This window comes from Bradyrhizobium symbiodeficiens (assembly GCF_002266465.3).
In the GTDB taxonomy this organism is placed as follows: Bacteria; Pseudomonadota; Alphaproteobacteria; order Rhizobiales; family Xanthobacteraceae; genus Bradyrhizobium; species Bradyrhizobium symbiodeficiens.
Genome location: NZ_CP029427.2, coordinates 2,304,374 through 2,361,336, shown reverse-complemented (window position 1 = coordinate 2,361,336; position 56,963 = coordinate 2,304,374). Strand labels below are relative to the sequence as shown.

At 64.1% G+C, this 56,963-nt stretch carries 53 protein-coding genes and 1 pseudogene (2 of these 54 running past the window's edge); 19 read left to right on the top strand and 35 right to left on the bottom strand.

The features are described 5' to 3' along the window. From CIT39_RS10810 to CIT39_RS10795, 4 genes are all read right to left on the bottom strand, one after another. Positions 1-2, bottom strand: a 2-nt sliver of a protein-coding gene (locus CIT39_RS10810; RefSeq protein WP_162308441.1) for an ABC transporter substrate-binding protein. Its footprint begins 991 nt before the window's first position; only 2 of the gene's 993 nt are visible here; only part of the start codon is in view: it crosses the left edge, with 2 bases visible at positions 1-2; its stop codon lies off the left edge, out of view. A gap of 57 nt (positions 3-59) precedes the next feature. After that, on the bottom strand, positions 60-869 hold the full coding sequence (locus tag CIT39_RS10805) for an ABC transporter permease (RefSeq protein WP_094975371.1): 810 nt from the start codon (positions 867-869) through the stop codon (positions 60-62). A gap of 163 nt (positions 870-1,032) precedes the next feature. Next, positions 1,033-1,740, bottom strand: a complete 708-nt coding sequence (locus tag CIT39_RS10800; protein WP_181955149.1) for a TetR family transcriptional regulator — start codon at positions 1,738-1,740, stop codon at positions 1,033-1,035. Between the two features lie 192 nt (positions 1,741-1,932). Continuing rightward, positions 1,933-2,781, bottom strand: a complete 849-nt coding sequence (locus tag CIT39_RS10795) for a VOC family protein (protein WP_094975373.1) — start codon at positions 2,779-2,781, stop codon at positions 1,933-1,935. Positions 2,782-2,993: 212 nt separating this feature from the next. On the opposite strand from CIT39_RS10795, the gene CIT39_RS10790 reads away from it, so the two are divergent. Beyond that, on the top strand, positions 2,994-3,887 hold the full coding sequence (locus CIT39_RS10790; protein ID WP_094975374.1) for a sugar kinase: 894 nt from the start codon (positions 2,994-2,996) through the stop codon (positions 3,885-3,887). 18 nt (positions 3,888-3,905) lie between these two features. Beyond that, positions 3,906-4,811 (top strand): ribokinase, encoded by a 906-nt coding sequence (gene rbsK / locus CIT39_RS10785; RefSeq protein WP_094975375.1) that lies wholly within the window; start codon positions 3,906-3,908, stop codon positions 4,809-4,811. Between the two features lie 5 nt (positions 4,812-4,816). Here the strand turns inward: rbsK and CIT39_RS10780 are convergent, their stop codons facing one another. Then, positions 4,817-6,037, bottom strand: coding sequence for an NAD(P)/FAD-dependent oxidoreductase (locus CIT39_RS10780; protein WP_094975376.1), 1,221 nt, complete (start codon positions 6,035-6,037; stop codon positions 4,817-4,819). A gap of 226 nt (positions 6,038-6,263) precedes the next feature. Here CIT39_RS10780 and CIT39_RS10775 point away from each other — a divergent pair, with 226 nt between their 5' ends. Together CIT39_RS10775 and CIT39_RS10770 are read left to right on the top strand one after the other, a co-directional pair. Next, positions 6,264-7,058, top strand: coding sequence for an enoyl-CoA hydratase/isomerase family protein (locus CIT39_RS10775; protein WP_094975377.1), 795 nt, complete (start codon positions 6,264-6,266; stop codon positions 7,056-7,058). Next, positions 7,055-7,627: a histidine phosphatase family protein gene (locus tag CIT39_RS10770; RefSeq protein WP_094975378.1), complete on the top strand. Its 573-nt coding sequence runs from the start codon at positions 7,055-7,057 to the stop codon at positions 7,625-7,627. Before CIT39_RS10775 ends, CIT39_RS10770 begins: the two co-directional genes overlap by 4 nt. Positions 7,628-7,634: 7 nt before the next feature. On the opposite strand, the pseudogene CIT39_RS33210 reads toward CIT39_RS10770, so the two are convergent. Then, positions 7,635-7,741, bottom strand: a pseudogene (locus CIT39_RS33210) (C4-dicarboxylate ABC transporter substrate-binding protein); the annotation flags it as partial. A 72-nt stretch (positions 7,742-7,813) separates the two neighbouring features. After that, the gene (locus CIT39_RS10765; RefSeq protein WP_162308440.1) at positions 7,814-9,529 is read right to left on the bottom strand and encodes an IlvD/Edd family dehydratase; all 1,716 of its coding nucleotides are present in this window, start codon (positions 9,527-9,529) and stop codon (positions 7,814-7,816) included. Positions 9,530-9,923: 394 nt separating this feature from the next. Here CIT39_RS10765 and CIT39_RS10760 point away from each other — a divergent pair, with 394 nt between their 5' ends. Next, complete coding sequence (locus CIT39_RS10760; RefSeq protein WP_244607560.1) at positions 9,924-10,883, top strand: hypothetical protein; 960 nt, start codon at positions 9,924-9,926, stop codon at positions 10,881-10,883. A 52-nt stretch (positions 10,884-10,935) separates the two neighbouring features. On the opposite strand, the gene CIT39_RS10755 is transcribed toward CIT39_RS10760, so the two are convergent. After that, complete coding sequence (locus CIT39_RS10755) at positions 10,936-11,349, bottom strand: hypothetical protein (protein WP_094975381.1); 414 nt, start codon at positions 11,347-11,349, stop codon at positions 10,936-10,938. A 204-nt stretch (positions 11,350-11,553) separates the two neighbouring features. Then, complete coding sequence (locus tag CIT39_RS10750) at positions 11,554-13,347, bottom strand: winged helix-turn-helix domain-containing protein (protein WP_094975382.1); 1,794 nt, start codon at positions 13,345-13,347, stop codon at positions 11,554-11,556. Between the two features lie 158 nt (positions 13,348-13,505). Here CIT39_RS10750 and CIT39_RS10745 point away from each other — a divergent pair, with 158 nt between their 5' ends. Both CIT39_RS10745 and CIT39_RS10740 read left to right on the top strand, forming a co-directional pair. Continuing rightward, complete coding sequence (locus tag CIT39_RS10745; RefSeq protein WP_094975383.1) at positions 13,506-13,811, top strand: nickel-binding protein; 306 nt, start codon at positions 13,506-13,508, stop codon at positions 13,809-13,811. A gap of 52 nt (positions 13,812-13,863) precedes the next feature. Beyond that, the gene (locus tag CIT39_RS10740; RefSeq protein WP_148667310.1) at positions 13,864-14,106 is read left to right on the top strand and encodes a hypothetical protein; all 243 of its coding nucleotides are present in this window, start codon (positions 13,864-13,866) and stop codon (positions 14,104-14,106) included. Here the strand turns inward: CIT39_RS10740 and CIT39_RS10735 are convergent. Next, positions 14,090-14,329: a hypothetical protein gene (locus CIT39_RS10735; RefSeq protein WP_094975384.1), complete on the bottom strand. Its 240-nt coding sequence runs from the start codon at positions 14,327-14,329 to the stop codon at positions 14,090-14,092. The two genes, CIT39_RS10740 and CIT39_RS10735, sit on opposite strands and share 17 nt — an antisense overlap. Positions 14,330-14,421: 92 nt before the next feature. Between CIT39_RS10735 and mddA the strand changes: the two genes are divergently transcribed. Beyond that, positions 14,422-15,192 (top strand): methanethiol S-methyltransferase, encoded by a 771-nt coding sequence (gene mddA, locus CIT39_RS10730; protein WP_094975385.1) that lies wholly within the window; start codon positions 14,422-14,424, stop codon positions 15,190-15,192. A 64-nt stretch (positions 15,193-15,256) separates the two neighbouring features. On the opposite strand, the gene CIT39_RS10725 is transcribed toward mddA, so the two are convergent. Next, a complete protein-coding gene (locus tag CIT39_RS10725) occupies positions 15,257-16,081 on the bottom strand; it encodes an NAD-dependent epimerase/dehydratase family protein (protein WP_094975386.1) in 825 nt (274 codons plus the stop codon). Positions 16,082-16,170: 89 nt separating this feature from the next. Between CIT39_RS10725 and CIT39_RS10720 the strand changes: the two genes are divergently transcribed. Further along, the gene (locus CIT39_RS10720) at positions 16,171-17,148 is read left to right on the top strand and encodes an SMP-30/gluconolactonase/LRE family protein (protein ID WP_094975387.1); all 978 of its coding nucleotides are present in this window, start codon (positions 16,171-16,173) and stop codon (positions 17,146-17,148) included. Between the two features lie 186 nt (positions 17,149-17,334). Here CIT39_RS10720 and CIT39_RS10715 read toward each other — a convergent pair whose 3' ends face one another. Together CIT39_RS10715 and CIT39_RS10710 are read right to left on the bottom strand one after the other, a co-directional pair. Beyond that, positions 17,335-18,765, bottom strand: a complete 1,431-nt coding sequence (locus CIT39_RS10715; protein WP_094975388.1) for an aldehyde dehydrogenase family protein — start codon at positions 18,763-18,765, stop codon at positions 17,335-17,337. A 273-nt stretch (positions 18,766-19,038) separates the two neighbouring features. Continuing rightward, positions 19,039-21,402 (bottom strand): transketolase, encoded by a 2,364-nt coding sequence (locus CIT39_RS10710; protein WP_094975389.1) that lies wholly within the window; start codon positions 21,400-21,402, stop codon positions 19,039-19,041. Positions 21,403-21,536: 134 nt separating this feature from the next. Between CIT39_RS10710 and CIT39_RS10705 the strand changes: the two genes are divergently transcribed. Beyond that, positions 21,537-21,998, top strand: coding sequence for an Lrp/AsnC family transcriptional regulator (locus tag CIT39_RS10705; RefSeq protein WP_094975390.1), 462 nt, complete (start codon positions 21,537-21,539; stop codon positions 21,996-21,998). 123 nt (positions 21,999-22,121) lie between these two features. Here CIT39_RS10705 and CIT39_RS10700 read toward each other — a convergent pair whose 3' ends face one another. The 11 genes from CIT39_RS10700 to CIT39_RS10650 all read right to left on the bottom strand — a co-directional run bounded on the left by CIT39_RS10700 (position 22,122) and on the right by CIT39_RS10650 (position 35,650). Continuing rightward, positions 22,122-23,201 (bottom strand): zinc-binding dehydrogenase, encoded by a 1,080-nt coding sequence (locus tag CIT39_RS10700; RefSeq protein ID WP_094975391.1) that lies wholly within the window; start codon positions 23,199-23,201, stop codon positions 22,122-22,124. Between the two features lie 60 nt (positions 23,202-23,261). Then, positions 23,262-24,203 (bottom strand): DMT family transporter, encoded by a 942-nt coding sequence (locus CIT39_RS10695; RefSeq protein WP_162308879.1) that lies wholly within the window; start codon positions 24,201-24,203, stop codon positions 23,262-23,264. A 187-nt stretch (positions 24,204-24,390) separates the two neighbouring features. Further along, positions 24,391-25,230 carry an aldo/keto reductase gene (locus tag CIT39_RS10690; RefSeq protein ID WP_094975393.1) on the bottom strand — a complete coding sequence of 280 codons (840 nt, stop codon included), beginning with the start codon at positions 25,228-25,230 and terminating at the stop codon, positions 24,391-24,393. Positions 25,231-25,276: 46 nt separating this feature from the next. Further along, positions 25,277-26,179, bottom strand: coding sequence for an SMP-30/gluconolactonase/LRE family protein (locus tag CIT39_RS10685; protein WP_094975394.1), 903 nt, complete (start codon positions 26,177-26,179; stop codon positions 25,277-25,279). A 194-nt stretch (positions 26,180-26,373) separates the two neighbouring features. Beyond that, positions 26,374-29,079 (bottom strand): nitrate reductase, encoded by a 2,706-nt coding sequence (locus CIT39_RS10680; protein WP_094975395.1) that lies wholly within the window; start codon positions 29,077-29,079, stop codon positions 26,374-26,376. 1 nt (position 29,080) lies between these two features. Further along, on the bottom strand, positions 29,081-30,298 hold the full coding sequence (locus tag CIT39_RS10675; RefSeq protein ID WP_167444052.1) for an NAD(P)/FAD-dependent oxidoreductase: 1,218 nt from the start codon (positions 30,296-30,298) through the stop codon (positions 29,081-29,083). Positions 30,299-30,308: 10 nt separating this feature from the next. Beyond that, a complete protein-coding gene (locus CIT39_RS10670) occupies positions 30,309-30,737 on the bottom strand; it encodes a globin family protein (protein WP_094975832.1) in 429 nt (142 codons plus the stop codon). A gap of 121 nt (positions 30,738-30,858) precedes the next feature. After that, on the bottom strand, positions 30,859-32,238 hold the full coding sequence (locus CIT39_RS10665; RefSeq protein WP_094975397.1) for an MFS transporter: 1,380 nt from the start codon (positions 32,236-32,238) through the stop codon (positions 30,859-30,861). 331 nt (positions 32,239-32,569) lie between these two features. Next, entirely contained in the window at positions 32,570-33,364 is a 795-nt protein-coding gene (locus CIT39_RS10660; RefSeq protein ID WP_094892411.1) for an ABC transporter ATP-binding protein, read from the bottom strand. A 12-nt stretch (positions 33,365-33,376) separates the two neighbouring features. After that, positions 33,377-34,273, bottom strand: a complete 897-nt coding sequence (gene ntrB / locus CIT39_RS10655) for a nitrate ABC transporter permease (protein WP_094975398.1) — start codon at positions 34,271-34,273, stop codon at positions 33,377-33,379. Between the two features lie 60 nt (positions 34,274-34,333). Continuing rightward, positions 34,334-35,650 (bottom strand): CmpA/NrtA family ABC transporter substrate-binding protein, encoded by a 1,317-nt coding sequence (locus CIT39_RS10650; RefSeq protein WP_094975399.1) that lies wholly within the window; start codon positions 35,648-35,650, stop codon positions 34,334-34,336. 679 nt (positions 35,651-36,329) lie between these two features. Between CIT39_RS10650 and CIT39_RS10645 the strand changes: the two genes are divergently transcribed. Both CIT39_RS10645 and CIT39_RS10640 read left to right on the top strand, forming a co-directional pair. Next, positions 36,330-37,169 carry a formate/nitrite transporter family protein gene (locus CIT39_RS10645; RefSeq protein WP_094975400.1) on the top strand — a complete coding sequence of 280 codons (840 nt, stop codon included), beginning with the start codon at positions 36,330-36,332 and terminating at the stop codon, positions 37,167-37,169. Positions 37,170-37,228: 59 nt separating this feature from the next. Further along, positions 37,229-38,965, top strand: a complete 1,737-nt coding sequence (locus tag CIT39_RS10640) for a bifunctional protein-serine/threonine kinase/phosphatase (RefSeq protein ID WP_162308439.1) — start codon at positions 37,229-37,231, stop codon at positions 38,963-38,965. Positions 38,966-39,026: 61 nt separating this feature from the next. Here CIT39_RS10640 and CIT39_RS10635 read toward each other — a convergent pair whose 3' ends face one another. Then, positions 39,027-39,896 carry an SDR family oxidoreductase gene (locus CIT39_RS10635; RefSeq protein ID WP_094975402.1) on the bottom strand — a complete coding sequence of 290 codons (870 nt, stop codon included), beginning with the start codon at positions 39,894-39,896 and terminating at the stop codon, positions 39,027-39,029. Positions 39,897-39,998: 102 nt separating this feature from the next. Here CIT39_RS10635 and CIT39_RS10630 point away from each other — a divergent pair, with 102 nt between their 5' ends. After that, positions 39,999-40,889: a LysR family transcriptional regulator gene (locus CIT39_RS10630; RefSeq protein ID WP_094975403.1), complete on the top strand. Its 891-nt coding sequence runs from the start codon at positions 39,999-40,001 to the stop codon at positions 40,887-40,889. A 10-nt stretch (positions 40,890-40,899) separates the two neighbouring features. Here CIT39_RS10630 and CIT39_RS10625 read toward each other — a convergent pair whose 3' ends face one another. After that, on the bottom strand, positions 40,900-41,817 hold the full coding sequence (locus tag CIT39_RS10625; RefSeq protein WP_094975404.1) for an intradiol ring-cleavage dioxygenase: 918 nt from the start codon (positions 41,815-41,817) through the stop codon (positions 40,900-40,902). Positions 41,818-41,986: 169 nt separating this feature from the next. Between CIT39_RS10625 and CIT39_RS10620 the strand changes: the two genes are divergently transcribed. Further along, positions 41,987-43,261 (top strand): serine hydrolase domain-containing protein, encoded by a 1,275-nt coding sequence (locus tag CIT39_RS10620; RefSeq protein ID WP_094975405.1) that lies wholly within the window; start codon positions 41,987-41,989, stop codon positions 43,259-43,261. Between the two features lie 66 nt (positions 43,262-43,327). Here the strand turns inward: CIT39_RS10620 and CIT39_RS10615 are convergent, their stop codons facing one another. The 3 genes from CIT39_RS10615 to CIT39_RS10605 form a co-directional block, all read right to left on the bottom strand. Beyond that, positions 43,328-44,647, bottom strand: a complete 1,320-nt coding sequence (locus CIT39_RS10615) for a TRAP transporter large permease (RefSeq protein WP_094975406.1) — start codon at positions 44,645-44,647, stop codon at positions 43,328-43,330. After that, complete coding sequence (locus CIT39_RS10610) at positions 44,644-45,159, bottom strand: TRAP transporter small permease (protein WP_094975407.1); 516 nt, start codon at positions 45,157-45,159, stop codon at positions 44,644-44,646. Before CIT39_RS10610 ends, CIT39_RS10615 begins: the two co-directional genes overlap by 4 nt. Before the next feature lie 84 nt (positions 45,160-45,243). Beyond that, positions 45,244-46,242 carry a TRAP transporter substrate-binding protein gene (locus tag CIT39_RS10605; protein WP_094975408.1) on the bottom strand — a complete coding sequence of 333 codons (999 nt, stop codon included), beginning with the start codon at positions 46,240-46,242 and terminating at the stop codon, positions 45,244-45,246. Between the two features lie 366 nt (positions 46,243-46,608). Here CIT39_RS10605 and CIT39_RS10600 point away from each other — a divergent pair, with 366 nt between their 5' ends. Next, the gene (locus tag CIT39_RS10600) at positions 46,609-48,066 is read left to right on the top strand and encodes a sensor histidine kinase (RefSeq protein ID WP_094975833.1); all 1,458 of its coding nucleotides are present in this window, start codon (positions 46,609-46,611) and stop codon (positions 48,064-48,066) included. Positions 48,067-48,078: 12 nt separating this feature from the next. On the opposite strand, the gene CIT39_RS10595 is transcribed toward CIT39_RS10600, so the two are convergent. Together CIT39_RS10595 and CIT39_RS10590 are read right to left on the bottom strand one after the other, a co-directional pair. Then, complete coding sequence (locus CIT39_RS10595; RefSeq protein WP_094892322.1) at positions 48,079-48,810, bottom strand: cytochrome c biogenesis CcdA family protein; 732 nt, start codon at positions 48,808-48,810, stop codon at positions 48,079-48,081. 206 nt (positions 48,811-49,016) lie between these two features. Beyond that, positions 49,017-49,283, bottom strand: coding sequence for a hypothetical protein (locus CIT39_RS10590; protein WP_094975409.1), 267 nt, complete (start codon positions 49,281-49,283; stop codon positions 49,017-49,019). 486 nt (positions 49,284-49,769) lie between these two features. Between CIT39_RS10590 and CIT39_RS10585 the strand changes: the two genes are divergently transcribed. The 4 genes from CIT39_RS10585 (at position 49,770) to CIT39_RS10570 (ending at position 52,747) form a co-directional block, all read left to right on the top strand. Next, on the top strand, positions 49,770-50,819 hold the full coding sequence (locus CIT39_RS10585; protein WP_094975411.1) for a LysR family transcriptional regulator: 1,050 nt from the start codon (positions 49,770-49,772) through the stop codon (positions 50,817-50,819). A gap of 29 nt (positions 50,820-50,848) precedes the next feature. Further along, complete coding sequence (locus CIT39_RS10580) at positions 50,849-51,220, top strand: helix-turn-helix domain-containing protein (RefSeq protein WP_014497036.1); 372 nt, start codon at positions 50,849-50,851, stop codon at positions 51,218-51,220. Between the two features lie 313 nt (positions 51,221-51,533). Next, entirely contained in the window at positions 51,534-52,355 is an 822-nt protein-coding gene (locus CIT39_RS10575) for an enoyl-CoA hydratase (RefSeq protein WP_094975412.1), read from the top strand. 104 nt (positions 52,356-52,459) lie between these two features. Further along, on the top strand, positions 52,460-52,747 hold the full coding sequence (locus CIT39_RS10570; RefSeq protein WP_094975413.1) for a hypothetical protein: 288 nt from the start codon (positions 52,460-52,462) through the stop codon (positions 52,745-52,747). Positions 52,748-52,780: 33 nt separating this feature from the next. Here CIT39_RS10570 and CIT39_RS10565 read toward each other — a convergent pair whose 3' ends face one another. From CIT39_RS10565 to CIT39_RS10550, 4 genes are all read right to left on the bottom strand, one after another. Beyond that, a complete protein-coding gene (locus CIT39_RS10565) occupies positions 52,781-53,860 on the bottom strand; it encodes an isocitrate/isopropylmalate dehydrogenase family protein (protein WP_094975414.1) in 1,080 nt (359 codons plus the stop codon). A 155-nt stretch (positions 53,861-54,015) separates the two neighbouring features. Continuing rightward, on the bottom strand, positions 54,016-55,083 hold the full coding sequence (locus CIT39_RS10560) for an alcohol dehydrogenase (RefSeq protein WP_094975834.1): 1,068 nt from the start codon (positions 55,081-55,083) through the stop codon (positions 54,016-54,018). A 76-nt stretch (positions 55,084-55,159) separates the two neighbouring features. After that, positions 55,160-56,131 (bottom strand): ABC transporter ATP-binding protein, encoded by a 972-nt coding sequence (locus CIT39_RS10555; RefSeq protein WP_094975415.1) that lies wholly within the window; start codon positions 56,129-56,131, stop codon positions 55,160-55,162. Then, a protein-coding gene (locus CIT39_RS10550) for an ABC transporter ATP-binding protein (RefSeq protein WP_094975416.1) crosses the window boundary here: on the bottom strand, positions 56,128-56,963 show its 3' portion. The gene runs 157 nt beyond the window's last position; only the last 836 of its 993 coding nucleotides appear in the window; its start codon lies off the right edge, out of view — the gene reads right to left on this strand; it ends in the stop codon at positions 56,128-56,130. The genes CIT39_RS10555 and CIT39_RS10550 overlap by 4 nt, the downstream gene beginning before the upstream one ends.

The following is a 56,963-nucleotide window of genomic DNA, read 5'->3' as shown; positions in this document are numbered from 1 at the left end:
ATCATCACTCTCCCTTGTCGTTTGTTGCGTCGGCCGTTAGTGGCCGTTCGTTGCTTTAGTCAGGATGCGAAAATCACATCCTCGCGCTGGCTGACATGCCAGGGAATGACCAGCTTCTCGACGCGGTCGACGATCCAGAACAGGATCACGCCGAGCAGCGCGAGGATGACCAGGGCTGCGAACATCGTCGGCAGGTCGAAGGTACCGATCGAGCGCTGCATCACGTAACCGATGCCGGAATTGGACCCGACGAACTCGCCGACGACGGCGCCGACCACGGCGAGCGTCACCGACACCTTGAGGCCTGAGAAGATCGCCGGCAGCGCGTGCGGCAGGTTCACGGCACGGAACACCTGGAAGCGGCTGCCCTGCATGGCGCGGGCGAGGTCGACCATGTCAGGATCGACCGATTTGAAGCCCTGCACGGCCGAGACCACCACGGGAAAGAAGCCGAGCAGGAACGCCGAGATCACTTTCGGAATGATGCCGAAGCCGAACCAGACCACGAACAGCGGTGCAATCGCGATCTTCGGCACGGATTGTGAGAACACCAGCAGTGGATAGACATAACTCTCCACCGTCTTCGAGCCCGCAATCAACATCGCGATCGGAATGCCGAACAGTGCCGACAGCAGGAAGCCGCATACGGTCGCATAGGTGGTCGGCCATGACTGGCGCAGCAGTTCCGGCCATTCGGTGCGCAGCACGGCAATGACATCGAGGGGCGACGGGATCTGATAGGCGGGGATTTTGAACAGCCGGATGGCGAGATCCCAGGCAACGACGATGAAGACCAGGAACAAGAACGGCCGGATCCAGGCCGCATTCAGCATCCTGGACACTACACCTTGCTGCTTCAGCTCGGCCAATTTTCACTCCCGGAAGTCTTCTTCGTTGCCCGGAGAAATTAACCCGTTGGATAAATACTGTCCAGAGCTTTCCGTGTGACGTTTTGCGGCGGTTCCGGGGCCACAGCCGCCTCTGGAATACTGGATCGCCCGCTTTCGCGGGCGATGACGGCGGAGAGTTTGGCTACACCGTCTGCGCCACCGCCGCGCGCGACTTCGGTGCCTTCGAGATCTCGAACAGCGCCACGGATTGTCCCGTCAGCGCAGCCAGCACGAGGCCGACCATATGCGCCAGCCGCTCGTCCTTGGCCTTCTTGTCCAGGAGATCGCGGCCGAAGATCACGCTGAGCGTCGCCGAGTTCGAGAGATAGAAGAAGCACAGCCCTGCGATCGAAATGTAGAGCTGCACCGGATCGACCGCGACCTGGAAATCGCCGCTGTCGACGCCGCGGCGCACCACGGCGCGGATCATCTCGACGAAGGGCGAGTGCATCGACTTGACCTTGGTCGATTTCTTCAGGTGTTTGGCGCGCGCGAGGTTCTCGGTCTGCAGCAGCGACAGGAATTCGGGATTGCGCAGGAAGTAATTCCAGGTGAACTCGATCAGGCGCCTGATCGCCTCGGGCGGATCGAGATGCTCGAGATCGAGCCCCCGCTCCTCGCTGCGGATCTTGTCATAGGCGCCTTCGAGCACGGCGAGATAGAGCTCGTCCTTGTTGCCGACGTGATAGTAGAGCATGCGCTTGTTGGCGCCGGCTTTGACCGCAATGCGGTCGACGCGCGCGCCGGCGAGACCATGGGCGGAGAACTCCTGCTTGGCGGCTTCGAGAATGCGCAGCCGCATCCCCTCGGGGTCGCGCTGCCATTTCAGAGTTCGCTTTGCTTTCGCCAAACCGGGTGCTCGCTGGGGTGCTTACAAGACGCGTGTAACACGTGGGCGGGCGTTTGAGAACGCAAGGTTGCTGGTTGGCTCCGTCATTCCGGGGCGCGCCCTCTTGGGCGCGAGCCCGGACCGTTGTGCGGCAGGGACGGTGGATGAATGGATTCCGGGCTCGTCGCTTCGCGACGCCCCGGAATGACAGAATCATTCCACCGGCTTCGGCGAGCGCTCCAGCAGCACCGTCTGGATGCCGCAGGTGCCGCTCCGCACCGTCATGATCCGCGTGCCCGGCTTGCGGCCGTTGCGGACCTCGGTGACGTCGAGGCCGGCGGCGATCAGGCGCGCGCGCGTGGCGTCGATGTCGGCGACCCGCCAGCTCAGGCCCCACAGACGGTCATGCGCGAGGTCACCACCGGCGACCGGCCGGCGCACCACCTCGACGATGAGGTCGCCGCAGCGGAAGAACATCAGCTGGCCCCAATCCTGGTGCGAGCGGTCGAGCGCCAAATCAAGGCCGAGCCGTGCGCCGTAGAGCGCGGCGGCGCGTTCGGAATCCTCGGTGGTGATCACGACGTGATCGAGCGCGTCGATCGGCGCGACGTCGGTCGCTGGCGAAAGCGGACGCTCCTCGGCCAGTTCGAGGAAGAACATGCGCACGCCGCGCGTGAGGTCCGTGGCGGCGCGCGTGCGCTTCCAGTGCAGGACGTTGCCTGTTTCCGAATCGCTGCTTTCGACCTCGGCGACCGGATCCGGACTCAAGGCCACCCGCCCCAGCCGCCGGTGCATTTTGCTCATGTCCGCGACACGAAAGCACAGGCTGGCGAGCACGCCCTCCTGGTCGTCGAGCAGCGCGCGCATCCGATCGGCGGTCACGCTGAAGCCGCTTGGCGCCATCAATTCGATCGTCATGTTCTCGAGGGTGAACAGCACCCGGTCGGCGCCGTCGCCGGAGTTCTGCCAGGCCGGGGCGCGGGCGAGCAGCGTCTGGTAGGCCGCCTTGGCCGCACCGATATCCCTGACCAGAGCGACGACGTGATCGAGGCCGGTGATCATAAGTCCCCCTTTTTATCGACCTGGAACCCGTGGGCCGAAAGACGGCGTTTGTCCGGGCTTGGCATTGCCCGGTGATGGTCGTATTCCGGCCCCATGCTGACCTCAAGCGCTTCGGGCTGCAGATTTGCGAATAATTTCAGCGTCCCCCCGGAGCGGAACCGGTGCTAGAGTAATCTCGCCGGCTGGGACCACAAGCGCATCACGGACAAGCAATGCAGGCTCTCTTCATCGGACAGACCTATATCGACGTCGTCTTCATCACCGACCACATGCCGACGGGAGACGAGAAGCACGTGGCTTCGGACTACGCCGTCTCCTTCGGCGGCAACGCGGTGACGGCGGCGTTCTGCTGCGCCAAGCTCGGCATCGTGCCGGATCTGATCGCCACCGCCGCCAATGATTGGCTGGGACGCATGTTCCAGGACATGTGCGCGAAATACGCGATCTCGCTGCACGGACGGAAGGTCAACCAGTCCTCGCTCTCCTTCATCATGCCCAAGGACGGCAAGCGTGCCATCGTCCGCTGCCGCGACGACGAGCACATCCATCCCTTTCCGATGCTCAATCTCGGCGGCTGCCGCGTGCTGCATGTCGATGGCCACCAGCCGGACGCCGCGCTCCACTATGCCAAGGTCTGCCGCGAGGCCGGCATTCTGACCTCGCTCGACGGCGGCGGCCTGCGCACCAACACGCACGAGCTGCTGGAATATATCGACGTCGCCATCGTCGCCGAGCGCCTGTGCGAGCAGATGGACCTGACGCCGGAGAAGATGCTCGACTATCTCAAGAGCCGCGGCTGCAAGATCGGCGGCATCACCATGGGCGAGAAGGGCCTGCTCTGGTACGACGAGACCGGCACGGTGCAGGTGATGCCGGCGATGCCGATCCCGCGCGAGCGCGTGATCGACACCAACGGCGCCGGCGACGTTTTCCACGGTGCCTATGTCTATTCCTATCTCGCTCATCCCGGCAAAAGCTGGCGCGAGCATTTTGATTTTGCCCGGGCCGCCTCGACCTTCAAGATCCAACGCCTCGGCAACGAGGCCGGCCTGCCGACGCTGGTCGACATCGCCAAGGTCAGGCACGAGTTCGAAGTCAGGGTTTAGCGTTCGCTGGGGTTTGTCATGGGGCGCGTCTTCGTCGCCGGCAGCATCAACATGGATGTGGTGGCGACGGCCGATCGCCACCCGCGCGTCGGCGAGACCGTCGCCGGCCGCGAGGTGCTGTACTTTCCGGGCGGCAAGGGCGCGAACCAGGCGGTGGCGGCGTCGCGGCTTGGCGCGAAGACCACGTTGATCGGGCGGCTCGGCAAGGATTCGTTTGGCGCCGAGCTGAGGACGTTCCTCGGCGCGCAAGGCATCGACCTCGGCGCGGTGCGCGATGCCGACACGCATACCGGCACGGCGATCATCACGGTCGCGGCCTCCGACAACACCATCGTGGTCATTCCCGGCAGCAATGCTCTGGTCGGCGCGGATGACGTCGCGGACGTGCCGCTGGCCAAGGGTGATGTCGCGGTCAGCCAGTTCGAGATCCCGCTGCCGACGATCACTGCGTTCTTTCGACGCGCGCGCGAGGCCGGCGTCGTCACCGTGCTCAACCCGGCGCCGGCGCAGAAGATGTCGAGCGAATTGCTCGCGCTGGTCGACATCCTGGTGCTGAACGAGACCGAGCTCGGCTTCCTCGCAGGCAGCGAGCTCTCCGACAGCGACGAGGCCGCGAGGATCATCGATGTCGCGCAAAAACTTCAGGCGCGCGCCGACCAGACCATCTGCGTCACGCTCGGCAGGCGCGGCGTGCTCGCGCTTGCGGGGCGCGAAGAGATCGCCGTGCCCGGGCGCGCCGTGAGGGCGGTCGATACCACCGGCGCCGGCGATTGTTTTGTCGGCGCGCTTGCGGCGCAACTCGCCGACGGTGCGCCCGTGCCTGCCGCCCTCGCCTTCGCCAACGCCGCCGCCTCGATCAGCGTGCAGCGCATGGGCGCGGGGCCGTCGATGCCGACCGCCGCGGAAGTGGCGGCGGTGTTGTAGGCAGCCTAAGCCAGCGCGCTCTTCAGGTCGAAGCTTTCATCCGCGGCCTGCGCCGGCGTGATCGAGCGGTTCATGCCCTGCAAGCGGCGGCCGAACATGTGGTCCCCGGCGCGGTTGATGGATTCGATGCCGAGCAGCGTCTCACCCCTGTAGCAGAACGCGGAGAACGCCTTGCTCGCAGCGCTGCCGCGCAGCACGACGCGGTCGTAGCCGGTGGTGAGGCCTGAGATCTGGAGCTTGTCGTCGCCCTGGTCGCTCCAGAACCAGGGATGGCCGTCATAGGGCTTCCTCTCGCCGGTCAGCCGCGCCGCGAGGCAGCGGGCGTGGTCGGTGGCGTTCTGCACCGATTCCAGCCGCAACGATCCGCCGAAGCGGGGGCTGGCGAACAGCGCGCAGTCGCCGATCGCGGAGATGTCAGGGTCGGCCGTCGCAAGATATTCGTCGACGATGATGCCGGCGGCGACCGGCAGCCCGGCTTCCGCTGCAAGCTCGATGTTCGGCAGCACGCCGACGCCGACTACGACGAGGTCGGCGGGCAGATGCCGGCCGTCGCTCAAGGAAACGCCGGTGACCTTGTCGCCCTCCGCCTCGATCGAGGTGGCCTGCACACCGAGGTGAATGCGGATGCCGGCCTCGCGGTGGCGTTCTTGAAAATATTCCGAGACCTCCGCCGTCACCGCGCGCGCCATCACGCGCGGGGCAAGCTCGAGCACGTCGACCTCGAGGCCCTTGATCCGTGCGGTCGCCGCGAATTCCAGGCCGATGAAGCCGGCGCCGATCACCACGACCCGTGTCTTCGACGGCATGATCGCGCGCAGCGCCTCGCTCTCGTCGAGGATGCGGAGATATTTCACGTCGGGCAGATTGGCGTTGGGCAGATCGAGCAGCCGGTTGCGCGCGCCGGTCGCCAGCACGAGATGGCCGTAGGCCAGCGTCTCGCCCGAGGCGAGCAGCACCTTGTGGCCGGCGCGGTCGATCGACACTACGCGCCCCGCGATCAGCTCGATTTTCTGATCCTGGTAGAATTTTTCGGGCCGGAACATCAGGCTCTCAGGGCCGGCCGAGCCCTTGATATAGGCCTTGGACAAGGGCGGCCGCTGATAGGGCAGATGCGCCTCGTCGTTGATCAGGCAGATGCGCTCGGAAAAGCCCGCCTGGCGCAGCGATGCCGCGACCTGATAGCCGCCATGGCCGGCACCGACGATGATCACCGGTCCATTGCTCATCGAACAGCCCATTTCCGGAAGACACGAGCGTAACCCATGTCGTCTCCTCTCTCGCTGATTTTGGTTGCTGACCTTACGAGGAGCCGGCGCTCGTGTCCGTCCCTTGGAAAAGGCGTGCCCATTTGAGCCCATCGCTTCGCCCCGCGCAAGAGCGGCGGTCGGGGATTGTCACTCCTGCCCTTCTGCGATTTAGTTGCAGCAATGACCTCCTGCCGGGGATTTCCAAATGACCGCTCCCATCTCCCAGCCCGATGATCCCGCCGTGCTGCGGATCGACGGCCCGATCGCGACCATCACGCTCAACCGTCCCACAGCCTACAACTCCATCAATCTCGCCATCGCGCAGAAGCTAGAGCAGCTCGCGGTCTATCTCGAAGGCGCGGACGACATCAAGGTCTTGGTGATCGAGGGTGAAGGCCGTGCGTTCTCGGCCGGCGGCGATCTGCAGACGATCGGGGCGGCCGCCGAAGCGGGCACGGTGACGCCTGTGGTCGGCGAGCTCCTGAAGCACTACCACGCCTTCATCGAGATTATCCGGCGCATGCCGAAAATCTCGTTGTCCAGCGTGCACGGCTCGGCCGCCGGCGCCGGCATGGGCCTCGCCTTCGTCACCGATCTGTGCATCGCCGCCGACGACGCCAAGTTCACACCCGCTTATGCCAAGATCGGGGTGTCGCCAGACGGCGGCTCGACGGTCGGCATCGTCGGCACGGTGGGCTCCCGCCGCGCGCTGCAGATCTTCCTCGCCGAGGACAATTTTACCGCGCAGCAGGCCTGTGAATGGGGCCTCGTCGCCAAGACCGTTCCCGCCGCCGAACTGAAGGCGGCGACGCGACAACTCGCCGAGCGGCTGGCGCGGAACCCGCCGGCCGCAATCGCCGGCACCAAATCGCTGGTCTACCAGGCCGCCACCACGCCAGTGAAGCAGCAGCTCGATGCCGAGGAGCACAAGATCATCATGGCGATGAACACGGAAGAATTCCGTGCCGCCGTGAAGAAGTTCACGAGCAAGTCGAAGTGACGCCTACGCGCACGTTCTACGGCCTTCGCCACGGCGCAACAGACTGGAATCGCGAGGGACGATTCCAGGGGCGGACCGACAATCCGCTGAACGAGGACGGCCTCCGGCAGGCGTACGAGGCTGTGGACATGTTGCGCGGCGCCGGCATCAGCCGCATCGTCGCAAGTCCCCTGGCCCGCGCGGCGCGAACGGCCGAGATCATCGCGTCCGCGATCTCGGTGCCGCTGGCGATCGACGACGGCATCATCGAGTTCGACTTCGGCAGCTTCGAGGGCCTGCCCGTTCGCGACCTCATGATCAAGCATGGCGTCAATTCCGCGACGGGCCTCGTCGCGATCCTGCCGGCCGACGGTGAGAGCTGGGATGCCATGACGGAACGGTCGCTGGCTTGCGTCTCCGCGTGGCTCGACCGTCATCCCGGCGACGATCTCCTGTTCGTCTGCCATGACGCGGTGATGCAGGGGATGGCCAACGCGCTGTGCGGCAGCTACTTCAGGAATAGCCACGGCACGCCATTTCGCTACGTCTGCGACGGCGCGCAATGGCGCGTCGAGCAAGTCGTTACCTAGGACAGATATAGCCCGTCCCCGGCGGCTGGTCATAGGCGAAGCGATAATGCTTCACCTCCTGCGCCCCGCCCCGGTCACGAACAGCACGGCAGCGGTAGCCACCAACCCAAGCATGAATCATGCAATCATCGGTTCACCCCTGTCTTGTCGCCCGCCGCTTGTGCGGTCTGGGCGTTCGTCGTTCGGTCAACTCGTCTCGGTCTTCCCAGTCCTCTGCATGAAGTCGAAGTCGCAGCCCTCGTCGGCCTGCATGATGGTCTCGTTGAACAGCCAGGCGTAGCCTCGCCGTGCTTCCTCGGGTGCTGCGGCCGGCTTCAATGCGGCACGGCGGCGCTCCAGCTCGGCCGCATCGACCAAGAGCTCGATGCTGCGCCTGGACACATCCAGGCTGATCATGTCGCCGTTCTTCACCAGCGCCAGCGGCCCGCCAACCGCGGATTCCGGCGTGATGTGCAGCACGATGGTGCCGAACGCGGTGCCGCTCATGCGCGCATCCGAAATGCGCACCATGTCCTTGGTGCCGCCTCGCGCAAGCTTCTTCGGGATCGGCAGGTAGCCGGCCTCCGGCATGCCCGGCGCGCCCTTGGGGCCGGCATTACGCAGCACCAGCACGTCGTCGGAGTTCACGTCGAGCTCGGGATCGTCGACCCGCAAGGTCATGTCCTCGACGGATTCGAAAACGACGGCCCGCCCGGTATGCTTCAGCAGCTTGGGGCTCGCGGCCGATTGCTTGATGACCGCGCCGCGCGGCGCGAGATTGCCGTGCAGGACGGCGAGGCCGCCTTCCGTCTTGATCGGATTGTCGCGCGGACGGATCGCGTCCTGGCCCGGCACGTCCTCCGCATTGGCGACGACGTCGCGTAGCGTCTGGCCCGAGATGGTCTTTGCGTCGAGATCGACGAGGTCACCGAGTTGCGCCAGCAGCTTCGGCACACCGCCGGCGTGATGGAAGTGCTCCATGTAGTGCTCGCCGGACGGCTTGAGATCGACCAGCACCGGAACTTCGCGGCCGATCTGGTCGAACACTTCGAGATCCAGCCGGTGCGGCGAGCGATGCGCCATCGCGGTCAGATGGATCAGGCCGTTGGTGGAGCCGCCGATCGCCTGAAGCACGACCTGCGCGTTCTTGAAAGATGCGGGCGTCAAAAGCTCGCTCGGCTTCGGCCCCTTGGCCTTTGCCATTTCGGCGGCAACCCTGCCGCTCGCCTCGGCCAGACGGAAGCGCTCGGCATGCGGTGCCGGGATCGTCGCGCTCATCGGCAGCGACAGGCCCATGGCTTCGATCATGCAGGCCATGGTCGAGGCCGTGCCCATCACCATGCAGGTGCCGACCGACGGCGCGAGGCGACCGTTCACCGCTTCGATCTCGACATCGTCGATTTCGCCGGCGCGATACTTGCCCCATAGACGGCGGCAATCGGTGCAGGCGCCCAGCACTTCGCCCTTGTGATGGCCGACCACCATGGGCCCGACCGGAATAACGACGGTCGGCAAATCGGCGCTGATCGCGGCCATCACCTGCGCGGGAAGAGTCTTGTCGCAGCCGCCGATCACGATCACCGAATCCATCGGCTGGGCCCGGATCATCTCCTCGGTGTCCATCGCCATCAAATTGCGCAGATACATCGAAGTCGGATGCGCAAAGCTCTCGGCGATCGAGATGGTCGGAAACACGAACGGCATCGCGCCGGAGAGCATCACGCCGCGCTTGGCGGCTTCGATGATCTGCGGGACGTTGCCGTGGCAGGGATTGTAGTCGCTGTAGGTGTTGGTGATGCCGACGATCGGGCGCTCCAGCGCGTCGTCGGAATAGCCCATGGCCTTGATGAACGCCTTGCGCAGGAACAGAGAGAAGCCGGCATCGCCGTAGCTGGTCAAACCCTTGCGCAACCCACTCGTCATCATGCCACTCCTTCGGTTGCCATTGTGGTACAGATCACGAAGGTCTCGTGCAATCGCGGCGCCAGCATGAGCGCATGATCGAACTTCACTGCGCGACAGCTGGACGCTGGACGAGGCGGATCACATGGCTTCAGCATGATCTATGGCGGATTGCGGGTGACGAAGCGAGCACCCCGCCATTGGTCTGGATGAGCCGCGGCCCAAAGCGAACATCGGCGGTCGACTTCGACCTTGTTGAGCAGCCGCGACATTTGAACGCAACTAAGAATGATTAGCAACAATTGCCTCGCCAGCCGTTGCGTGGGATATTTTTGCGAATGATTGGCATTTGCATACACGGGAGGGGCGAGCCTCCCTTGCACAAGCGGGACCTCGGTTCGGGGATGGATTGTTCGTGATTAGGAGATTCAGCTTCCCGCGCGCCGCAGCGGTGACCGCGATCTTGGTCGGTCTGCAAGCGAGCTGCGCTTCAGCATTCGCCGAGGACAGGCTCAGGCTGGCGCCCCGCGCCTCGCCGAGCGACGGCATCTCCAAGCCGGCGCATGGCCTACCCTCAGCTCACACGGAGATCGACACCGAGCATATCTTCGGCTTCAGCATGGGCTCCGATATCGGCAAGCCGGGCGAAATCGAGGTGGAGTTCGAGAACGTCGGCGCGTTCGGCAAGCGCTCCGGCACATACGCAGCCTGGGCCGGTCTCAACCAGGCCAAGTTCACGCTGTCGGACAATTTCCGGATCGCACCAGGATTCGCGCTGAGCGGACAGCACATCAATGGCATTCCGGGTATGGCCGATCATCGGGACGTCGCCTTCAGCGGTGCAGCGCTCGAACTGCGTTACAAGCTGGTCGATCGCGCCGTCGCGCCCTTTGGGCTGACGCTCCATGCGCAACCGGGCTGGGGCCGGATCGACGACGGCAGCGGCATGCATATCGAGCAATATGGCGGAGAGTTTGCCGCGCTGTTCGATCGCGAGCTGGTCAAGGACAGGCTGTTCGCAGCCTTCAACGTCTGGTACGCGACTGGCGTAACCCGCGAGATCGTGACCAATCTTTGGCGCCACGATTCCGAGATGCAGCTCCAGGCAGCGATGTCCTACGCAGTCCGGCCCGAGCTCGTGCTCGGCGTCGGCGTTCGCTACGCGCGGGCCTATGACGGCGGGGGCCTCGACCGCTTTGTGGGTGATGCGGTGTTCGCGGGCCCCACCTTCTCCTACGCCATCTCAAAGGAGATCGGCATCTCCGGCACCTGGCAGATGCAGGTCGCGGGCCGCGCGATCGGCGACCACCGCAGCCTCAACCTCGATCAATTCGAACGCCACCAGGCTTTGTTGCGGCTCAATTTGCATTTTTGATGCGGGCCGCACGAATGGACTCAGGCGAGGCAGCCCGGACGCTGAAGATCGTTCAGTACCTTCTCAGCAGTCCGCGATCGACGCTCGCATCGCCATAATCGGCGCAGGCCCTTTTTGGGTTTCTGATCAGGTCCGTCCGGACGCGCCCGAACGTTTTGCTCGCCGCCTCCGACACCTCGGGACGGAATTTACCGGGATCGTAGCTCTCGCCGTCTCGGGCCTTGATGGCTGCAGCATAGGCGTCGATCATGGCCATCGCCGCATCCGGGCTGCCGAGCAGCCGGGCGCCGAGCCGAACGCTGCCGGCGCCGTCGACCTCGTAACCGCCGCATCGCTGTTCCAGCACCACGGATGCGGTGACGATCTGGTCGAGGAACGTCGCCTCGGCGTCGGTGAGCGCTGCGGCTTGCGCAGATCCTGATACGATCGTCGCCAACATTGCAACGGCTGACAATTTGATTTTCATTGCCGAGACTTTCGCTGCTGCCGTCGCTCCGCCATCAACGCAAACGGTGCTGATGACAGTCGCACAGATCGAAAGCCGAAAAGCTTGAGCAGCCTTGATTTATATCAACGAGCGGGACACCAGAGCAAACGGCGGCGCCGGTTGGGGCGACGAGATGATCACTTGCCCGTCGGACAAGGCGTGGCACCCATCACGGACGGCCCGCTAGGCAGCACGTCCCGTCGCGCGTGTGTCGACCTCGCGTCGCAGAGCCGAACACTCGGCCTCGAATTTCCGCGAGCCTAGCTCGCCAGCCGCGAGCTGGGCTGCGTGAATCTCCGCTGATGCGCCTCGAACGTCATCATGCGCCAGTTGCAGCTTCGCGATACGCAGTCTCAGCCTGACGGCCTGGACCCGCCCGTCGATGCTCGACCATAGCTGTCTGGCCAAGTGCAGATGCCGCAGCGTCGACTCGTAATCGTCGCGCGCATCGGCGAGAACCGATTGTGCTTCGTTCGTCAATGCCCGGATCGAGGGCATCGGCCATCGGTCGGGACTTCCGGAAAGCTCCTCGATCAGCTCCAGGGCCTGCTCATGGCGGCCCGTATGCGCGGCGGCGAGCGCCAGATGCGCGAACAATATGCCCCGCCGCTGGAGGGTCCACCAAGTCTTGCCTATCAAGCTACGTTCGAGACTAGCGTACGCAGCTTCAGCCTCACTACGTTCCAGCAAAAGCATGGCGCGGCCGGGCTCCGGGCACCAGCCGAAGGCGTAGGCCTTGTCATAGGCTTCGAGAGCGGCGTCGTCATTGCCGATCGCAGCATGGATGTCGGCCAGCACGCGGTTGGCATCGCCGATCGCCCATGGCGCGTCGCCTGTCAGCCTTGCCAGCGAATCCTGAATGCGCGACAAGGCTTCACCGAGCGAGCCCCTGACGCCGAGAACTTCGGACCGATGGAGCTGGCACGAACCGGTCAATTCCATGCCGCTCTCGGTGCAATATTTCTGATAGCCCAGCGTCCACTGATCGGCCCTCGCCCAATCTCCAAACATCCGCGCCGCCCACAGGATGTTGCAGTAGAGGATGCCTCCGATGATTGGATCGATATCGCCGCTGGAGAGCGCCATCGCAGCGGCAAGGTCCTGATCCGCCTGTCCGGCTCGTGTATCGCCCAGACACAGCCGGTAGAACCCGCGATAAGCAAGGCTCAGTGCTTCGATGCCAACAGCATCCTTGTGCCGGACCATGCTGTACGCGATATCGGCAAGCGAGAGCGCCTGTTCGGGCTCGCCGTCGAACGCCGCGACCTTGGACTTCATCCACAGGGTCAACGCCGTGGTGGCGGGATCCTCGATCTCGGAGGCCCAATCCTCCGCCCGCGCCAGCCAGCCCTTGGCGATCGCCGCCTGGCCGCGCTCGAAGTGCAAGCCGGAGAGTGTGACGGCGTCGACGACGGCCGCCGGCACATTGCCGGCCTTGGTATGGGCGGCAACCGCGCGAGCCAGAAGCGGAAGGGCTGCATCGGCCTTGCCCGTGCATTGCAAAGCCAGCGCCCAATAGTGCAGGTCGGCGCCGTCGAGCGGCCGGGCGTTATCGGCCGCCTCGAACAGCGCTGCAGCTTCATCCCAGGCTTGCGCGGCAGCGGCGCGTTGCGCTTGCGCCCGCACGTCCAAGGCTTGCGCGTCAGTCGTATCAGGAGCGGCAACCTTCAGCTCTGATACGCCGTCAAGACAGAAGCGATATCCCCTACCCGGCATGTTCCGGATGGCGCCATCCAGGCCGCCCTTGCGCAGCACCCCGCGCAGCATGCTCACGGCCCGCTGCAGGGAATTATCGGTGACGGTCACATCAGGCCAGAGGGTATCGAGCAGCTCTTCCTTGGTGACGACCCGGTCCCGGTTGCGCGTCAGATAGACCAACAGATCGAACACACGCGGCTGCAACGCGACTTCCTGCTGCGCGTACAGGAGCGCGCGGCCCGCTTCGTCGAGCTCGAAGGGTCCAAACCTGAGGGTCATATCGTTATGTCCACGAGAGACGAAAAAGGTTCAGGCAAGGATCAGGCAATGATCAGACGCCGGTCAGGACGATCAGCGCCGGCGGCGCCTATAGCTCTTCACGGCCTTCGGTCACGACCGATCGATGGGCAGCAGCATCAACCCGGAGGAGACGCCTTATGGAACTCTATGTCATTCGCCGCCCAAGCGCCTGGGCAAACCTGAGCGAACTGGAAGCCGCCGGCGCAAAGTCAGCGCAGATCGGCAACGAGCAGATGTCCGACCGCGTTCGCTGGATCCGCAGCTATGTGGTCCATGAGGCGGACGGCCGCATCGGCACCTTCTGCATCTATGAAGCGCGCGACGGAGACTCGATCCGCGAGCATGCACGGCGCGTGGGCATGCCGGGTGAGGAATTCTACAAGGTCGCGACCACGGTGGTCGTTCGCAGCGATCCCACCCCACAGACGGCCGCGGCCGAATAGCAGATCAGCGCGCGCGGCGGCCTCGAACTAACGACCGTGAAAGGATCAGGAGATGTCCATTCAGTCTCAGGCGCCGCCCGCACTCAGCCCCTCGCAGCGATTTCTCGCCGCCATCCTGCTGCGGCTTTGTCGGCTCATCAATCAGTCTGTCGCCAGCATGCTGGCGAACCGCGAGAAGGCCGCAATGCAGTTCGCGAAGCGTTGCAGCAGCACCACGGCCGGCGGTGACAGCACGGCTCGCGACACGCTGCAGAAGATTTGCATTCCCCGCAACGATTTCAATTCGAGGAAATAGTCATGAACTTTTTCATCCAATCTAACTCGTCCGAAGCCAGGGCCTCCGGGCTCAAGATATCCAAGCTCGGAAATTTCAAGTCCAGAACCGCAACGCTGGCAATCGGGACAATTGCCGCCGTCACGATGTCGCTGGTTGTGGCTTCGGCCGCAACGACGTCCGACGACCATCGGCGCGAACCGGCGAGCGGTGCAACCGCCCAGAAAAGCCCCGGCAGGTGCAAGGCCCCGACAGCCCTTGCAATGTGACGAGGGCAACAGTGGCACGCCATTCACTCGGTCATTCAATCCCAACCATGAAACTGGAAACTCTATCATGTCCATCACCCTGCATACCGGCCCCGCTCAGACCGCAAGCTCGCTGGCGGCACGAAGCTTCGTGCTCGGCTACGGCGTGCTCGCTTATCTCATCTTCTTCGGAACTTTTCTTTACGCCGTGGGCTTCATTGCGCAGCTCGTCGTGCCCAAGACAATCAACAGCGGCGCGACAGGCTCGACCGGACAGGCGCTCATGATCGACCTCGCGCTGATGTCACTCTTCGCCATCCAGCACAGCGGCATGGCGCGCCAGGGATTCAAGAAGCTGTTCGCCGCCTTCGCCTCGCCCGCACTCGAGCGAAGCACCTATGTGCTGCTGGCAAGCCTGAGCCTGATCCTGCTGTTCTGGCAGTGGCGGCCGATCACGTCCATCGTCTGGGAGATCGAGACGCCGATGGCTTACGCCGCGGTCGCTGGCAGCTTCGCCGGCTGGCTCATCGTGCTGTACAGCACGTTCCTGATCAGCCATTTCGAGTTGTTCGGACTGACGCAGGTCGTCAGCCACTTTGCGGGCCGGCTCACTGAGCCGATGAAGTTCAGGACGCCGGGCCTCTACCGCTTGATCCGGCATCCCATTTATCTCGGCTTCATCATCGCGTTCTGGTCCACGCCCACCATGACCCTCGGGCACATGCTGTTCGCGACGGTGACGACGGCCTACATCTTCGTCGGCATCTGGCTGGAGGAGCGCGATCTGATCACCCTGTTCGGAGATCAGTACCGGCACTACAGGGAGAAGGTTGCGATGTTGATCCCGGGCCTGTTCTGACCCGGCGCCAAAACGAGCGGCCAGGCGAAGCTTTGGCCGCTCTTGCCGTCTCGAGTGGCGCCCTTTACCGCTTGTTCCAGTCGATGATCCTTCCCGGATCCGCATCGAACTCCATGCTGCAGAACGTGCCGCCCTGGAAATAGTCGCCGACCGGGTCCGGCTTCAGCTTGGCCTGCTCGGCCATCGCGTGCGCCACATGATCCTCAGAGCGCCCGGTGGGACGGTAGCCGAATTCATAGGCGCGGTGGTTGTCCCACCAGGCGCGCTCGTTGAGCGAGGCGCCGTAGAAGACTTCGAAATGGATGTCGGGATGTTCGAGGCCAATGCGGCAGAGCTGCACCAAGTCGTCGGGCTTGAGCCAGATCGAGAGCCGGCGCTGGTCGAGCGGCATGTCACCGAAATTGCCGATGCGCAGGCAGGTCACCTTCAGCCCGTGCTTGTCGGCATAGAGCGCGCCGACGGCCTCGCCGAACACCTTGCTGACGCCGTAGCGGCTGTCGGGGCGCGCGGTCACGTCGGTGCCGATCTTGTGGTGGCGCGGATAGAAGCCGACGGCGTGGTTCGACGAGGCGAACACCACTCGCTTGACGCCCTTGCGGTAGGCCGCCTCGAACAGATTGTAGCCCCCGATGATGTTGGACTGAAGGATGTCGTCCCAGGGACCTTCGACCGAATAGCCGCCGAAATGGATGATACCGTCGACGCCCTCGCAGATTGCCTCGCATTGCGCGAGGTCGGCGAGATCCGCGGCCTTGAATTGCTCGTTCGCGCCGAGATCGGCAGGCGGCTTGATGTCGGAAAGCACAAGATCCGGATAGATCGGCGGCAGCAGTTTTCGCAGGCGCGTGCCGATTCCGCCCGAAGCTCCCGTCATCAAAATACGCGGCATGTCTTCCCTCGCCGTTGGTGACCGATTTGCGGTCACGTGTCTCTAATGATAGCTGGTTTGTCCAGAGGGAACGAAACGAGAGAACCGACATGAATGAGGCATCGTCCCACACCCAGGAGCGGTCAGGCTGGCGGCCGGCGAGCTACTATCCCGATCCATCCATTCACGCGCTCGATCGCCGCTTCGAAAAATACTGGCTGAAGCTGTCGGCGGTGGAGCGGCTCGCGTCCGGCCTGCGCTGGGCCGAGGGACCGGTGTGGTTCGGCGACGGGCGCTATTTGCTGTGCAGCGACATCCCGAACCAGCGCATCATCAAATGGGAGGAGGAGACCGGCGCCATCAGCGTGTTCCGCAAGCCCTCCAATTTCGCCAACGGCAACACCAGGGATCGCCAGGGCCGGCTCGTCACCTGCGAGCATGGCGGGAGGCGCGTGACCCGCACCGAATATGACGGCAGCATCACCGTGCTGATGGATCAGTTCAACGGCAAGCGGTTGAACTCGCCGAACGATGTCGTTGTCAAATCGGACGGCTCGGTCTGGTTCACCGATCCGACCTTCGGCCTGCTCGGCAATTACGAGGGCTACACGGCCGAGCCCGAGATCGAGCCGAATGTCTATCGCCTCGATCCCGCGACCGGCAAGGCGACCATCGTCGCCGAGGGTGTGCTCGGTCCGAACGGGCTGTGCTTCTCGCCAGACGAGAAGATCCTCTACGTCGTGGAGTCGCGCGGCGTGCCGAACCGCAAGATCCTCGCCTATGACGTCTCGGCTGACGGCACCGCGATTTCCAACAAGCGCGTCCACATCGATGCCGGTCCCGGCACGCCCGACGGCATGCGCTGCGACATCGACGGCAACCTCTGGTGCGGCTGGGGCATGGGCGATCCCGAGCTCGACGGCGTCGTCGTGTTCGCGCCCGACGGCGTCATGATCGGCCGCATCGCGCTTCCCGAGCGCTGCGCCAATCTCTGCTTCGGCGGTCTCAAGCGCAACCGCCTGTTCATGGCAGCGAGCCAGTCGATCTACGCGCTGTATGTGAACACGCAAGGTGCGTCGGGGGGATAGGCGCTCCTCTCTCTGCCGTCATTCCGGGGCGCGCCGTCTTCGGCGCGAGCCCGGAATCCATCGTGCGGCGGAGTCGGTGGACGAATGGATTCCGGGTTCGTCGCTTTCGCGACGCCCCGGAATGACACAACAAAAAACGCCGGAGCGGTTTCCCGCTCCGGCGTCATTCTGTTCGAGCGCTAAAACTTACGCCGCGTTGAAACCGGCCACGGCCTTCACTTCGAGGAAATCTTCGAGGCCGTACTTGCCCCACTCGCGGCCGTTGCCCGACTGCTTGTAGCCGCCGAACGGCGCGGTGCGATCGTTGGGCACGCCCTGGAGGTTGACGTTGCCAGCGCGGATCTGACGGCCGACGCGCTTGGCGTCCTCGACCGAAGCTCCCGTGACGTAGCCGGCAAGACCGTACGGCGTGTCGTTGGCGATGTGCACGGCTTCCGCTTCATCCTTGGCGCCGATGATGGTCAGCACCGGTCCGAAGATCTCTTCGCGCGCGATCGTCATGTCGGGCGTGACGTCGGCGAAGATGGTCGGACGGACATAGAAGCCCTTGTTGACGCCTTCGGGCAGGCCCGGGCCGCCGGCGACGAGCGTTGCGCCCTCGTCGATGCCCTTCTTGATCAGGCCCTGGATCTTGTCCCACTGGCCGCGATTGACGACGGGGCCGATGGTGGTGCCTTCGGCGCGGGGATCGCCCGCCTTGGTCTTGTCGGCGACGGCCTTCGCGATCGCGGCGACGTCCTTCATCTTGGACAGCGGCACGATCATGCGCGAGGGCGCATTGCAGGACTGGCCGGAGTTGTTGAACATGTGCATCACGCCGCCGGTCACCGCCTTCGTCAGGTCGGCGCCTTCGAGGATGACGTTCGGCGACTTGCCGCCCAGTTCCTGGCTGACGCGCTTGACGGTGGGAGCCGCGCGCTTTGCAACATCGATGCCGGCGCGGGTCGAGCCGGTGAAGGAGATCATGTCGATGTCGGGGTGCTCGCTCATGGCGGCGCCGACCTCGGGGCCGAGGCCGTTGACGAGGTTGAACACGCCCTTGGGCACGCCGGCTTCATGGAGGATTTCCGCGAAGATCAAGGCCGATGTCGGCGTGAACTCCGACGGCTTCAGGATCATGGTGCAGCCGGCGGCGAGCGCGGGCGCGACCTTGCAGGCGATCTGGTTCAGCGGCCAATTCCAGGGCGTGATCATGCCGACCACGCCGATCGGCTCGCGCAGCACCATGGCGGTGCCGACGGGCTCCTCGAAATGGTAGTTCTTGAGCACGTCGAGCGTAGTCATGAGATGGCCGAGGCCGGCCCCGGCCTGCAGCTTCTCGGCCATCGGCAGCGGTGCGCCCATCTCGTCGGACACGGCGGCACCGATCTCCTTGAGGCGGCCCTTGTAGACCTCGATGACTTTCGAAAGCAGCGCGACGCGCTCCTCGCGGCTGGTCTGCGAGAACGTTGCGAAGGCGCGCTTGGCGGCGGCAACCGCCTTGTCGACGTCGGCCTTGGAGCCGAGCGCAACCTCGTACATCGCCTCTTCCGTCGCGGGATTGACGACCGGAGTTGACTTCTTGACGGCGGGATCGACCCAGGCGCCGTCGATGTAGAATTGCATGCGATTGACCATCGTTAACCTCTTCTTGGGGGCATGGTGGGGGCGTTTCGGCAGGCATCCTTGCACGAAAGCGCCGGCAATTGAACCCGCCATATGCGGGGCCAGCGTTGCGGCGGACGGAGGTTATATGAGCCGATGGCGGGAACGTGGCAAGGTGGCCCGCCGTCATTCCGGGGCGCGACGAAGTCGCGAGCCCGGTATTCATCTAACCGCCTGTACCGAGGCCCAATGGATTCCGGGTTCGACGCTACGCGTCGCCCCGGAATGACAACCCGGTTACCCCGACTACACCGCCATCTTCCGATGCAGCACCGGTGCGCCGGTGGTGAGGCTTTCGGCCGCATCGATGATCGCATTGGCATCGATGCCGTAGTGCCGATAAAGGTCGGCGATGCTGCCGGTCTGGCCGAACTGCTCGACGCCGAGCGCCTCGACGCGATGGCCGCGGACGCTGCCGAGCCAGCCGAGCGCCGCCGGATGGCCGTCGATCACGGTCACGATGCCGCAGTCGCGCGGCAGCGGCGCCAGCAGTTTCTCGATGTGGCTGAGGTGCTGCACGCCGCGGCGGTCGCGCCGCAATTTCCGTGCGGCGGTCCAGCCCGCGTGGAGCCGGTCGGCCGAGGTGATCGCGAGCAGGCCGATGTCGCGTCGGCTCTCGCCGATGAAGCCGGTCGCCTCGATCGCTTCGGGTGCGACCGCGCCGGTATAGGCTATCACGAGCTCGGCATTCGGGCCCGGATTGCGTAGCCAATAGGCGCCGTCGGTGATGCCCTGCGCAAGCTCCGGCGTCATGATGCGCTGCGCCTGATCTATGCTGCGCGTCGAGAGCCGCAAATAGACCGAGCCGCCCTCGCCCGGATCGCGCTGCATGTGATTGAAGCCCCAGCTCATGATCACGGCGAGCTCGTCGACGAAGGCCGGCTCGAACGAGGCGAGCCCGTCCTGCGCCATGCCGATCAGCGGCGTCGCGATCGACTGATGCGCGCCGCCCTCGGGCGCGAGCGTGATGCCCGACGGCGTTGCCGCCACCATGAAGCGCGCATCCTGGTAGCAGGCGTAGTTCAGCGCATCGAGGCCGCGCTCGATGAAGGGATCGTAGAGCGTGCCGACCGGCAGCAGCCGCTCGCCGTTGATCTGGTGCGACAGGCCGAGCGCCGACAGCATGATGAACAGGTTCATCTCGGCGATGCCAAGCTCGAGATGCTGGCCCTTCGGCGAGAAATCCCAATTGAAGGTTGAGGGAATTTTCTCGCTGCGGAATAAATCCGCCTTCTCGGCGCGCGCGAACAGGCCGCGGCGGTTCACCCACGGACCGAGATTGGTCGAGACCGTGACGTCTGGCGAGGTCGTGACGATGCGCTGCGCGAGTTCGCCGTCGCCGCGCGCGATCTCGTTCAGCACGAGGCCGAAGCCCTGCTGGGTGGACATCTGCGGCGACGGCTTGAAGGCGAGCTGCGAGGGCACCTCGACCACCGGCGCAGTCAGCCTGCGGCCGTCCCGGTTGAACGGCACCCGTGCGAGGAAGGCATCGAGCTCCGCAGCATCCTGCGAAAGGCCCTCGTACTTGTCCCATTCGTGACCTGGCCGGATACCCTGGCTCTCGCGATATTTCTCCATCTGCGCGACCGTCATCAGGCCGGCATGGTTGTCCTTGTGGCCCTGGAACGGCAGGCCGACGCCCTTGATGGTGTAGGCGATGAAACAGACCGGACGATCGTGATCGATGGATTCGAATGCCTCCAGCATGCTCGCCATGTCGTGGCCGCCGAGGTTCGACATCAGCGCCAGCAATTCCTCGTCGCTGCGCTTGTCGATCAGCTTGGTGATCGGGCCCTGATCGCCGATCTCGTCATGCAGGTATTTGCGGAAGGCGGCACCGCCCTGGAAGCACAGCGCGGCGTAGAGCGCGTTCGGGCAATTGTCGATCCAGCGCTTCAGGGCCTCGCCGCCGGGCTCGGCAAAAGCTTCGCGCATCAGGCGGCCGTATTTCACGATCACCACGTCCCAGCCGAAATTGCGGAACATGGTCTCGAATTTTTCCCAGAGACCCTCGCGCACGACGGCGTCGAGCGACTGGCGGTTGTAGTCGACCACCCACCAGGTGTTGCGCAGGCCGTGCTTCCAGCCCTCGGCGAGCGCCTCCCAAATGTTGCCCTCGTCCATCTCGGCGTCGCCGACCAGCGCGATCATCCGCCCCTCGCGGCGATCCTTCATCCAGCCATGCGCCTTGACGTAATCCTGCACCAGCGAGGCGAACAGCGTCTGCGCGACGCCGAGGCCGACCGAGCCGGTGGAGAAATCGACGTCGTCGACGTCCTTGGTGCGCGAGGGATAGGATTGCGCGCCCTTGAAGCCGCGAAAATTCTCCAGCTTCTCGCGGCTCTGCCGGCCGAACAGATACTGGATGGCGTGGAACACCGGGCTCGCATGCGGCTTCACCGCGACGCGGTCCTCTGGCCGCAGCACATGGAAGTACAGCGCCGACATGATGGTGGCCAGCGAGGCGGACGAGGCCTGGTGGCCGCCGACCTTCAGGCCATCCGCGTTGGGGCGAATGTGGTTGGCGTGATGAATGGTCCAGGACGACAGCCACAGCGCCTTGCGGCTAAGCGCGGTCAAGGTGTCCAGGTGGGCGGTATCGACGGGCATGGGCTATGCTCCCGGGAACAGGTGGCGCGATGATACGCCCGCCGGAGGCGCCAAACTTCTCAATTTCTCGCGTCATACCTGCCGAACTTGGGATACCTTACCAATAGATCGCTCGAAATACAGGTTTGATTCCAATGAGTGAACTCGACGCCATCGATCGAAAAATCCTCAGCTATCTCCAGAACGACAGCCGGATGACCATGCAGGAACTCGCCGACAAGGTGGGCCTGTCGGTCTCGCCCTGCCACCGCCGGGTCAAGCTGCTGGAGGAACACGGCGTGATCTCGCGCTACATCGCGACCGTGGACCAGAAGGCGCTCGGCCTGCATGTCAGCGTGTTCATCTCGATCAAGCTGGCGCGGCAGAAGGAGGAGGATCTCAATCGCTTCGCCCGCGCGATCTCGAAATGGGACGAGGTGCTCGAGTGCTATCTGATGACCGGCAACCGCGATTACCTGCTCCGCGTCGTCGCCGCCGATCTCGCCTCCTACGAGACGTTCCTCAAGACCAAGCTGACCCGGCTCGACGGCATCGCCTCGATCGAATCGAGCTTCGCACTGAGCCAGGTGAAATATTCGATCGCGCTGCCGGTGTGACGCGCCGGCGCTTTGAGTGGGAGCAACCTTGTAGGGTGGGCATGCTGCGCGTGCCCACCATGACAAGCACGGTGTTTGTGGTGGGCACCGGCGCTTTGCGCCTTTGCCCTCCCTACGAGACCGTCAGCGCCAAGGCTGCACGATAATCTTGGTGTGCGCCTCGGGGTTGGCGAGATCGGCAAACGCCCTGGCGACGCCGTCGATGCCGACCTCGGCCGTGACCATCGCCGCCGCATCCACCTGCCCTTCCGCGATCAGGCGCAGTGAGCCTGCGAATTCGTCCGGCGTGTAGCCGAGCACGTATTGGACGTTGAGCTCCTTCATGATGCCGAGCATGGGTTCGCTCTTGTCGGTCTCCATGCAGACGCCGACCACGACGACCTTGGCATGGCGCGGCGCGCCTTCGAACACCTGCTGCAGCAGGCCAGGCACGCCGACGCATTCGAAGATGATCGCGGGCTTCAGCGCCGGCAGCATGGCCTGGAACGGCGGCCGCGCAGCCTTCTCCGCATCCGACATCTGTGCGTGCTCGGCCCAGGTCGCATAGGGCTGCGACACGCCGGGATCGACGACGACATCGGCGCCGAGCTTTGCGGCAAGCGCGCGCCGCGCCGGCGAATAGTCGGCGGCAACAATCGGATGCAATCCCTTGATCCGAAGTGCGGCGATCACTGCGAGTCCGACCGGACCGCAGCCGATCACGAGCGGCACTTCGCCGCCCCGGATGTTGGCCTTTGCCACGGCGTGAACGCCGACCGCGAGCGGCTCGGTCAACGCCGCATGTTCCGGCGCAAGTCCGTTGGGCACTTCGAGCAGCAGCGGCTCGCTCAAGATCATCTGCTCCGCATAGCCGCCGACGAAATCGTTGGAATAGCCGATCCCCTTGATACCCTCCGGCGTCAGCAAAGCCGGCAGCGAGCAGACATGTGTCCCAGGCTTGAGTTTGCGTTCCGTGCCCGGACCATAGTCGACGATCTCGCAGCAGAACTCGTGGCCGAACACGACGTCGCGTGACAGATCCATCGGCGTGCGGCCGGTCTTCCTGGCCATCTCCACCATCCGCGGCGCATGCTGGCGCGCATGCAGGTCGGAGCCGCAAATGCCGCAGGCGAGCGTCCTGACCAGCACCTGGCCCGGGCCCGGCTTCGGCTCGGCCATCCGGTCGACGACAATCTCACCGTTCCTGAAAATCGCAGCGCGCATCCGGCTCCTCCCGTATTGTTGGAGCCGTTGATAGCACGTAACAGGACGCGCGAACTTGCGTCAGGGGTTCGGGGAACGCTCTTCCAGCACCAGCAACTGGGCGCGACGGATACGCTCGCGATGGGCGATGTAAAGGCCGCTGGCGACGATGAAGGCCGCGCCGACGACCGTCCAGATATCAGGGACCTCGCCGAAGATGAAGAAGCCGAGAATGCTGACCCACAGCAACTGGGTGTAGGAGAACGGCGCCAGCACCGAGGCATCGCCATAGCGATAGGCCAACACGATGATCCACTGGCCAACGGTCGAGGCAACGCCGATGACGATGCCGAGCCCGATCGCGGTCCAGGTCGGCGTCACCCAGACGAACGGCACCATCACGGAAAGGATCGCAACGCCCGTCAGCGCGGAATACGCCATGGTGGTGAGCACGGCCTCGCGACCGCTCATCATGCGCGTCAGGATCAGCGCAGCGGCCCAGCAGAACGCCGAGATGATCGGGAAGAACGCGGCGGCGTGGAACGCGCTGGTGCCCGGCCGCAGGATGATCAGCACGCCGGTCAGGCCGATCCCGGTTGCGATCCAGCGCCGCAGGCCGACCTTCTCGCTCAGGAAGACGATCGACAGCGCCGTGACGAACAGCGGGGAGACGAAGCCGGTGGCGGACGCTTCCGCAATGGGCAGGAAACTCAGGCCGGTGATGAAGAACAGCGAGGAGCCGAGCAGCGCAGCGCCACGCATCAGCTGCAGGCCGAGCCGCTCGGTGCGCATCGCATGGAGCGGCGAGCCCGGCAGCATCACCGGCGTGAACATCAGCGCGAAGGTGACGAAGCGGATCCAGGTGATCTCGATCGACGGCAGGCTGGTCGAGAGATATTTCGCGGTGGTGTCGGACACGCCGAGAAACACCGTCGACAGCAACACCAGCGCAATGCCCTTGAAGGGATGGTCGACGCGCGCGGGCGCGCGGCGAGCCTTCTGCTTCTCCTCCGGCACGGGCATGGGAATACTGTCGAGCCTAGCGGCTGCGGCGGGCGGCGGTGTCACGGCTGGAACCCGGGGAAATGCGAATCGAGAACGATCGTAAAAAACGACAAATGCGCCGCGTTCACAACTTCCGAAAACAGGATGCCGATATGCACTGACGTCCGCGCGCGTCAATGCTCCGTTAATAATGAGGGATTGTGCACTACAGCATGGGCAGGCTGCGCGGCTTCGGACCGCGCGGAAACGCCGCATCGAGCGCCGCAATCTCGTCTTTCGTCAGCGAGAGGTCACCGGCCGCCGCATTCTCGCCGGCATGTTCGGCGGACGAGGCCTTCGGAATCGCGAACACCGTAGTCGCACGGGTGAGGAAGCTCAGAGCGACCTGACGCGGTGTCGCGCGCCGCGCCTCTGCGATGCGCGCCAGCACGGCACCGTCCTTGCTGCTGCTCGCGGGAAAATCGTCATGGCCGAACGGTGAATAAGCCACGACAGCGACGTCATGCCGCTCACACCAAGGGATCACCGCATGCTCGATCGCACGTTCCCTCAGATGATAGAGCACCTGATTGCACGCGATGCGGCCTTCGCCGGAAACTTCGAGAATTTCATCGAGATCATCGGCATCAAAATTGGAGACGCCCCAGGATTTGATCTTGCCTGATTTCACCAGATCCTCGAACGCGGCGACGGTGTCTTCCAGCGGATAGGAACCGCGCCAATGCAGCAGATAGCAATCGAGATGATCCGTCTTCAGCCGCTTCAGCGAGCGCTCGCAGGCGGTGATGGTTCCGCGGCGCGAGGCGTTGCTCGGCAGCACTTTCGAGACGAGGAACACCTCGTCGCGCCGCCCCGCAATGGCGTCGGCAATGACGAGCTCCGCTTCGCCATACATCTCGGCCGTGTCGATGTGGGTCATGCCGAGATCGAGCCCGCGTTGAAGCGCGGCAATCGCGCGCCTGCGGTCGCCGTGGTCGAGATACCAGGTACCCTGCCCGATGACGGAGACGTTGGCGCCGGTCTTGCCGAAGAGTTTCGTGTTCATGTTCGTCTCCGCTGTCGCTCTTCCGCCCAGGCAACCGCCACAAAGCTCAGGAGTTCAATCCGCAGATATCAGCCACCAGCACGCTGCCGGTCGACGACTCCGTGATATAGAGACGATCCCTCCTTGCGCCACCGATCGCGACATTCGTGCAATTCGGCCCCGCGCACGACTTGATCCGCGCGATCAGTTCGCCGTTCGGCGCGAACACGAAGACATGGCCGAGCGAGGCATGGCTGACGAACAGGCGGCCCTTGGCATCCATGGTGAGGCCATCGGGACCGCTGGTGCCGAACAGCGAACAGAAGCGGCCGACCTTGGACACGCTGCCGTCCTTCATGAACGGCAACCGCCACACCGCATTGTCGCGCGTCATTGCGACGAACAGCACGGTTTCGGTGGGATCGAGCACCAGACCGTTCGGGCTGATACCGGTGTCGATCAGGCAATCGAGCCGGCCATTGGCCGCGAGGCGGTAGACGCGCCCGCTGGGGTCGTGCAGGCCGGTCTGGCCCTGATCGGTGAAATAGATATCGCCGTTGGAAGCGAGATGCAGATCGTTGCAGCCGCGGAAGGATTCCGAATTGCGCGCGGTCAGGATGGGCTTGATGCGGCCGGCCTTGGCGTCGAGCTCCATGATGCCGTGCCTGTAGTCGGCCACCAGGATCCGGCCGTCGGATGCGATCTTCAACCCATTCGGCCAACCCTCATATTCGATCGCGAGCGACCACTCGCCATCAGGTGCAATGCGGAAGATGCGGCCGAAGGGAATGTCGACGATGTAGAGATTGCCGTCCTGGTCGAAAGACGGTCCTTCGATGAAGCTGTCGGTCGGCACATTCGGCCGGTTTGCATCGGCCCATTCCGTCCGCACGCCCTTGCGGCGGAATTCTTCGGGCATGGCGGAGAAGATGGTCGTCTCGATCAGGCGCGGCGGCGTTTCCAGGTACATCATTGTTGTTTTTGTGGTTGTTGATGGAGAGAGCGCCAACATAGGGCACAATCGAGGGCGCGTCGATTCATGCGAATGGCATGGCAATGGTGCGACGCTGCGTAGGGTGGGTTAGCGAAGCGTAACCCACCTCTTTCGTCTCTGCGTCGGGAGAATTGGTGGATTACGCCTGCGGCTAATCCACCCTACGAGAGCTACCCCGCCGCGCCCGCGACCTTCGCCTGCATTGGCGGCACGACTTCCGTCGTCGCGATCAGGCGCTTCAGCTCCGGGATGCAGGAGCCGCAATTGGTGCCGGCCTTGAGCTTGGCACCGATCTCGGCAGCCGTACGCGCACCCGCCGCGATGGTCTCGCAGATGGTGCCGCGGCCGACACCGAAGCAGGCGCAGACGACCGGGCCAGTCGAGGCAGCGCCTTCGCAGGACTTGCCCGACAGCAGCATGCGGCGCTGGTCGTCGGTGACGTGATCGGCGACGAACAGGCCCTTCACCACCTCCCAGTCGCCGGCATCGTGCGCGGGACCGACGAACAGGCAGGTCTCGATGCGGTCGCCTGCGAACGACGCGGCGCGATAGACACCGCCACCGAAGTCCCGATAGTCGGCGACGTCCTCGCCGGCGACGCCCTCGAGCCAGGCCGGCCAGCGCGACAGGTCCGCGTTGTCGGCGAAGAGATAGCCGAAGCCTCCGGTGACCGTGACGCGGGTCCACAACAGGTTCGGCGGCAGATCGAGCTGTCTCCGCGACAGCACAAAGCCGCGGAAGACGAATTCGTAAGGAGTGATCGCAGCCGGCGTCGCCTTGGATTCCGGCTGCCCCGAGAACGGATCGGTGAAGGACTGCACCAGCGCGCCAACGCGGCCATGCGAAGCATTCATCGCGCTCCAGTGGATCGGCGCGAACAGCGTGCCACGCTGAGTGGCGTCATTGACGACGACCTTCAGGATGCACTGACCGTAATCGGTGGTAACGCGGGCAAAGCCGTCGTGAGCGATGCCGTACTTGCCGGCGTCATCGGGATGGATCTCGACGAAGGGCTCCGGCAGATGCGCGCCCAGCCGCTGGCTGAGACCCGTGCGCGTCATGGTGTGCCACTGGTCGCGGATGCGTCCGGTGTTGAGCCGCAGCGGACGCGACGGACCGGTCTCGCCGCGCAGCGACGGCACCTCCGGCGCAACGAAGCGGCCCTTGCCGTCATTGGTGAAGAAGCCGCCGCTCGCAAAGAAGCGCTCGCCGGGCACCCCGCCTTCGCGCACCGGCCATTGCACCGGTTTCAAGGAGTCGAAGGCCTCGTCCGACAGCGAGGTCAGCGCGCCGATGTCGAAATCGCGGCTGCCGTCGTTCTCGAACGCCGAGAGCGCGGCATGCTCGCGGAAAATATCGGCGGCGGATTTGTAGTTGAAGCTGTCGCCGAAGCCGAGGCGCTTTGCGGTTTCGCTGAGGATCCACCAGTCGGGGCGCGCCTCGCCCGGCGCCGGCAGGAACGAGCGCTGGCGCGAGATGCGGCGCTCGGAGTTGGTCACGGTGCCGGACTTCTCGCCCCAGGCGAGCGCCGGAAGCAGCACATGCGGACCGGCCTCGACCGTGTCGTTGGAGAGCACGTTCTCGGACACCACGAACAGCTCGAGCTTCTTCAATGCCTCGCGCACGAAGTCCGCATCGGGCAGCGACACCGCGGGGTTGGTGCCCATCACCCACAGCGCCTTGACCTCGCCGCGATGGATAGCTTCGAACAGCTGCACCGCCTTCAGCCCTTCATGGGTGGCGATACGCGGCGCCTTCCAGAACCGCCTGACACGATCGATATCGGGCGGCGTGAAGTTCATGTGCGCGGCGAGTTGGTTGGCGAGGCCGCCGACTTCACGGCCGCCCATCGCATTCGGCTGGCCGGTGAGCGAGAATGGCGAGGCACCCGGCTTGCCGATGCGTCCGGTGGCGAGATGGCAGTTCAGGATCGCGTTGACCTTGTCGGTGCCCTGCGCCGACTGGTTGACGCCTTGCGAATACAGCGTGACGACCTTCTCGGTGGCGCGAAACATCTTGAAGAAAGTCGCGACGTCCTGCTCGGACAGACCGGTCGCAAGCGCGGTCGCGGTGACGCTGCCGGCGATATTGCGCGCACGGGCCAGCGCATCGTCGAACCCGCTCGTATTCTGCGCGATGTAGTCCTGGTCCAGCGCGCCGTTGTCGGCGAGATGGACAAACAGGCCGGAGAACAGCGCGGTGTCGGTGCCGGGCTTGAGGCCGAGGAACAGGTCGACGTCTTCAGCGGTGTCGGTACGGCGCGGGTCGATCACGATCATGCGTGCGCCGCGCTCCCCACGGTTCTTCAGCATGCGCTGGAACAGCACGGGATGGCACCAGGCCGCGTTCGAGCCGACGAAGACGAGCAGATCGGCCTGGTCGAGATCCTCGTAGCAGCCGGGGACGGTGTCGGAGCCGAAGGCGCGGCGATGGCCGGCGACCGAGGACGACATGCAGAGCCGTGAATTGGTGTCGACATTGGCCGTACCGACGAAGCCCTTCATCAGCTTGTTGGCGACGTAATAGTCCTCGGTGAGGAGCTGGCCGGAGAGATAGAACGCGACCGCGTCGGCGCCGTCGCGGGCCACGATGTGCTGCATGCGATGGGCGACGTGATCGAGCGCATCGCTCCAGGCGACGCGTTCGAGCACGCCCTTGCAACGGATCATCGGATAGAGCAGACGGCTCTCGAGACCGACGGTCTCGCCGAGCGCAGAGCCTTTCGAGCACAGCCGGCCGAAATTGGCGGGATGATCAGAATCGCCCGCAATCGCCGCACCGCCCTTGCCGTCGGGGGTCGCCAGCACGCCGCAGCCGACGCCGCAATAGGGACAGGTCGTCCTGGTGGCGCGGAGCGAGGGATCGATCGCCGTCATATCAAGCTGCCTTCGAAGGAAGCGCGAGCGCGCGGCCGAACATCATGTCGGTGCGGATCGCCGCCACCTTGTCGCGATTGCGGATCAGTTCGAGATACCAGAGCGCATCGACGGTATCGCCGATCAGCACCGCGCCGGTGAGCCGGCCGTCGGCGATGACGAGCTTCTTGTAGGTGCCGCGCCTGCGGTCAGTCAGCACCAGGCTCTCGCTGCCCTCGCCGCCCATGAAGTCGCCGGCGGAGAACACGCTGACGCCGGACACTTTCAGATTGGTCGAGACCACGCTGCCCTGGTAGGACGCGGGCTTGCCACTAAGATGCCGCGCCAGCACGCGCGCCTGCTCATAGGCGGGCTCGACCAGCCCATAGCAGGCGCCGCGATGCTCGGCGCATTCGCCAAGCGCGAAGATGTCGGACGAGGAGGTCTGCATCAGATCGTTGACGACGACGCCGCGGTTGACCGCGATGCCGGCATCTTTAGCAAGCGCCGCGTTCGGCTTGATGCCAGCCGCGAAGATCACCGCGTCGGCCTCGAGACGGCTGCCATCCGCAAGCTCGACGGCTTCGACATGGCCGTCGCCGTGGACGCGCGCGGTCGAGGCGTTGAGCAGGATGCGGATGCCCTTGCGCTCGACCAGCGTCTTGAGCAGGCCCGCGGCCGGCCCATCGAGCTGGCGCTCCATCAGCCGGTCCATCAGATGCAGCAGCGTCACCGGCGCGCCGGCCTTGGCGAGGCCGTAGGCTGCCTCAAGTCCGAGCAGGCCGCCGCCAACCACGACGACGCGCTTCTTCGCGGCCGCCAGCGTCAGCAAAAGGTCGACGTCGCGCGTATCGCGAAAGGTGTGCACGCCGGCGAGATCGGCGCCCGGCAAATTGAGCCGCAGCGGCGTCGATCCGGTGGCGAGCACGAGCTTGGAATATTCCATGCTCTCTTCGCCCTCGATCTTGAGCTCGCGGCGGCCGGTGTCGATCTCGGTAACGCGATAGCCGTAACGCACCGTGACGCCGCGATGGCGCCACCAATCGGCCGGCCGGAGCTCGATCTCGTGCGAGCCGGTCTCGCCGGCCAGCACGGAGGAGAGCAGCACGCGATTGTAAGCGAGCCGCGGCTCTTCGCCGATCACCGCGACCGCATAGCGGCCGAGCGAGGTCTTGGCGAGCTCGTCGACCAGACGCGCGGCCGCCATACCGTTACCGACGATGATCAGCGGTTCACTCACGAGGCAGCTCCTATTCGGCGGCCTGCGCCTGCGCGCCATAGGCCTCGGAAATCATGTAGCCGGACAGAACACCGTAAGCGTCCGTCCAGGCGGCGGCGAGTTCGGGCGTCCAGACCTCGCCAAGTCCCTTCTCCAGGGTCCACAGCAGCGTCGCGCCGACCACGGGATAGTGCTCGGCCTTGGCGCCGTAGGCGACGTGCCGCTTGGCGAGCGCGGAGGCCGCGGGAAGGATCGTCTCGAGGTTCGACAGGCCGCCGACGACGGCAGCGAGCATGCCCATCAGCTTCTTGCGTTGCTCGGTCATGTCTTGCGGAAACATCGCGCGCACGGACGGCGCCACCTCGAACAGGCGATCGTAGAACAGCACCGCGGCCTGCTCCGAAATCGGCGCGACCTTGGAAAAGCTCTGCTGGATGAGGGTGATCTGTTCGGGCGTCATGATGTTCTCCTGTCTGTTTCGGTTTGCCTTGGTGCGCGCCATTGCGAACAAGGTTCATGGGTCAAACGTCATCAGAGAGACTTCTCCCGCGTGCGGGGAGAAGCGAGATTCGTACCAAGTTTCAGACTCGCGCTTCGGCAAGGCTCGGCGCGCCTTCACGCTGCGGGCTGCGACGCAGGTAGAACCACCAGGTCAGGCCGAGACAGGAGGCGTAGAAGGCGAGATAGATCGCGAGCGCGAGCTGCGGGCCGCCGGTCAGGGCGATCGACTTGCCGAAACCGGTCGGGATCAGGTAGCCGCCGACGGCGCCGACCGCGCCGATGAAACCGACCGCTGCACCGCTCTCGATGCTCGCTGTCTTCAGCGCGAGCGCGCGCGCCGCCTCGCCCTTGCCGCGCACCTTGAACAGGTTCTGCTCGCGGAAGATCGAGGGGATCATGCGGTAGGTCGAGCCGTTGCCGATGCCCGTCGTCACGAACAGGATCAGGAACATCGCGAGGAAGCCGGTGAAGTCCTTGTGCCCGACGAAGTAGAGCACGCCGACCGTCGCCGCCGCCATCGCCATGAAATTCCAGAAGGTGAGGATCGAGCCGCCGATCTTGTCGGCGAGCCAACCGCCGAGCGGCCGCGACAGCGAGCCGACCAGCGGCCCCAGGAACGCGATCGCGATCGTGGTTTGCGGAAACTGGGTCTTGATCAGCAGCGGAAACGCAGCCGAATAGCCGATGAAGGACCCGAACGTGCCGATATAGAGATACGCCATGATCCAGGTGTGCTTGCGCTTGACGATCGCGAGCTGGTTCTTCACCGAAGACTTCGCCGTGGTCAGGTTGTTCATGAAGAACACGGCCCCGAACACCGCGATCGCGATCGGCAGCACCCACATCAGGCCGGCATTCTGCAGGAAGATGCCGTCCACCGGGGTCGCCTGGAACAGGTTGAACACGGCGAGCGTCATCAGGATCGGGGTCAGCAGCTGCACGCTGGAGACGCCGATATTGCCGCCGGCCGCGTTCAGGCCGAGCGCCCAGCCCTTCATCCGGTCAGGGAAGAAGAAGGAGATGTTGGTCATGCTGGAGGCGAAATTGCCGCCGCCGAGACCGGCGGTCGAGGCGATCAGCAGCATCAGCCAGAACGGCGTGTCGGGCTGGCTGACGAAATAGGCCAGCGACAAGGTCGGGATGAACAGGATCGCCGCGCTGAAGATGGTCCAGTTGCGGCCGCCGAAGGTCGTGACCGCGAACGTGTAGGGAAAGCGCATCAAGGCGCCGATCAGGCCCGGGACCGCGACGAGCTGGAACAGTTGGTCGGTGGTGTAGTGGAAGCCCGCCTGCGGCAGCTTGGTGGTGACAATGCTCCAGATCAGCCAGACCGAGAAGCCGATATGCTCGGCCACGATCGACCAGATCAGGTTGCGTCGCGCGATCGTCTTGCCGGTGGCATTCCAGAACGCCTCATCTTCGGGGCGCCAGTCGGAAATCCAAGTTGGACTCTTCGTCATTGAGTATCCCTTCCAGGCTCACCGCTGCGTCGTTGCAGGCTCTGCCTCACATGGAGGCGCGCTCCGAGGCTTCACCCCGGTGGCGAGTTCACGATGCTGATTGATGATGTTGAGGGACGTCGTCGTTGGCGTCGCGCAAAGACGCTTCAATTTCCGTGCCAGTTGCGCACATGCTGGAAATGCAGGGATTTCAGCGGGTTGTTTGAATTGCCAGAAATTTTCGCAAGGCCGTTCCGCACGCTGAATTTGCGATCCGCTCAATCCTTGTGCGGCGCATAAGGATTGAGCGAAGTGTCGATTATTTGAGCGCAGCCTTCGCGCTAACTTTTCGTTACGCGGCCTCGACGAAGCGGTGACGCTCGTAGAGGAATTCGAGCACACGCTGGCGGCACTTCAAGTAAGTGGTGTTCGTGGCGAGTTCGAGCCGTTTGCGCGGGCGTACCAGCGGCACCTCCAGCACCTCGCCGATGCGCGCACTCGGCCCATTGGTCATCATCACGATGCGGTCGGACAGCAGCACGGCCTCGTCGACGTCGTGAGTGATCATCAAGATTGTGTTGCCGAGCTTCTGATGCAGCGCCATCACCGAGTCCTGCAGGTGAGCGCGGGTCAGCGCGTCGAGCGCGCCGAAGGGCTCGTCCAGCAGCAGCACCTTCGGTTCCATCGCCAGCGCCCGCGCGATGCCGACGCGCTGCTTCATGCCGCCGGAGATTTCTGAGGGACGCTTGTCCCTGGCATGGGCCATTTGCACCAGATTGAGATTGTGCATCACCCAGGCGTCGCGCTCGGCGCGGGTCTTGGTCCTGGCGAACACCTTGTCGACGCCGAGCCGGACGTTCTCGTAGACGGTGAGCCACGGCAGCAGGCTGTGGTTCTGGAACACCACGGCGCGGTCGGGCCCGGGCGAGTTGACCTCGCGGTTCTCCAGCAGCACGCCGCCGGTGGTGGCGTTGGTCAACCCCGCAATGATGTTGAGCAGGGTCGACTTGCCGCAGCCTGAGTGGCCGATGATCGAGACGTATTCGCCCTTCTCGATCGTGAGATTGATCTCCTTCAGCACCTCGGTGGTGGCGGCGCCGCGGGTGAAGACCTTGTCGATGTGGTCTAGCTTCAGATAGGCGGTCATATGCATTCTCCCTCAGCCCTGCGCCGTGCCACGAGTGACGATCTTGCCGAGGCCCGCGATCATGCGATCGAGCACGAACCCGATGATGCCGACATAGAACAACGCCAGAATGATTTCGCTGATATGCGAGGAATTCCAGGCGTCCCAGATGAAGAAGCCGATGCCGACGCCACCGATCAGCATTTCCGCCGCGATGATGGCAAGCCACGACAGGCCGATGCCGATGCGCAGGCCCGTGAAGATGTAGGGCGCCGCCGCCGGGATCATGATCTTGGCGAAAAACTCGAGAGGGTTGAGCTGCACCACCGCGGCGACGTTGCGATAATCCTGCGGAATATTGCGGATGCCGACCGCGGTGTTGATGATGATCGGCCAGATCGAGGTGATGAAAATGACGAAGATCGCCGAGGGCTGGCCGTCCCGGAAGGCGGCGAGCGAGAGCGGCAGCCAGGCCAGTGGCGGAATGGTCCGCAAGACCTGGAACAGTGGATCGAGCCCGCGCATCGCCCAGACCGATTGCCCGACCAGCACGCCGAGCGCGATTCCGACGATGGCGGAGAGCGAGTAGCCGAGCGCGACGCGCTGAAGACTGGCGGAGAGATGCCAGAACAGGCCCTTGTCGATGCCGCCATGGTCGAAGAAGGGATCGAAGATCAGTTCCTTGGTGTCCTGGAACACTTTCGATGGCGGCGGCAGCGCCGACCCGGCGCGGCGGCAGACGAGCTCCCACACCAGCATCAACAGCGCGATCACGACGATCGGCGGGATCACGCGAACCGCGGTCTCCCGCGCCATCCGCGCATAAACTTCGCTACGCGCGGCGCGCTTCGGTGTCATCGCAACGATCGGTGCGGCCGCGCCAACGGGCCTCGCGGTCTCAACATCCAACTTCGTGGCAGGCATGTTCATCGCAATATCTCTCCGGCTTCAAAAGACGATGCGGCCGCCCTGGGGCGGCCGCTGGCTCCATCAGACTTCGACGCGCTTGATCGCGAGCGACTTCAGATAGGCCGCCGGATTTTCGGGATCGAACACCTTGCCGTCGAAGAAGGTCTCCTTGCCGCGCGAGGTGGAGGTTGGAATTTCGGCGGCAGCGACGCCCAGCGCCTTGGCCGCGTCCTTCCAGAGGTCTTCGCGGTTGACCTTGGCAATGAGCGCCTTGGCGTCGAAGTTCGCCTCGTATTTGCCCCAGCGGATGTCCTCGGTGAGGAACCAGAGGTCATGGCTCTGGAACGGGTAAGAGGCCTGGTCCTTCCAGAAGCGCATCTGCTGCGGCGAGTTCTCGACGACGCGGCCAGTGCCGTAGTCGAACTTGCCCTTCATGCGGTCGGTGACGTCCTCGACCGGGCAATTGATCCACTGCCGCTTGGCGCAGATCGCCGCCGCCTCTTCGCGATTCTCCATCTTCTCGGACCATTGCTGGGCTTCCATCACGGCCATCAGCAGCGCTTTCGCGGCCTTCGGATATTTGTCGACCCAGGCCGCGCGCATACCGAACGACTTCTCCGGATGCTTGTCCCAGAGTTCGCCTGTGGTGATCGCGGTGTAGCCGATGTTCTGGTGGATCAGCTGGAGATTCCAGGGCTCGCAAACGCAGAAGCAATCCATGGTGCCAACCTTCATGTTGGCGACCATCTGCGGCGGCGGCACCACGATGGTCTCGATGTCCTTGTCCGGATCGATGCCGCCGGCTGCTAGCCAGTAGCGAATCCAGAGATCATGCGTGCCGCCGGGGAAGGTCATCGCCGCCTTCACGGCCTTGCCGCCGGCCTTCTTCTTCTCCAGCGCGGCCTTGAAGGGCGCGGTGTCGATTCCGATTTTGAGGTCGGCATATTCCTTGGCGACCGAAATGCACTGACCGTTCAGGTTCAGGCGCGCCAGGATGTACATCGGCGTCGGCTGGTTGTTCTGCGTCACCTTGCCGGCCGAGATCAGGTACGGCATCGGGGTCAGGATGTGCGCGCCGTCGATGCCGTTGCCTTCCGAGCCGAGCACGAGATTGTCGCGCGTGGTGCCCCAGGAGGCCTGCTTCTGCACCTCGACGTCGGGCATGCCGTATTTGGCGAAGATGCCCTTCTCCTTGGCAACGAACAGTGGGGTCGCGTCGGTGAGCGCGATGAAGCCGAGCTTGGCGCCCTTGACCTCGGGGCCTGAATCCTGCGCAAACGCTCCGGCGGGGAAATTGAGTTTGGCGGCGGCGAGAAGAGCCGCGGTACTGCCGGCGGCCCTCAACACTTGACGGCGGCTGAGGCCAGTATTCGAAGGCCGGCGAATGCGCTTTGTCATAGGCGGTGTCGTCCTTTGCGTCGTTGCGAATGATGGTGTCAGTACGCACGAGCAGCCCGGTCCGTCCGTGACGCCAGAAAAGGCGCATGCGAACGCGTGACGCGGGAGACCCCCGTCTGGTGGCGTCAGCAAATTCGGATGAGAAGTCTCGCGGGACGGCTTCAATGGCGTCGACTTGGAACCATTCAAGCTTCATGCCAAGCATCACCGATCGGAAAGAATCGAATATTCAATGCGTTAGGCACACCGCGCCAGACTGACGCAGACCAGTTCCGCACGCGAAATTTGCTATCTGCTCACCACGCGTGCAGCGCACAAATCTTATGCAGTCGCCTACGCGAGAGGCCGCCGACCTCGCAAAAATCAGATCAAGACGCGCGCCATCCAATTGATTTTACTTATCTTTTTTATGACTCCTGCCCGGCACGCGACTTGCATTTCATGGTGCGTCAACGAAGACGGCGGCTTGTCCGCAATGGTGCAGCCTCTGACGGCCGCAACCCGGAAGCTCAACTGCTTCGCGGCCCTCCCCGGCAGTCGTCGCGACGCGATCCCAAGGCTTCCAAACCTTCCATAGCCCTCGTGCGCGGCAGAGCCGTCCGCATGGCCCCGATGATGTTCAGCCGCGCTTGCTCCAGCGAGCGTGCCGATCTCACTTACGAAGCAAAAGGAACCATTGATGTCGTATCTCGCGCCTTCGGAATTCGTCACCAAGATGGTGGATGCGGGCGAGTCCAAGATCTTCATGTCCACCCGGGATACCATGATCCGCGCCTACATGGCCGGCGCCATCCTGGCACTGGCGGCCTGGTTCGCCGTCACGATCAACGTGAACACCGGCCAGCCGCTGGTCGGCGCGCTGCTGTTTCCGGTCGGCTTCGTCATGCTCTATCTGTTGGGCTTCGATCTCCTCACCGGCGTGTTTGTGCTCTCGCCTCTCGCCCTGATCGACAAGCGCCCGGGCGTCACGATCGGCGGCGTACTGCGCAACTGGGGTCTGGTGTTCGTCGGCAATTTCGCCGGCGCCTTCACCGTGGCCTTCATGATGGCCTTCGTCACGACGTTCGGCTTCACACAGGCACCCGACAAGGTCGGCGCGGCGATCGGCAACATCGGCGAAGGCCGCACGCTCGGCTATGCAGCGCACGGCGCAGCCGGCATGGCGACGCTGTTCATGCGCGGGATGCTCTGCAACTGGATGGTCTCGACCGGCGTCGTCGGCGCCATGATCTCCACGTCCGTTCCCGGCAAGGTTATCGCGATGTGGATGCCGATCCTGGTGTTCTTCTACATGGTGTTCGAGCATTCCGTCGTGAACATGTTCCTGTTCCCGTCGGGCCTGATGCTGCACGCCAAGTTCTCGATCATGGACTATTTGATCTGGAACGAGATTCCGACCGTGCTCGGCAACCTCGTGGGCGGCCTCGCCTTCACCGGCATGACCCTCTACACCACGCATGTCCTCACCAAGCCGAAGCGCCAGATCGACAAGGCGGCCAAGCCCCGCGTCGTGGCCTGATAGAATACGTCTCGACAGGGAAGCCTCGCCCGAGCAGGGTGAGGCTTCCCCTTCAGGTGATGACGATGACCCGCGGACTCCTGATCTCGGTCGGCCAGCACTCGGACAAGGGTCGCAAGCCCATCAATCAGGATTTTCACGGCGTCCTGATTCCAGAGGAGCCGCTGCTCGGCCTGAAAGGCATCGCAGCGGTCCTCGCCGACGGCATCTCCAGCAGCACGGTGAGCCAGATCGCCAGCGAGTCGGCGGTCAAGAGCTTCCTGATGGACTATTACTGCACGTCGGAATCCTGGACGGTGAAGACCTCCGCCCGCCGCGTGCTCGACGCGACCAATTCCTGGCTGCATGCGCAGACGCGCAAAAGCCAATATGCCTATGACCGCGACAAGGGCTATGTCTGCACTCTCAGCGCCATGGTCATCAAGGCGACCACCGCGCACATCTTCCATGTCGGCGACTGCCGCATCTACCGCGTCGCCGGCAGGACGCTGGAACAGCTGACCGAAGATCACCGCATCATCGTGTCGTCGGAGCAAACCTATCTCGGCCGCGCGCTCGGCATCAATCCGCAGCTCGAGATCGACTACCAGGCGTTCGAGGTCGAGGCCGGCGACACCTTCCTGCTGGCAACCGATGGTGCCTACGAGTTCGTCGACGCGCGCTTCATCACGAGCGCGGTGAACGAGCACGCCGGCGAGCTCGACGGAGCGGCGAAGGCGATCGTCGAGGAAGCCTACCGGCGCGGCAGCGACGACAACGTCACGGTCCAGATCCTGCGCGTCGACGCGGTGCCGCAGCGCGAGCCGGCCGGCATCTTCAATCAGACCTCACAATTGCCGTTGCCACCGCTGCCGGAGCCGCGCGCGATATTCGACGGTTACCGCATCATCAGGGAAATCCACGGCAGCAGCCGCAGCCACATCTATCTCGCCGTCGACGTTGAGACCGAGCAGCCGGTCGCGCTCAAGCTGCCGTCGGTCGATTTGCGCGACAATGCCGCCTATCTCAAGCGTTTCCTGATGGAGGAGTGGATCGCACGCCGGATCGACAGCCCGCACGTGCTGAAGCCGCTGTCACAGTCCAGGCGGCGCAGCTACCTCTACGTCGCGACCGAGTTCGTCGAAGGCCAGACCTTGAAACAGTGGATGACCGACAATCCGCGCGCCGACCTCGAAACCGTCCGCGGCCTCATCGAGCAGATTGCCGCGGGCCTGCGCGCCTTCCACCGCATGGAGATGCTGCATCAGGATCTCAGGCCCGACAACATCCTGATCGACAAGACCGGCACCGCGAAGATCATCGACTTCGGATCGGTCAGGGTTGCCGGCGTCGCGGAAGCGGCGCCGCCCGACGAGACCGACGACATCCTGGGCACGGTCCAGTATACGGCGCCGGAGTATTTTCTCGGGCAAGGCGGATCGCCGCGCTCCGACATGTTTTCACTGGCAGTGATCTGCTACCAGATGCTGACGGGAAAGCTTCCCTACGGCGCCCAGATTGCCAGGATCCGGCGCAAGGCGGACGTGCGGAGGCTCAAATATCGCGCCGCAGACGACGACCGCGATGTTCCGGCCTGGATCGACGGCGCGCTCCGCCGCGCGCTCCATCCCGATCCCACCAAGCGGCACAAAGATCTCTCGGAGTTCATCTTCGAACTTCGTACCCCCAATCCGGCCTATCTCGACACGCGGATCACGCCGCTCCTGGAGCGCAGCCCGCTGATGTTCTGGAAGCTGACGACAGCGGCGCTCGCCTGCGCGGTCGTCGTGCTGCTGGCGCTGCTGCACGCACGCTGATCAAGGCTGCCCGCTCGCCACCTGAGCAATGGCGAGCGATGCAGCCAGGCGCTGGCGAGCCTCAGGCAGAGGCCGCGATCTCCGCGACGAAGTCGCGATAAGAGCGCAAGGGACGACCGAGGATATCGGTCAAACGCTCGACGTCGCCGGCCTCCGGGATCATTCCCTCCGTAAGGAAGCGCTCGCTCATCACCCGCATGTCGAAAGCCATCCAGCCGGGCATGAACTGCCTGAGGTTCTTCTCGAATCCCGCGGTGTCGTCGCCGCCATAGGCGATCGCGCGCCCGAGCACGTCCGACCAGATGGACGCAGCCTCCGCGCCAGTCAGTGTATCGGGACCAACGAGATTAATGCGATCGAGAGGAAGCGGCGTGGCGGATGTCTCGCGGCGGATCAATTCGATCGCCGCGATCTCGCCGATATCGCGCGCGTCGATCATCGCCAGTCCCTTGTTGCCAATCGGCATGGGATACACGCCGTACCCGGTCACCGCATCCTTGATCATGAGCTCGTTGTTCATGAAGTACGCGGGGCGCAGGATGGTGGCGTTGAACCCCATCTGCTCGATCATGCGCTCCACACCGAACTTGCCCGCAAAGTGCGGCACGTTGACGTAGCGGTCGCTGTGGATCACCGACAGAAAGACGAACCGTTCGATGCCGGCCTCTCTTGCGAGGTTGAGCGCAGTGAGCGCCTGGGTGAATTCATCCGGCACCACGGCGTTGAGCAGAAACAGGGTCGAGACGCCTGAGAACGCACTGCGCATGGAATCGACGTCCAGCAAGTCGCCCTTGGCGACGGCGACCCCAGCGGGGACGTTTGCCTTGGCGGGATCTCGGGCGAGCGCGCGCACATCCGCGCCACGCTTGACGAGTTGTTCGACGACTTGGCGGCCGATGGTGCCGGTTGCGCCGGTAACGAGGATGGTCATGGGATCTCTCCGGTTTGGGTCAGAAGACATCCCGGAAATTAATGATCCACAGACGGTCCGATAGACGCTATATTTGGACAGGTCGTCTCACTGGTGGAACAGATGGATTTGATTGCCTTAGCCGATTTCAACCTTGTCGCCCGCCACGGAGGGTTCGGAAAGGCCGCGCGTGCAACGGGACGTCCGAAAGCGACCTTGTCCCGGCGCGTGTCCGAACTCGAAAGCAACCTCGATCTGCGTCTCTTCGAGCGCGGAGGACGCGATCTCAAGCTCACTCAGGAAGGACGAGCGCTCCATGAGCGAACGGGAGCACTCCTCACCGAGCTCGACGAGACGGCGGCGGCGATCGCCTCGGGCGGGGACAAGCCAAAGGGCAGGTTGCGCGTCAGTGCGCCCCTGCTCTTTTCGCAAACTGCCATGGGCCGGCTAGCGGCCGGCTTCGCGCTTCTGCATCCGCAGGTCCGGCTAGAGGTGACGACGGATGATCGCCACGTCGACATGATCGAGGAGGGCTTTGATCTCGTGATCCGGGTCAATCCCGATCCGGATGAAGGCCTCGTCGGCCGCATCTTCCTGCGTGACCGACTGGTGGTCGTGGCCGGCCCCAACCTGAAACGACCAAAGGGTGATCTGGCCGTTCCAGCCGTGGTGCGCGGAAATGACGAGACCGCAGCCTGGGACATCAGGCGACCAGCCAGCACCTCGCGCATTGCCGTCGACCCGGTGCTTCGCCTGTCATCGCTGATGATGGTCCGCGACGCGGTTCGAGCCGGCGTCGGCGCTGCGCGGCTGCCTCTGTCGTTGGTCAGTCATGATCTGGCTGCCGGCACACTGGTACGCTGGGGCGACGTCGAGGGACCCGACATCGCCCTGTGGACACTCCATCCCTCCCGGCGATTGCTCAGTGCGCGCGTCTCCGCCTTCCTCGATTATCTGAAGGAAGCCTTTCCGAAGGGAACGCCCGACGAATTGGCAGCCTATATCGGGGGATGAATTCGAGCCCTCACGCGGGCTCTGCCGTCTTCGTCCCCAGCGGCGTCGGCGCCATGCCACTGCCGGGCTTGAGGTGGAATTCGTAAGTCATCAAATGCCACTGCCCGCTTGCCGCGGTGCCGTCAGGCATCGCGGGGTCGGTGCGCGGCTCGACCTTGGCGACGAGATCGTCCTTCACGCCGAACACCACGTCGGAATCCAGATATTTGTCGCCGTCCATGAAGACGTGCGTGATCAGCGGCTCGTATCCCTTCGCGTTGACCAGGAAGTGCACATGCGCCGGGCGCATCGGATGACGCTTGGTCTGCATGATCATCTCGCCGACGGGGCCATCGGTCGGGATCGGATAGCTGCACGGCAGGATGGTACGGAAGAAGAAGCGGCCATCGCTATCGGTGATGAAGCGCGCCCGCGCCGAAGCGCCGACCTCGTCATAGTTGGGTTTCTGGGAGTCGTAGAAGCCGTCGTCGTCGGCATGCCATACGTCGACGGGGACATTGGCCAGCGGCTTGCCCTTGAGGTCGGTGACACGGCTCTGCACGAACATCCGATCGCCGGTTTGATTGTTCGGCGAGATGTCGGTGCCGTGCGCGGTCACCTTGTGCTCGCCAACATAGAACGGGCCGAGCACGGTGGTCTGGGTGGCGCCTTCGCGGTCGCGATGGTTGACCGCGTCGACCAGCATCGAGACGCCGAGCACGTCGGACAGCAGGATGAACTCCTGGCGGGTATCGGTGCATTTCTGCCCGGTGCGGGTCAGGAAATCGATGGCGTAGTCCCATTCCTCGAAGGTCAGGCCCGTCTTGCTCACGTAATCGTGCAGCGACTTCACCAATTCTTGGAGCAGGAATTTCGCGCGCGGATTGGGGGTGCTGTCGAAGCTCTTGACGACGGCTTCAGTGAGATCAGTCTCGTTGAACTGGGTCATGATGCATTTGCCCTGCGTTTTCTCGTTGGCCTTGGAGGCCTTGGAGCTCCCTGGAGGCGTTCCAGGGAGCAGCCTACACCAGCCGGCCTGCCCGCGTTAAGCGCGAGTGGCTTGGAATGGGGCCGTCATTTGGCTATCAACGGACCGACAAAACCGTCCGGAGGAACTGATGCTCGCGCCCACCCCCGCCTCGCCCGAATCCGTCGGCATGTCCAAGGCCGCGCTCGACCGTGTCGATGCGCATCTGAAGAACCGGTACATCGATGCCGGCCGCTTCCCGGGCACGCATCTTCTGGTCTACCGCCGCGGCAAGGTCGCGCACAGCTCTGTTCAGGGCTTTGCCGACGTCGAGCGCAAGCTGCCGGTCAAGGACGACACCATCTATCGCATCTATTCGATGACCAAGCCGCTCACCAGCGTCGCCTTCATGATGCTGGTCGAACAAGGCCTCGTCGCGATCGACGAGCCCGTCGCCAAATACATCCCGGAATGGAAGGATCTCGGCGTCTTCGTCGCCGGCACTTCTCCGGCCTTCCTGACCCGGCCGCCATCCCGGCCAATGCTGATCGTCGACCTCCTGCGCCACACGGCCGGCCTCACCTACGGTTTTCAGCAGCGCTCCAACGTGGATGCCGCCTATCGCACGGAAAAGATCGGCGAGGTCGAGAAGGCCGGCACGCTCCAGACCATGATCGAGGCGCTGGCCAAGATCCCGCTGGAATTCTCCCCTGGCGAAGCCTGGAACTATTCGGTCGCGACCGACGTGCTCGGCTATCTCGTCGGCAAGATCTCGGGCATGCCGTTCGAGCAGTTCCTTAAATCACGCATCCTCGATCCGCTCGGCATGACCGACACCGATTTCCACGTGCCAGCCTCCAAGGCGCACCGCTTCGCGGCCTGCTATTCCGCCGATCCCGGCGGCGGCATGACCTTCCATGCCGGACAGCGCCGCGAGGGCCTGACGCTCCAGGACGATCCGACGACGAGCTCGTTCCTCACCCCGCCCTCCTTCATCTCCGGCGGCGGCGGCCTGTGCTCGACGGTCGCCGACTATCTCACGTTCTGCCGCGCGCTGCTCAACGGCGGCGAACTCGGCGGCGTCAGGCTGATCGGGCCGAAGACGCTGGCGCTGATGACGAGCAACCACATTCCGGGCGGTCGCACCCTGCCGGAAGTATCGCGCTCGCTGTTCTCGGAAGCGGCCTATAACGGCATCGGTTTTGGTCTCGGCTTCGCCGTCACCATGCGCCCCGCAGAGACGCTGATCGCCGGCAGCCCCGGCGAATACAATTGGGGCGGCGCGGCCACCACCTCGTTCTGGATCGATCCGGCCGAGGAGCTGATTGCGATCTTCATGACGCAGGTGCTGCCGTCGAGCGCCTATCCGCTGCGCCGCGAGCTGCGCAGCATGGTCTATGCGGCGATCACCGAGAGCAATTTGTAGCAGTCGCCCTCGATCCCGCGGCCGTCGTCCGCGGGATCACACTCCCGGACGCTCACTCGCCGTTGCTCATTTGAGCATTTCCGGCACGATCAGACGCGGCAGGAACAGCGATACGCTTGGCCAGACGATGACCGCCGCCAGCACGAGCAGCATCGGAATCAGCATGATGACCGTATCCTTCAGCGCATAACGGAGCCGCACCCCGGCAATCGAACAGGCGATCATCAGACAGAGACCGTAAGGCGGCGTCACCAGTCCAAAGGCCAGCGACACGATGGAAATGATCGCGAACTGGACCGGATGGAGGTCGACCGACCTGGCGAGCGGCTCCAGTACGGTGCCGACGATGATGATGGCCGGGATGGCGTCGAGGAAGCAGCCGACCACCAGGAAGCAGAAGGCGATGAAGAAGCCGGCCGTCACCGCGCCCATGCCCCATGTCGACACGTTGGCCAGCAGCTCCTGTGGGATCTTGTAGTAGGCGAGCAGCCAGCCGAACGCACTGGCGGTGCCGACACAGAACAGCGCCACGCCGGCGAGACGCCCGGTGTCGAGCAAGGCCTTGTACAATTCGCGTATGCCCGTCTCGCGGTAGAAGAACGCCGAGAGCACCACGGAATAGAGCACCGCAACGCAGGCGGACTCGGTTGCGGTGAACCATCCGAGCAGAATGCCGCCGACGATGATGAAGGGTGTCATCAGCGCCGGTATCGACCGCCAGATGGCGCATCGCATCTCGACCCAGCTTGCCTTCGGATAGGTCGGGTAGCCGCGGCGCACGGCGTAGATGTGCACCGTCGCCATCTGCGCCCCCGCGATCAGCAGACCCGGCACAATGCCGGCCAGATACATCGCCGCAATCGAGGTCGAGATCAGCCCGCCCCACACGATCATGAGGATCGACGGCGGGATGATGACCGCCAGGACCGCCGACACCGCCGTGATGGCGATGGAAAACGAGAGATCGTAGCCCTCCTTGGTCTGCGCATCGATGAAGATCTTGGACTGGCTCGCCGCGTCGGCCGTGGAGGAGCCCGAGATGCCGGCAAAGAACACCGACAGCACGACATTGATCTGCGCCAGCGATCCGGGCCAGTGCCCGACCATCGAGCGCGACAGCGCCACCAGGCGATCGGTGATACCGCCGATGCTCATCAGGTTCGCCGTCAGCAGGAAGAACGGCACCGCCAGCAGGATGAAGGAATTGTACGCATTGAAGGTCTCCTGCGCGAGCGTCATCAACGACAGGTGCGGCTCGATCAGCAGGATCGGCACGCAGGCAAGACCGAGCGCGAAAGCGACCGGCACGCGCACGATCAGCAGGCCGACGAAGACCCCGAACAGCACCATCGCGGCCTGTCCGGCAGAGAGTACGTTGCCGCTCATCGCTCTGCCCCAAACAGAATGCGCATTTCATCGACGATCTGCTCACCCGCGAAGACGATCCATGTCACGCCGGCGACAGGCCAGGCGACGTGAATCAGCCACAGCGGCAGATCCGCCAGTTCCGACGTCCTGTTCCAGGCGAAGCGTGTGAATTCGATTCCGGCCGACACGAACACCAGCGCCAGCGCCAGTACGCCGACACGCGCGAGGATCCGGACTGCGGCCTCCGACCGCCGCGACAGGTCGGGCCACACGTCGACTTCGAAATGCTGCGCCTCCCGCACGCCCACCATTGCCCCGATCATGATCGTCCAGATGAACAGGAACCGCGCCATTTCTTCCGTCCAGATGTAGGACGGAATGAACGGCGTATAGCGTGACACGATTTGCAGCGTGACCGGAATGACCAGGATGCCGACGCAGGCGGCCAGCAGGAATTCGAGCAATTTGGCATAGGCGGCCGATATGCGACGCCACAGCGACGGCGCGGACGAAACGGGCATTTCAGACATTGGGGCTCCGTGCGGCAGAACATCCGCCACGTCCGGGCAAGAAGCGGGGCTTGCCCGGAGTTGCTGTCGGCGGACGCAAAGGCCTCAGACGACGTTGATCTTCTCGAAAATGCCCTCCGCGCCGATTTCCTTGGCGTAGGTGGCCATCACGGGGTCGGCGAGCTTCTTCATGGCGTCCCGCTCCTCGAAGGGAACGCGCTTGAGCTTGCCGGCCTTCTCGAGCGTATCGAGCTTGACGACCTCTTCGCTCGACTCGAGCTGACGGCCGTAGTCGCCGGCCTCCTTGCCGGCCTTCATGATCGCGTCCTGCAGCTCCTTCGGCAAGGTCTTCAGCGTCTTCACCGAGAAGCAGATCGGCCGGATCGACACGGCGTGCTGGGTCAGGTTGAGATGCGGGGCCACTTCGTAGAACTTCATCGCTTCGACGCCGGCCGCCTCGTTTTCGCCGGCCGAAATCACGCCGTTCTGGATCGCGTTGTAGATTTCGTTATAGGCGATCACCGTCGGGCTCATGCCCACCGCCGCAAAAGTCTTCGACCAGATCGGCGCGCCCTGCACCCGAACCTTGAGACCCTTGAGATCGGCGAGATTCTTGAGCGGCTTGTTGGCGAAGATGTTGCGGATGCCGCCGCCGGAATAACCGATCAGGACGACCTCGGCTTTCGCCGCGACTTCGTCGGCGATCGGCGCCAGGATATTGGCCTCGACGACCTTGTTCATATGCTCGATGCCCTTGAACACGAAGGGTGCGTCGATGAACGGGGCCGCCTTTGCGAAGGTCGACATATGGGCCGGCGAGACGATGCCGTAATCGACCGCCTTGCCCTGCGACATGTATTCGAAATACTGCTTCTCGAGGCCGAGCGATGAGTTCCTGTGCAGGGTGAAGTTGACGGGCTTGCCGTAATACTTCTTCACCAGCTCCTCGAACCGGAGCAGTGCCCGATTGAAGGCGTGGTCGTCGTTGAACTGCACGGCTCCGTTGAGCGTGATCGGCGCCTGCGCCCTGAGGATCGAGGGCATGCCGACCACAGCCGCCGCGGTGGTCGCACCGAACCCAGCGAGAAATGACCTTCGCTTCATCGTCCCCTCCCTTTGATGCCCCGGCCCTGTCGTCGGGCCGTGAGCGCAGCCGGTATGCGGCTTGCGAGAGGCAAGCGTATGAAAATCCGCGGCGGGACGGAAGCCGGATTCGGATGCGCGGTCCGGCAATGATGAGCCCGCCGCTGATACAGTTCGACGCAGGACCCGCGCTCATGCCATCTGCTGCACCGCAACCTTCACCTCGTCACTCTCCCGGAGCGCCGGTCCATGACCAATTGTGCCGTGGCACAATGGAGCCGCTGCTCTATGCTTCGTTTGTCCGGCGCCGTCGCGTCGGCGCCGGGAAGTTCACGTTTGTCAAAGCTCACCCTGCCGGTCCGCCTCGCTCTTCTGGTCACGGGAACGATGTTGCCGCTGATCGTCTTCGCGGTTGGCATTGTCTTCTACAACTACAAGCAGGACCGGAGCGACGCGACCCGCCGCGTGCTGGAGAACGTGCGCAGCATGCGCCTCGTACTGGACTCCGAGGTACAGCGGATGACCGGCGGCCTGCAGGTGCTCGCGTTGACCAATGCGCTGCGCAACGACGACTTCCAAAACTTCCGCCGCATCGCGCTCGGTTTCGTCGAGCAATATGGCAAAGGCGGCCTGGTGCTGATCTCCGATCGCGAGGGTCGGCTGTTGTTCTCTTCCGCAACGGAAGACACCGCAAGCCTGCCGCCACGCGGCAATCTCGAGACAATCGAAAGAGTATTTGCAAGGAAAACGCCGCAATATTCCGACCTGTTCATCGGCGCGATCAACGGCCGGCAGGAGCTCACCGTCGAGGTTCCGGTATTTCGCGACGGCGAGGTGATCTACGACCTCTGTTTCAGCCCGCCGATCAGCATCTTTCAGGGGCTTGTCGAGAAGCAACGCCCGGACCAAGTCTGGACCGTATCCCTGCTCGACACCAAGAGCGTCGTCTTCGCGCGCGTACCGAACCCGAGCGAGATGATCGGCAAGCGGGCCTCCGGCGTACTCAAGGATGCAATGACTCGCACGTCAGAAGCCGCCCTTTCGAGCGTCTCGCTCGACGGGGTGGCGCTGTCCTCTGCCTTTACCAGGTCGAGCCTGACGGGCTGGACGGTCGTGGCCGGCGTCCCCGAGAGCTCGCTGATCGCGCCGCTCTGGCGCAACATCGCGATCACGAGCCTGATCGGCGGCATCCTGCTGCTGACCGGCCTCACCTTCGCGGTCAGGATGGCGACCACGATCGCGCGCGGCGAGATGCTGCACAATCTCTTGATCGATGAACTCAACCACCGGGTCAAGAATACGCTGGCCTTGATGCAGGCGATCGCTGTGCAGACCTTCCGCAGTGCCAGCCGGGACGAACGGATGAAGTTCGAGGGGCGGCTCGGCGCACTGGCCGAAGCGCATAATCTGCTGAGCCAGGAGAAATGGGCGGGCTCCGAGCTGCGGGAGGTGATCGCCCGCGCGCTGCAGCCGTTCCTGATGAACGGTCCCGACCGCATCCGCATGGCCGGACCCGCCGTGCCATTGTCGCCGCGACTCGCCGTGGTGCTGTCGATGATCGTCCACGAGATCGCCACCAACGCAGCGAAATATGGTGCGCTGTCCAACGAGACCGGGCGGGTGACGCTGGATTGGGAGATCCTCGCCGATGCCCCGAAACCGAGGCTGCGCCTGGTCTGGACCGAGACCGGCGGACCGCCGGTGACGGCACCGGTGCAGCGCGGCTTCGGCTCACGCCTGATCGAGCGCAGCGCCCGCGACCAGCTCGGCGGCGAGGCCACCGTCGACTTCCTGCCGCGCGGCGTGGTCTGCACCGTGGTCTGCGCGCTGGACGAGACGCGGTGAACGGGACGCGCCCTACCCGATGGTCTGCAGCGCCGGGAACGTCTCCAGCAGCCAGATGCTCACATTCGAGACTGCGCCGGTGAGAAAGCCGATGCCGGTGATCACCATCAGGACGCCCATGGCGCGCTCGACATTGACGAGATGGCCCTTCATGCGCGCGAAAAGCGCGGAGAACTGCTCGATCATCAAAGCAGCGATCAGGAAGGGAATGCCGAGACCGGCGGAATAGACCGCGAGCAGCCCTGCGCCCTTCGTCACCGTGGTCTCAGCGGCGGCGATCGACAGGATCGCGGCGAGGATCGGGCCGATGCAGGGCGTCCAGCCGAACGCGAAAGCGAGCCCCATGATATAGGCGCCCCAGAGACCGACCGGCTTCGGGATCGGCAGCCGTCCCTCGCGCATCAACAGGCCGATGCGCGTCAGGCCCAGGAAGTGCAGGCCCATGATGATGATGACGATGCCGGCGAGGATCGACAGCTCCGCCGACCAGGCGCGAATCAGCCCGCCGACCAGCGAGGCGCTGGCGCCGAGCGCGACGAAAACCGTGGAGAAGCCGAGAACGAACAGCAGCGCCGACATCATGATCGCGCGCTTGGAGGCCGAGGCCGGCTCGTCGCTCTCGACGTGCTCGATCGTGGCGCCCGTCAGATAGATCAGATAGGGCGGGACCAGGGGCAGGACGCAAGGCGAGAGGAAGCTGACGAGGCCGGCAATCAGCGCCGCCGGGATCGAAACATTTTGCATGATGCCGTCTGAGCCATCTCAGGCGCCGGTGAAGCGCGCCGGGAATGCGCGCGGCCCGAAGCCGAACCGGCTCTGGTGTAACCGATGCCGGAGAATGCGCAACAGAGGCGCACGAAACCAGGGCTCCTCCCGATGCCGCCTGCGATCACAGATGCGGCATCGGGACGCGCACAAACCTCGCCAAAAAGCGAGATTCGGCGGCGCGGCTACTTCACCACGCGGAGCAGCGGACGCCGGGGCTGGTCCTGCGTCTGCTTGGAAGGGGACGGCGGCACGCTCGCGGCGCTCCGCAGCATTTCGTCGCACAGTGCCTTGAGATCGGCACTGTCAATTCCTTTGAGCTTCATCCTGACGTCGAGGATGACAATGGAGAGCAGCTCGGCCGACTCACGGCTGTCGCACGCGTTGAGAACCCTGCGGCACCCCTCGAGCGTTTCCAGCACCGACTGCAACTGTTCGTCTGAATGCGACACCGGCGTTCTTTCCGTTAATTCGGCCTGCGGGACGTGATTGGGACGATCTCTTCGGCCCCCATTGAGTTCTGAGGATACCATGAGGCCACTGCGCCTCCGAACCTGATTCCAGCGCGTTTCTGCTGTGGAACCGCGACTTCAGCCAGCATTGCCGCGCAACGCCGGCGGCTGTTTTCGAAGCCGTCCTCAAGCGAACGCGTGGCGCATTGTGATGGATCCATCGCGAGACCCGATGCCGGCTCGCGCGCAACGACATTCATTGCGGACAGCGCCTGCAATCCCGCAGCCATTTCACGGCTCGCAACGGAACTCACGCTACAACCCCTCTTGCGGGCGAATAATCCACCCGATTCCCCAGCCCATGGCAGCATCTAAATACCACCCACAAGGTAGTAAGGATGATGGTTCAAAACTCATCATCCCCCAACCCGCAGTGGTTGTGGTTTGCGCCAGATTCTGCCAGTTTAGCGACCCGAAGGGACTTGTATGCACTCCTTGGCGGAAAGGGGCGTTCCTCTGGCGGAACGCCCAAAGACAAATCTCAGCGGCCTCTCGGATTGGGATGCCGCCCGTATATTCCTCGAAGTCGTCCGATGCGGAAGTTTCCGGTCGGCGGCCGAGCGCTTGTCGCTGTCGATCAACGCCGTGCGCCGGCGAATCGACGATTTCGAGCGCCAGACCGGCACCACACTGTTCACCCGCGACGTCCACGGCACCCATCTGACCGATGAAGGCGCTCTGGTGGTGTCCGCCGTCGAGCGCATGGAGGCCGCCACCTTCGATGTGCTGCGCGCCAGCGATTCGATGGCCAACGCCCTGTCCGGCGAGGTGCGGGTCGCCGTCACCGAGGGGCTCGGCACGTTCTGGCTCGCCCCGCGCCTGGTTGAATTCCAGCAGGCCTATCCGAAGATCCTGGTCGACCTGCATTGCGCAATGCGCTCGGCCGACGTCTCGCGCCACGAGGCCGACGTCGCGATCCATCTGTTGCGTCCCTCGGCGCTCGACATCAAGCTGGTGCGGCTCGGCCGCATGCATCTGATGTTCTGGGCCTCGGAGAAATACATCGAGAAGCATGGCGCGCCGCGCACGGCGGCGGAATTGATCAAGCATCGCCTGGTGCTGCAATTCGCCGATCAGCTCGCCGCCAAGGAAACCTTCGAGAGCTTCTTTCCCGGCGTATCGGAACGTGACCTTCTGGTCATGAAGACCAACGTCTCAAGCGCCAACTACTGGGCGGTTGCGAATGGCGCCGGCATCGGCGTCTTCCCAAGCTACGCCATCGCGCTTGGCGGGAAGTTGATTCCACTGGAGGTCGAGTTGAACCGACCGCTGGATATCTGGTTGTCCTACCATCCCGGTAGCGGCCGTATTCCGCGCGTGCGGCACATGATTGATTGGCTGATCGAAGCTTTCAGTCCGGCTCGCTTCCCGTGGTTTAAGGAAGAGTTCGTGCACCCGCATGAATTCAAGGACTCGTATATGGGCGAACCCCTGACCCAGCTCTTCGGGGGATTTTCAACCGAAGAACAAAGGTGAAAACGAAGATGAAAGCAGCGGCGAAAAGAATGAAGCAGCGCAGTGCCGGCAAGCCGGACATCGAGCTGGGCAAACGGATCCGTCTGCGGCGTGTCGAGATGAAGATCTCGCAGGCCGAACTCGGCGAGAAGCTCGGCGTCAGTTTCCAGCAGGTCCAGAAATACGAGAAGGGCGTCAATCGCGTCGGCGCGGCTCGGCTTCAGCAGATCGCCACCGCTCTCGATGTGCCCGTGACCTTCTTCTACGACGGCGACAACAAGGCCCGCGAAGTCGAGAGCCTCCTGTTCCTTGATAGCGCGTTCAGCCTCCGCCTGCTGCGCGCCTACAGCAAGATCAAGGATCAGACGGTGCAACGTCAGCTCGTCTCGCTGATGGAATCGATCGCGGCGAACGAAGCCTGAGGTCGGTCGACGGTCTGTCTTTACGACCGACCTTCAATCCGCCGCGCCACGGGGGCGCGGCCGGATTGACGAGACCCGGATTGCATGTTCTTGCGTCCGTCCTCGCCCGCGCGCTTTCCGCGTGGGACCTTTGCTTGTAGGGGCGGTCCGACCGCCCCTTTTTGTTGCCATTGGTTCCCGTCTTGCGAACGTCCCGGCACGGCCGCCATGCAATAGCGGCACAGGCGGATGCAAGCCACCTCGCCTGCCGCCGTTGACCGCGGTAACGCCCCCGCCGCACATTGCACCTTGCCAAACGACAAGCGAGCGCGCGATGCCCGACATTTCCAGCACGATCGAAACACCTTACGCCGACGGCAGGATCCTCAAGCACGCAGCCAATGGCGTCGGCGTGATCACCTTCAACAATCCCGACAGGCGCAACGCAATGTCGCTGGAGATGTGGGAGGGATTTGGCGAGGCGCTGACGGCCTTGCGCGATGACGAGACGGTGCGCGTCGTGATCCTGCGCGGTGCCGGCGGCAAGGCGTTCGTCTCCGGGGCCGACATCAGCCAGTTCGAGAAGACGCGCCATAACGCGGCGGCGTCCGAGGAATATGCCAGGCGCAGCGCCGCCCAGCGCGCAATGCTGGCCGACTATCCCAAGCCGACCATCGCCTGCATCGACGGCTATTGCCTCGGCGGCGGCATGCAGGTTGCCATGCTTGCTGACATCCGCCTCGCCTCGCATGGCAGCCAGTTCGGCATTCCCGCCGCAAAGCTCGGCATCGCCTATGGCTATGACGGCTTGAAGCATCTGGTGTCGCTCGTCGGCCCGTCCTGGGCGCGGCTTCTGATGTACACGGGCATGCGCATCGATTCCGCGGAGGCGCTGCGCATCGGTCTCGTCGAGCGCGTGTTTCCGGTCGATGAGCTCTGGGGCGAGACGATGACGATCGCCCAGACCATCTCCGAGAATGCCCCGCTCGCAATCAAGGCCGCCAAGATCACCATCGCGCAGGTACTGAAGGACGAGAGCCGGCGCGACATGGAGGCGATCAAGGCGATCGGCAATGCCTGCATGGACAGCGCCGATTTCCGCGAAGGTCGGCAAGCCTTCATGGAGAAACGCAGACCCAATTTCCAGGGGCGCTGAATCTGAACCTTCATTCAGGAAGATTAAATCCGCGTGCGGCCGCAACTAGATAGCAACCAGTTGATCCGCCGCAGGTTCTCTCGCCACCAACGAGGGAGATTGCGATGAAACTTAAGCTTGCTGTTCTCGGCCTGGCTGCCTTGGCCGGTGCGGCGCTCGCTTCGGGCTCGGCGTTCGCAGCAATGCCGAACGGCATTCCGCAGGCGGACCAGCTTGCAAAGGGTCCGGCTGCTGACGTCGATCAGGTGCGCTGGGTCTGCAACCCCTGGGGCCGCTGCTTCTGGCGCCCGAACTATTATGGCGCCTACGGCTATTATGGCGGCCCGCGACGTTTCTACGGCCCGCGTCCGTGGGGCTGGGGTCACCGCCATCACCATTGGCGCCGCTGGTGAACACAAAGGGGCCTGCGGGCCCCTTTTCTTTGACTACAGCGCCGCAAGCACCGCCTTGGTGATATCCGCCGTGCCGTTGCTGCCGCCGAACTCCATCGGCTTGATGCCGCCGGCATAGACCTGATCCACCGCACGCTCGATCGTCTCGCCGGCCTCCGCCGCGCTCTCGACGCCGTGCTTGTCGGCGAGCCAATCCAGCATCATCGCCGCCGACAGGATCATGCCGGTCGGATTGGCCTTGCCCTGCCCCATGATGTCAGGCGCGGTGCCGTGGCAGGGCTGGAACACGGCGTATTTGTCGCCGATGTCGGCCGACGGCGCCATGCCGAGGCCGCCGATCAGGCTCGCGGTGATGTCGGAGACGATGTCGCCGAACATGTTCTCCATCACCATGACGTCGAAATCCCAGGGACGCTTCACCAGCATGGCCGAGCAGGCGTCGACATAGAGCCGATCGGTCTTCACTTCCGGATGCTTCTTTTCAATCTCGTCGAAAATGCCGCGGAAGAACGCGAACGCCTTGAACACATTCGCCTTGTCGACGCAGGTGAGCGCGCCCGGCTTGCCGCGCGCCTTGCGCCGCTCGGCGAGGCGAAACGAGAATTCGAACAGGCGCTCGGAGGTCCTGCGCGTGATCACCATGGTCTCGCGCGCGTCCTCATGGGTGACGACGCCCTTGCCCATCGACGCGAACAGCCCTTCGGTCGATTCCCGGATCACGACGAGATCGATGCCGCGCCGGTCGGCGCCGACGATCGGACTCGGCACGCCTGGAATGAGCCGCGCGGGTCGCACGCCGGCATAGAGATCGAAGATGAAACGCAGCTCGATCTGCGGTGCGATCTCGGTATTGTCGGGGTAGCGCACCGACGGCAGGCCGCAGGCCCCGAGCAGGATGGCATCGGCCTCCTCGCACAGCTTGATGGTCGAGTCAGGCATCGATTTGCCGGTGGCGAGATAATTGTTGGCGCCGGCCGGCGCCTCGGTGAAGCGGAAGCGCAGATCCGATTTTTGCTCGATCTTGCGCAGCACCTCGACGGCCGGCGCCATGACTTCGGGACCGATACCGTCACCGGCGAGCACGGCAATGTGGAAGGCGTTGTTTGCGGACATGGGAGGCCTCGAGGAAGGGGTTAGTCGTCATTGCGAGGAACTCGCGACAAGATTGCGTAGCAATCTTGCGCTGATGCGACGAAGCAATCCAGACTCCGCGGAGGGATTTCTGGATTGCTTCGCTGCGTTCGCAATGACCGCGGAGAGAACCGTTGCTACGGCGTCAGCACCGTGCGCCCGACCACCGCGCCCTGCTGCAATTGCACCAGCGCCTCGTTGGCCTTGGCGAGCGGAGCCGTCGTCACCGGGATCGGCGGCACCTTCTTGGCGCGAACGAGATCGAGCAGTTCCTGCGTCTCGCGCAGGTTGCCGACATAGCTGCCCTGGATCGTGATCGCCTTGATCGGAATCAGCGGCAGCGCCCAGGTCGCGCCGCCGCCGAACAGGCCGACGATGACGAGCTTGCCGCCCTTGGTCAGGCAGTCGAATCCAAGTTGCGTCGTCGCGGCGTTGCCGACGAGGTCGATCACGGCGCGGATCGGCCCGCCCACCTTTTTCGCCAACTGCTCCAGCGCATCCGGCGCCTTGGGATCGACGGTGGCGAGCGCGCCGGCCTTTTCCGCAGCCTCGCGCTTCCTGGCATCGATATCGACCATGACCGCGCCCTTGCCGCCCATCGCCTTGAGCAGCGTCAGCGCCATCAGGCCGAGACCGCCGGCGCCGAACATCACGATCGGGGTGTCGAAATGCTGCTCGACCTTCTTCAGCGCACTGTAGGTGGTGACACCCGAACAGGCATAAGGCGCGGTCGTCGCGGGATCGAGCCCTTTCAGGTTAAGCAGGTAGCGCGGATGCGGCACCAGCATGTGGTCGGAATAGCCGCCGTCGCAATAAACGCCGAGCGAGCGCGGCGTCAGGCACATATTCTCATCGCCGGCCAGGCACGTCGCACACTTGCCGCAACCGATCCAGGGATAGACGAGGCCGACATCGCCGAGCTTGAGGTCGCCCTGGTCGGTCGATTTCACGTCGGGACCGAACGCCAGGATTTCGCCGACCGTCTCGTGCCCCATGGTCAGCGGGAGATTGATGCCGCGGTCCTTCAACGACAATGGCTTGCGGCCATGGCCGAGATCGTAGCCGCCTTCCCAGATGTGGAGGTCGCTGTGGCAGACGCCGGCCGCCTTCACCTTGATCAGCACCTGCGTGCCGGACGGCTGCGGCGTGGCCTCGTCGAACTCTTGCAGCGGCGCCTTGAAATCGGCAACCTTGAAACTCTTCATCGGCGTCCTCCCGGCATGCTTCTTGTCGCCGCGCCACCATGCCATGGCCGGCAGGGCGAGACAAACCGGTCTTAGTTCAGGCCAGCGGATGATGGCAAGCCGCGAACTGGCCGGGTGCGACTTCGCGCAACTCCGGTATCTCCGCGCTGCATCGCTGGTCGGCGCGCGGACAGCGGGTGCGGAAGCGGCAGCCGGACGGCGGCGCAATCGGGGATGGCGGCTCACCGGCCGCCACACTCTCGGCGGGACGCACATCCGGATCGGGCACCGGGATCGCCTGCAACAAGAGCCCGGTATAGGGATGTGCGGGATTTGCGAACAATTGCTCCGAAGGGCCGACCTCGCAGAGCCGGCCGAGATACATCACCGCGACGCGGTCGCTGACCGCTTTGACCACCGCGAGATCATGCGCGATGAACAGGAGCGTCAGGCCGAAGCGCGCTTTCATCTCCTCCAGCAAATTGAGGATCTGCGCGCGGATGGAGACGTCCAGCGCCGAGACCGGCTCGTCGCAGACGATGAACTCGGGGTTGAGCACCAGCGACCGCGCGATGCAGATGCGCTGGCACTGCCCGCCCGAGAATTCGTGCGGCAGGCGGCCCGCCACGAGATCAGGATCGAGCCCGACCGCAGAGAGCACCTCGTGAACCCTGCGCTTGCGCTCGGCGGCATCCTTGACGCCGGCAATGATCAGCGGCTCGGCCACGATGTCGCCGATACGGCGGCGCGGATTGAGCGAGGCAATCGGATCCTGGAAAATGAGCTGCACGCGGCGGCGCATCCTGCGTAGCGCCTCGCCCTCCATCGCGGTGAGGTCCTCGCCGTCGAACAGCACGCGGCCGGATTTGGCGCGGCGGAGTTGCAGCACCGCGCGCCCCAGCGTCGACTTGCCGCAGCCGGATTCGCCGACGAGACCCAGCGTCTCGCCGCGCGCGACCGCAAGGCTGACACCGGAAACCGCGTGCACCGTCTTGTTGCCGAGACCATATTCGACGACGAGATTATCGACGCTCAGGAGCGGCTCGGCGCGCACGGCAAGCTGCATCATGCGCCGATTCCTTCCGCCATCTGGATCGGGTGGAAGCAGGCATAGAGATGATCAGGCATCTCGGCGCTCGTCAGGCCGGGCTTGGCCTCATGACAACGGCTGGCGGCATAGCGGCAGCGCGGTGCGAAGGAGCAGCCACGCAGCGGCCGTGTCGGATCGGGCGGGCGGCCGGAGATCGCAGGCAGCGGCGTATGCGGCGCGGTCTCCAGCTTCGGGATCGCCGCCAACAGCGCCTCGGTGTAGGGCATGTGCATCCGCTTGAACAACGCCCGCGTCGGCGCGCGCTCCACCACCCTGCCCGCATACATCACCGCGACCTCGTCGGCGCGGCCGGCGACCACGCCGAGATCGTGGGTGATGATGATCATGGCCATGTGGCGGCGGCGCTGCTCGCGCGCGAGCAGATCGAGGATCTGCGCCTGGATGGTCACGTCGAGCGCGGTGGTCGGCTCGTCCGCGATCAAGAGCTTCGGCTCGCAGGACAGCGCGATCGCGATCGCGATACGTTGGCGCATGCCACCGGAGCATTGATGCGGATATTGTGCGAGCCGCTGCTCCGGCGCGGGGATGCCAACAGCGGCGAGCAACTCGATGCTGCGCTTCCGTGCCTCCGGAGCATCGAGCTCGAGATGCTCCTGGATCGTCTCGATCAGCTGCGTGCCGATGGTCAGCACCGGGTTGAGCGAGGTCATGGGGTCCTGGAATACGACTGCAAGCTCGCGCCCCCGCAAGCGACGCAGGCTTTCCGAGGGAAGCCGCACCAGGTCCTGTCCCTCGAACATGACGCGTCCGGTGAGCTTTGCCTTCTTCGGCAAGAGCTGAAGCACCGCAC

Coding starts and splice junctions, on each gene's coding strand:
- CIT39_RS10795 (WP_094975373.1), bottom strand. CDS start 2,781: ATGATCACCGGCCTCGATCACGTCGTCGCTCTGGTCAGGGATATCGGT.
- CIT39_RS10790 (WP_094975374.1), top strand. CDS start 2,994: ATGCAGGCTCTCTTCATCGGACAGACCTATATCGACGTCGTCTTCATC.
- rbsK (WP_094975375.1), top strand. CDS start 3,906: ATGGGGCGCGTCTTCGTCGCCGGCAGCATCAACATGGATGTGGTGGCG.
- CIT39_RS10780 (WP_094975376.1), bottom strand. CDS start 6,037: ATGAGCAATGGACCGGTGATCATCGTCGGTGCCGGCCATGGCGGCTAT.
- CIT39_RS10775 (WP_094975377.1), top strand. CDS start 6,264: ATGACCGCTCCCATCTCCCAGCCCGATGATCCCGCCGTGCTGCGGATC.
- CIT39_RS10765 (WP_162308440.1), bottom strand. CDS start 9,529: ATGACGAGTGGGTTGCGCAAGGGTTTGACCAGCTACGGCGATGCCGGC.
- CIT39_RS10755 (WP_094975381.1), bottom strand. CDS start 11,349: ATGAAAATCAAATTGTCAGCCGTTGCAATGTTGGCGACGATCGTATCA.
- CIT39_RS10750 (WP_094975382.1), bottom strand. CDS start 13,347: ATGACCCTCAGGTTTGGACCCTTCGAGCTCGACGAAGCGGGCCGCGCG.
- CIT39_RS10745 (WP_094975383.1), top strand. CDS start 13,506: ATGGAACTCTATGTCATTCGCCGCCCAAGCGCCTGGGCAAACCTGAGC.
- CIT39_RS10740 (WP_148667310.1), top strand. CDS start 13,864: ATGTCCATTCAGTCTCAGGCGCCGCCCGCACTCAGCCCCTCGCAGCGA.
- mddA (WP_094975385.1), top strand. CDS start 14,422: ATGTCCATCACCCTGCATACCGGCCCCGCTCAGACCGCAAGCTCGCTG.
- CIT39_RS10725 (WP_094975386.1), bottom strand. CDS start 16,081: ATGCCGCGTATTTTGATGACGGGAGCTTCGGGCGGAATCGGCACGCGC.
- CIT39_RS10720 (WP_094975387.1), top strand. CDS start 16,171: ATGAATGAGGCATCGTCCCACACCCAGGAGCGGTCAGGCTGGCGGCCG.
- CIT39_RS10715 (WP_094975388.1), bottom strand. CDS start 18,765: ATGGTCAATCGCATGCAATTCTACATCGACGGCGCCTGGGTCGATCCC.
- CIT39_RS10710 (WP_094975389.1), bottom strand. CDS start 21,402: ATGCCCGTCGATACCGCCCACCTGGACACCTTGACCGCGCTTAGCCGC.
- CIT39_RS10705 (WP_094975390.1), top strand. CDS start 21,537: ATGAGTGAACTCGACGCCATCGATCGAAAAATCCTCAGCTATCTCCAG.
- CIT39_RS10700 (WP_094975391.1), bottom strand. CDS start 23,201: ATGCGCGCTGCGATTTTCAGGAACGGTGAGATTGTCGTCGACCGGATG.
- CIT39_RS10695 (WP_162308879.1), bottom strand. CDS start 24,203: ATGCCCGTGCCGGAGGAGAAGCAGAAGGCTCGCCGCGCGCCCGCGCGC.
- CIT39_RS10690 (WP_094975393.1), bottom strand. CDS start 25,230: ATGAACACGAAACTCTTCGGCAAGACCGGCGCCAACGTCTCCGTCATC.
- CIT39_RS10685 (WP_094975394.1), bottom strand. CDS start 26,179: ATGTACCTGGAAACGCCGCCGCGCCTGATCGAGACGACCATCTTCTCC.
- CIT39_RS10680 (WP_094975395.1), bottom strand. CDS start 29,079: ATGACGGCGATCGATCCCTCGCTCCGCGCCACCAGGACGACCTGTCCC.
- CIT39_RS10670 (WP_094975832.1), bottom strand. CDS start 30,737: ATGACGCCCGAACAGATCACCCTCATCCAGCAGAGCTTTTCCAAGGTC.
- CIT39_RS10665 (WP_094975397.1), bottom strand. CDS start 32,238: ATGACGAAGAGTCCAACTTGGATTTCCGACTGGCGCCCCGAAGATGAG.
- CIT39_RS10660 (WP_094892411.1), bottom strand. CDS start 33,364: ATGACCGCCTATCTGAAGCTAGACCACATCGACAAGGTCTTCACCCGC.
- ntrB (WP_094975398.1), bottom strand. CDS start 34,273: ATGAACATGCCTGCCACGAAGTTGGATGTTGAGACCGCGAGGCCCGTT.
- CIT39_RS10650 (WP_094975399.1), bottom strand. CDS start 35,650: ATGACAAAGCGCATTCGCCGGCCTTCGAATACTGGCCTCAGCCGCCGT.
- CIT39_RS10645 (WP_094975400.1), top strand. CDS start 36,330: ATGTCGTATCTCGCGCCTTCGGAATTCGTCACCAAGATGGTGGATGCG.
- CIT39_RS10640 (WP_162308439.1), top strand. CDS start 37,229: ATGACGATGACCCGCGGACTCCTGATCTCGGTCGGCCAGCACTCGGAC.
- CIT39_RS10635 (WP_094975402.1), bottom strand. CDS start 39,896: ATGACCATCCTCGTTACCGGCGCAACCGGCACCATCGGCCGCCAAGTC.
- CIT39_RS10630 (WP_094975403.1), top strand. CDS start 39,999: ATGGATTTGATTGCCTTAGCCGATTTCAACCTTGTCGCCCGCCACGGA.
- CIT39_RS10625 (WP_094975404.1), bottom strand. CDS start 41,817: ATGACCCAGTTCAACGAGACTGATCTCACTGAAGCCGTCGTCAAGAGC.
- CIT39_RS10620 (WP_094975405.1), top strand. CDS start 41,987: ATGCTCGCGCCCACCCCCGCCTCGCCCGAATCCGTCGGCATGTCCAAG.
- CIT39_RS10615 (WP_094975406.1), bottom strand. CDS start 44,647: ATGAGCGGCAACGTACTCTCTGCCGGACAGGCCGCGATGGTGCTGTTC.
- CIT39_RS10610 (WP_094975407.1), bottom strand. CDS start 45,159: ATGTCTGAAATGCCCGTTTCGTCCGCGCCGTCGCTGTGGCGTCGCATA.
- CIT39_RS10605 (WP_094975408.1), bottom strand. CDS start 46,242: ATGAAGCGAAGGTCATTTCTCGCTGGGTTCGGTGCGACCACCGCGGCG.
- CIT39_RS10600 (WP_094975833.1), top strand. CDS start 46,609: ATGTTGCCGCTGATCGTCTTCGCGGTTGGCATTGTCTTCTACAACTAC.
- CIT39_RS10595 (WP_094892322.1), bottom strand. CDS start 48,810: ATGCAAAATGTTTCGATCCCGGCGGCGCTGATTGCCGGCCTCGTCAGC.
- CIT39_RS10585 (WP_094975411.1), top strand. CDS start 49,770: ATGCACTCCTTGGCGGAAAGGGGCGTTCCTCTGGCGGAACGCCCAAAG.
- CIT39_RS10580 (WP_014497036.1), top strand. CDS start 50,849: ATGAAGCAGCGCAGTGCCGGCAAGCCGGACATCGAGCTGGGCAAACGG.
- CIT39_RS10575 (WP_094975412.1), top strand. CDS start 51,534: ATGCCCGACATTTCCAGCACGATCGAAACACCTTACGCCGACGGCAGG.
- CIT39_RS10570 (WP_094975413.1), top strand. CDS start 52,460: ATGAAACTTAAGCTTGCTGTTCTCGGCCTGGCTGCCTTGGCCGGTGCG.
- CIT39_RS10565 (WP_094975414.1), bottom strand. CDS start 53,860: ATGTCCGCAAACAACGCCTTCCACATTGCCGTGCTCGCCGGTGACGGT.
- CIT39_RS10560 (WP_094975834.1), bottom strand. CDS start 55,083: ATGAAGAGTTTCAAGGTTGCCGATTTCAAGGCGCCGCTGCAAGAGTTC.
- CIT39_RS10555 (WP_094975415.1), bottom strand. CDS start 56,131: ATGATGCAGCTTGCCGTGCGCGCCGAGCCGCTCCTGAGCGTCGATAAT.